Below are 44,776 nucleotides of genomic sequence, written 5' to 3'. Positions count from 1 at the left end.
ACGCATGCGTTGTCGAAACACTAAAACCCAGCTGGCAAAGTTCTGTACTTTTCGTTGCATTATTGTGCACATTTGTATTGCAAAATACACGGGGCAAAGTTTTTCGAACAGTTAGTGATTAATGTCGTGAAATTGCCAGGTGTGAAAGTAGATCGAACAGAGTTTTTAGCAAAAAGTTTTAGTAAGCACGTGACCGCGAGACAATTAGCAGACATCCTTGAAAAAGGACCGGTTCAATCAAACGTTTCAAAAAAATTGATTCGACGAGTCGCAAAGAAGACCATCTTGAATCGAACGATGAAAAGTTCATCGGCTTCGTTTGCAGCGGGGTTACCTGGTGGGGTGGTCATAGCGGCCACTGTTCCAGCGGACACGGCTCAATTCTTTGGTGTAGCGCTTCGAGTGGCTCAAGAAATTGGTTATATCTATGGATATGAAGATTTTTGGAGTGAGAATGGCCTAGATGTCAATCGAGTGAGCGGAGAATTGATTTTGTTTCTCGGTGTCATGTTTGGTGTCGGCGGAGCGACGGCCACCATTAAAGTATTGTCTTCGCAATTATCCAAACAAGCATTAAAGAAAATTCCGAATCGAGCAATGATGCAGACGATTTATTATCCGATTCTTAAAAAGATGGGAAGTTATATCGGATTGAAGATGACGAGAAAATCTTTCGCGCAAGGGATTTCGAAAGTGATTCCTATCGCTGGAGGTGTGATTTCAGGTTGGATCACGTATTCATCCATGCATCAAATGGGAAATAGACTACTGACAGCACTTGAAGAAAGCATTGATCTCTCTGATGAGGAACTTGTAGCGAGTATCAAAGAGATGAAACAAGAAATTCCGAACATGACTGAGAAAGATTTCGGGATTTTGCAAGCGAGTGTATAAACAAGGAGACGGAAATATGTCTGTCAGACGGTGACGAGCGGTAGAAGGACATCATGAGTGTAACGGAGGAGACGACATGAAATCGTATGAAATTGAATTCCATATGATCAATGATGAGGTGTTGACGCAAGTGGTGGAAGCGGAGAGTCGCTATGCGGCGCTCGAATCGATTTATCAATCGTTCCGTCATGCGACGGACGGATTCGTCCAGTTCGAGGATGAATGGATCATTTTCCTCGACCATGTCGTGTATGTGAAGGCGTTTGAGATTGTAGAGTAGGGGGCAGCTATGGTGAAGCATAACAAGTTGGTTCGAGACCGTGTGCCTGAACTGATTCAAGCAGAAGGGAAGCAGGTCATCGTCAAGCACTTGAATCAAGCCGAACATTTCGAACAAGCACGACTGAAGCTGTATGAAGAATTAAAAGAGTATGAAGATGCGAATATTAATGAATAATATATTAGGGGATTCGATAAAGCGAGCAGAATAGTGAAGAATTAATTTTAAGAATCCACTATTCTGCTTCTAAATCGGAGTCTGTATCTACAGCAGGGTGCTTTTGTAGATAGGAGTTAATATCAGTGTCATTAATTATATCCATTTTTTTTATTTCAATTATTTCAAAAAAAGATTTACCCTCAATTAATTCTTTAAAATCGTCTAAAGTAAAGCTAACAATTAGTACATCGTGCTTTAAATATAGTTTTTTAATCCATCCGTATGCATTTGACCACTTCGAACCAGTTACTCCATTTTTTGATACTAAAATACCTAACTTTTTACTCTGGCTTAAAAGCAAATAAGCAAATTTACCTACGAAAGTAACGTCTACTTTACCAGCGTAATTTTTACATTCTATTAAAAACTCATCTTCAAAATTAAAATAGCCTTTGCTTTTTGCGATTGCACCTGAGGTATTTAGTTTGCATAAAAAGTCAATTTCATTCGTTGAGGTATGAATGTTTGGAAAAGCTTCAAAAAATTTTAAACCATTCAAAGTTTCGCGAGTTAGAGATTCAAGACTATCGCCCTTATCTTTTTCAGTCTTAAATTTCCCTTCTTCAATTGTATCAATCAATACATTGAGTCTGGATTTAGTACCTTCGTTTAATATTAAATTTTTTTGGAAGTTAGAAGCTTCTTTATTACATTGTTCAAATATTAAGTCTAGGGCGTTAAATCCATTACTATTCACCATAAGAAATATTTACCTTTTTAATCACTTTATAGATTAAGATATTATTTTCTTGGATATTTATACTTTGACCACACTCTGGACAATCCTGATTTAAATCGTCTCCGAGTAAATCTAGTAGGTTATCATAAATCTTTCCAATAGATTTAGATTCGTAAGGACAGTAAATTTCATAATATTCTTTTAAATATCCTGATTTTTTAAGTAAATCTAAAATTTCATACGCTGCTTTCATATCAATATTGAGTTCTCGGATTAAAACACCTGGATATACGTAGTGATTTGGTTGAAAGTAACTAAACAATCGGGCGAGAGCTGTTTTCTGTTGGCTATTCAGTTTGACCGTCAAGTTTTTGCTTGTTATCAAAAATGAATTGTGTAACATAGGACATCCTCTCCGAATCGGCATTATTGCCATAATATTGTAAAACGCTGAAATCTTGACCGTGATAGTTAAAAAGGAATTTAACTTTAACGATTTTGCTTTTCACTTCATTTTTCCAGGCTAAAGTAATCCAAGGATGATCAGATAGGTACTCAGCTTCTAAAATGATTTCTTCTAACATTTCTTGAATTTGTTGTGTTTCGTCATTAGCGTTAAAAAGTTCTTCATGATTTTTTAAAATATCTTTCAAATTCCCTATAAACGGTAATATCATATTGTCATTATTTCCAGTGTCTAATATAGCTTTAGATCCTGTATGATATTCTAGCGCTTGGGCCGACACTGCGACTTCATTTTCTTCGGAATCGTTCAATGTTTCTTTAATATACTTTACAATTGAAGATAAGTTGATTGCTAGTAATTCAACCCCTAGTAAAGTCTCTAATTTGTGTTTAACTTCTTCAATTTTTTTTACATAAAAACCGCTATCTCCATTGCTAATATATCCCTTTACCTTTTCAAATCTAATTTCAATCATATTTGTAGAGGTGTTTAATATACAAATTATTGGATAACTAATTTCGCGCTTGTTGTCATTCTCTTGAGGCAAATATCCTACAAGTTTTAAAGGGAATTTTAAAAAATGCAAGTCAGAGTTGGTTTTGTACGAAGGAGTACATTCATTTATACTACTTGCCAGCCTATCAAGATTATATTCATCAGATTCAATTGAAATAATTAATTTCTCTTGAAGCGCAAGATACAAATTTTCAACCCAATCTTCTTTAATCTCAAATAAAACTGAATAACTATATGGAGAATCATATTCTTTTTCTTGGATAGTCGATATTACTTCTGAGCTTTTATTATCTAATGCAGTTAGTAATTCTATAGAATCGTATCTGGGATGATAGGGAGTTTCGTCTTCGTTTGAAAAAACATAAGAGTCTTCAGATAACAAATCTACTTTATAACTGATTGCACCCTTTTCTTCAAGAGTCTTTAATAACAACTTAATAAAATAATTTGGATAGACCTCTGTTATAGTCGTCTGAATTATATTTTTGTAGTCCAAGATGATTCCCCCTGATATAGGTATTATTAAAAAGTTAGAAGTGAAAAAATGTATACTTTAATTATAGAAGGAATGATTAAATAGTGCATTCACTTTTTTGAAAGGGCGGTTAACAATGAAAAAGTATAACAAACTAATCCGCGACCGGATTCCTGAAATCATCCACGAAGCAGGTCAAATTCCTGTCGTCAAACACCTTAATCAAGCTGAGCATTTTGAACAGGCTCGCTTGAAACTCTATGAAGAAATTAAAGAGTACGAAGAGACGAACATCGATGAAGAATCACTGGAAGAACTTGCTGACATTTTGGAACTCGTCTATACGCTTGGAAAAATGCATGGTGCGAGTTTTGAGGAATTGAATCGCATCCGTGAGGAGAAGCGTGAGAAGCGGGGCGGTTTTGAAAAAGGTCTCTTTTTGGAAGAGGTCCTTGAACATGAGTGAGTTACGTCTTCATACGAGTCACTTACGAATTCCATTACAACATCAAATCGACGCGGCGACTGAAATCTATATGGTCGTCGCGTTTGCGCAAGTATCGGGTGTTCAAGAACTTGCCGCTTCACTTCAACAAGCAGTCAATCGTGGTGCCCAAGTCCGCATTCTGATTGGAGATTATCTCTATTTGACGAACCCGGACGCGCTTGAGATGTTAATGAACATTCAAGGCGTGGAGCTACGGCTCTATCGATCGAACGGCCAGTCATTCCACCCGAAAGCGTATTTGTTCCGCACACAAGATGGAGGGACGTTCTTTGTCGGCTCGTCCAATCTGTCGCATAGCGCCTTGAATCGAGGTGTCGAATGGAACGTCGAGATACCGGCGAGCATCTCGGAGGACGTGTTCGAACAGTCGGTCGATGCGTTTCATGAGCTCTTTTATAGTGACTATGCGCAAATCATGAACGCCGTCTCGTTACAGCCTTATCGAGAAGAGTATATGGCCAGACAAGATCGGATGAAGGAAGCTGAGCAAATCGCAGCGCCCGCCCCGGTCTATATCGAGGACGATACAATCACACCGAACACCGTACAAGACGCTGCTTTGAAGGCGTTACGCGAGACGATGGACGAGGGCAGACGCAAAGCGATGCTCGTGCTCGCTACCGGACTAGGAAAGACGTACTTGAGCGCCTTCTTCGCCCGCCAGTTCAAACGAGTGCTCTTCATTGCTCATCAAAAAGAGATTCTGCTTCAAGCTGAGGCATCCTATAAGAAAGTCTCGACCGAATGGAAGACGGGATTATTGCTCGGAGGTGACTCGAGAGATGAGAAATCAGCCGACGTATTATTCGCTTCGATTCAAACATTGGCCTCGAAACATCGGATGCAACAGTTCACACCAGATCAGTTCGATTTGATTGTCGTCGACGAATTCCACCATTCGGCTGCGCCATCCTATCGGCGTGTCCTTGATTACTTCGAGCCGAAATTCTTGCTCGGATTGACGGCGACGCCCGATCGATTGGACGGGGGCGACGTCTACGCCTTGTGTGATGACAATGTCGCGTATCAGATGCACTTCACTGAAGCGATTGAAGAGTCGTATTTGACACCGTTCCATTACGTTGGAATTTATGATGAGATCGATTATTCGCAGATTCGATTGATCAACGGTCGTCGCTATGATCAAGACGAACTATTGGCGGAGCAGTTGAAGGAAAGTGTCGCTCAAAAAATCTTTGAGGCCTGGCGGACGCATCATCAGACGCGAGCGCTCGGTTTCTGTTCATCGGTCACTCAAGCTGAATATTTAGCCGACTATTTCCGCCTGCAAGGTGTTCAAGCCGTAGCTTTACATAGCAAGACCGAATATGACCGTGGAGATGTGATGCGTCAATTGAAACAAGGACATCTCGATATTATATTCGCGGTGAACTTATTCAATGAAGGTGTCGATATCTCGGAAATCGATACGTTATTGTTCTGCCGCCCGACCGAATCGTTGACGGTCTTCACCCAACAGATTGGTCGTGGATTACGTCTATTGAGCGGCAAGACGCATTGCACCATCATCGACTTGATTGGGAACTATAAGAACATCGATAAGAAGTTGGCGTTGTTGACGACGAAGCGACAACCGATTGTCAAAGCTCTTCCTACAGATGTGGATTTACCAGGCGAATGTACCATCGAATTTGATTTACATGCCATCGATTTATTGAAGCGAATGGTCACCCGTTCTTCGACACGGCGACAACAGTTGGAGCGTAACTACTTCATGGTGAAAGAAGAACTTGGAAGACGTCCGAGTTACCTAGAGTTGATCCAGCGAGGTGAATACTCGATAGATGCCTATCGTTCTGAATGGAAGAAAGACGGAGGGTATTACGGGTTCCTCAATCGGGTGGGGGAGCTGGATGATGAAGAGAGTCACCTGTTTGAAGAGGTGAAGTCGCTGTTGCTTGAAGTGGAATACACAGACATGACGAAGAGCTATAAGATGATTGTGTTATCCATCATGTTAAGTCGTGGGAGTGATGGATGGCTTCAGCCACTACCAGCGAGCGAGGCGGCTCGTCCATTCTATGAGTTTATTAATGCATTCTCATATCGTCAGCAGATTGACGGACAGACGAAAGACTTCCAATCACCGTTCCATCAGCAAAAGATTGAAAAGTTACTGTTGCGGATGCCATTTGATAAAATAGCTAAAGGACCATTCTTCGTATCAGAGGAGTCATTACATATCGAGCATAATGAAGTGTATGCTCATCCTTTGGTTTACGAATGGGTCAGTCAAATCGTTGAAGTCCGACTGCATCACTACTTCAGTCGGAAAGCTTCAGAATGATTGGGAAAGGAGTCTTTAACTTGAAACGCGCACTACTTCGCAAAATCCAATTCGCCCTCCAGCATCACGGGGGGACGGCGTCATTGAAAGAAATCAACGCATACATCGAGCGGTCATACTACCAACTTGAACTCGATCGGTATAAAGATTGGAAGGCTCACGTTAATAAACAGATTCGGGCCCATTCGAGCGACTCGGCCAGCTTCGCGGGGAAAGAAGACTTGTTTTATTCCACAGGAAATAAAGGCATCTGGGGCCTGCGCCAAACGAATAATTAACCGAAAGCGGAACCATTTCAGTTGGTTCCGCTTTCAATGTTTACAAAACATCACACCCCCTTGTCACAGAATGTTCAATCCTGTAAACTTCGAAACAGTGTGAAAAAAATGTATAAGGGGTTTATCCATGGAAATCGTTCAGCAATTATCGCAAGTACAATTACTCAACCAATTCTGGTTGCTCATGGCCTTCGTCATCCCGATGGTCATTTTATCGCGGATGGTCGTGGCCGGTTCACGGTTCTCACCAATCCTCGTCATCGTCATCTTCGGTCTCGGACTTGGCTTCGCCATGGTCGAGATGGGCATCGCGACACCGGGTCTCCCTGAGTTCCCGCTCGTCGACTTCCTATCACGGACGACGATCATCGCGCTCGTCGTGTCGTTCTTCGTCGGTGGACAAGAACTTCGCAAGATCTTAAGCAAACAAGAGCTCGACATGAAGGACATCGTCGTGCCATCGAAAGAAGAGATGTTCCTCGGAACAGGACGGACACAGTTCATCTTCATCCTCCGTTCATTCTTCTTGCTCGTCGGTCTCGAAGGGTTCTTCCGCATGATGATTCAACCGGGCGCGGCAGAGGGCATCATGCTCTACTACCCAATCCTCGCGTTGATCGGTCTCGCGGCATCGTTCCTCTTGATCGACCACAAGGCTCAAATCGACGATAAGAAGGTATACATGCGTAAAGGCGTCATCGAGACAGTCTTGATGCTCGTCATCTTGTTCGTGTCGTACGGCATCGCCGTGGCGGTTCAACCGATTATCGCGCTGCCGCAAATCTTCTTCGCCATGTTGCTTTCGTCAGCACTCGGTGCCATCTTCCACAACTGGACGTATGGACCGACCGTCCGTGCGCTTCTGTTCGCCGGAATCCCGGTCGTCTTGGCCGCCAACTTCATGGTCGGTGGCTCGCGAATCGGTGATGCGTTCGCCATCGAAGGCATGAACTCGATTCTCGTGTACGGTTTCTTCGGTCAGTTGTTCTGGATGTTCGGTGGGATTGCGCTCCTCATGTGGTTCGCCCGCACAGGACACATCCGCAACCTCGCACCAGGTATGGCCGGCTCGCTCTCGCACAGTGGTCTCACAGGCGCATGTACGGCTGGTGACTTCGGTCAAGTGGCCGCGAAACGTGCCCCGATCATGATCAACATCCCGTTCTTCGGTCACATCTTCGTGTTCTCGATTTTGGCAGTCAGTGCCGACAACGGGGCGCTCTGGATTTGGCCGACGGCGATCATCGTCTTGGTCGGTCTCACGTTGACGGCGCTCTCGCTCAAAAACTTGCGCGGTGCCAACGGCGAAGACTTCAAAGAAGTGAAGGCGCTCATGCAGTTCTCGTTCGGTTGGCAGATGATGGCGGTCTTCGGTGGACTCGTCCTTCTCACGTTCAGCACGATCGCGTTCGACTACACGACGATGGCTCAATCGTCAGCCATCTCGCACTTTGGTCTCTTCGCAGCCGTGCAGGGCGGCATGTTCGGGACGGAAGCGTCGCTTCTCATCCCGCTCATCTTCTCGATGCCATTCCTCGTCCATCCGATCGTGTTCTACATGTTCGGGAAGGCGCTCGATAACAACGGTGAAATGCCGCGTGTACCAGTTTACGCCATGGCGCTCATCGGTGTCGTCGGAGTCTCGTTCGCGATTCTCGGCGTATAACAAACAGCCGCTTCTACAAATGCGTAGAAGCGGTTTTTTGTATGCTTATTTTGTTGTTAACGGTCGCCACTTTGGGTCTTTGATGTCGTGCTCGTTCGGAGTACGAACAAATTTGAGCGAACCTCGATCGCATGCGCTAAAATGAATGTAGTTCTGTTGCGCTTGCCTGAGCGACACTGTGTTAGCGCCACCTTCGTAGTCCGGGTCATTGAACTGGACTCCGTCGTCTTCCCAGAAACAGATGCCGCAAATGTCATACGTGCCGGGTGGTTCTTCGTTAAGTGTTTGATAGCCGCAACAAGGGCATGTGTATGTCATCGAATATCACCTCACTTTTCAGTATACCGCACGCCGCGTACAAAAAAACGGCCGACACGAGGTCGACCGCTTCAAGCTCACCACAACATGGACAACAGCGTCAAAATCGCCAATCCGCCTTGCGTGAGGATAATCTTTTTGTTGCTCGTGATACTGCCGTACAACGCGACGAGCACGATATAGATGAGAAGCATCGTGACGATCTCGATTGACTGGCTGACGAACAGACCGTACAGCAAGCCGACGCCAATCAACCCGTTATAGACGCCTTGGTTCTTGAACAGCACCGACACAGAATCACGCGCAAGCTCTTGTTCCGTCATGTTGAAGACACGGGCCGTCGTTTTCGAACGCGTGGCGAACGTCTCTAAATACATAATGTAGAAGAACTCGATGGCGACGAGTGTTCCGATGACGAGGGTGAGGCCGGACATGTTAGTTGGCCGTCGCGACTTCCGTCACATGGAGCACCGGTTTCGCCGTCACGTAGTTGCCTACGTTTTGAGCGAACGCGATGAGGTCCGGGTTTTGGTTGTGTTGTTCGACGGCCGCTTGGTCGGCCCAGTTCTCGATCATGACGAAGCGGTTCTCCGAAGTCGTCGATTGGAACAGTTCATAGCTCAAGCAACCGGCTTCTTGTTTCGACGAGTCGATGAGCTTATTGATGTCTGCCAAGAAGTTTTCAAATTCTGTTTCTTTCACGTCGAAAATAGCATTGATTAAGATCATGTAGGTGTCCTCCGATTATTTGAATGATGTGATTTTTTCAGCGTCGAGGCGTACCGATTGGTAGCCTTCTTCTGCAGCTTTACCGACCGAGAGGATCATGACCGGCACGTAACGGTCTTTATCTAAACCGAACGCTTCCGCGAGTTGGTCTTTCTCGAAACCGCCGATTGGGTTCGTGTCGTAACCGTGGGCACGGGCGACGAGCATGAATTGCATCGCAGCGAGGCTCGAGTCGATTTTGACGATGTCGTTCATCTCTTGTGTCGACAAGTTCTTGTAGTACGGGAGGATGGCGCCGAGCTGTTGGTCGCGCACTTCTTGCGGCATTTTACCTTCCGCGACAGCTTGATCGTAAATCTCTTCACCGAGCTCGTAGCATTCCATGTCGCCGAAGATGAGGACCATCGCAGCCGACGTGTCGTTTTGACGGACGTTGAAGCGGATGAGCGGCTTGAGCGCCTCTTTCGCCTCTGGGCTCTCGACGACGACGAAGCGCCACGGTTGCATGTTGACTGAAGAAGGGGCTGTTGTCGCTTCCTCGATCATTTGAAGCATTTCAAGTTGTGAGATTTTGACGTTCTCGTCGTAGACGCGGATCGATTTGCGACCGAGCATCACGTCAGTGAATGTGTTGTTTTCGAATGTAGTTGCCATGGATATTACCTCTTTCTCTCTTGTTATAGTTGGTTAAGCTTTTGCAGCAGACTCGACAGCTGATTGATTTCTGACTCGGACAGCACTCTCGTAATCAAATGCTTGCCGCGGTCGTGGTCTTGTTCACAGCTCGTCAAGTCATGTTTGGCTTCGTCGGTCAAATGGACGAACACTTCACGATGGTTCGCGGTGTTCCGTTCCCGGCGGACGTAGCCTTTTTCTTCAAGGATCTTCAAATGGCGGGTGATGGCCGCATTGTCGATTTTCATCGCTTGCTGAATCTCGCTTTGCGAACAGACGCCCTTGTCATGCACAATCATGAGCATTTCGTAGCGGGTCAGGCTGAAGCCCGTCTCTTTCTCGAACGAGGTCGCGACGCGTTGGTCCGCCAGTTTGATTTGGTACAGCAGTCGGCTGATGTCTCGTAATTCCATCTGTGGTGTCTCACCCCTCTCATTTGATAAGTCAATTGTTGACTCGTCAAATGTAAAACATTCACGCCGTGCTGTAAAGGAGAATGCTCACAAAAAAACCATCCGCTCGTGCGAATGGTCCTCAGTCTTCATAGTTGGTGCCATCGAAGTGGTAGTCATGGATGAACGTCGTCTCGTCGAAGCCATACAGTCGATCATGGCGATTCAAGTCCTCGATTGTCTGAATTTCATGCATCGCCGGTTCGCCGGGGAACGAGTCGTGTGAGACATTCATGTAGCGTTCTTTGAAGTCGTCATCCTCATACGGTGTCCCGTCGAATGAGAAATGAATCGAGTAGACGTCATCTTCCAAGGCTCGTATCACGCCGAGCATCCGTTGTTTCTGCGCATCGGTGTTGGACCACTTCTCGTGGAACATGATGGACACGTCCAAGAACTCTTTTGACTCGACGTCGAAGACGGACGTCGGGGTAGGGCGTACGGTCGTCGCAACATCCTCATCCACACCGGTCGGTACACTCGCGCGGACCGTTTCCGCCTCCGTCAACAAGTCGAGTTGCTCGAGACGCTCCTTGAACGTGTCTTCGGCTTCTTGCTGCCAGACATGTTCGAGCACGTTGTCATGGATTGTTTGATCAGTCTGATACGTCTCAGCCCAATAGTCACCTTCGAGTATCGGATCGGTCAGGGTGAATTCGGCCGCATAGCCGCCCATCTTCCAGTCGCGCTTGAGCGTGACCTCGACGTCTTCTCCATATGTATCTTCAATATAGGACTCGTATCGTTCTTCCTCGTCTTGTTTTGCGTAAGTCGACCATGTCGTGCCAAGCGCGGTCACGGCGACAGCGGTTGCGACTAACCATCGTTTTCTCATTTTTGATTCACCTCTCTACCAATGTACCTGAAATGGAAGTGTACTACCTCGGTCCAAAGTCGTATTCAATTTATTCCCAAATGCCTGTAAACTGAAAGTGCCCTTTAAGAACTATTGTATTTATGTGTACTAATACATATAATACACTTATACCACGTACACAAGAGAGGGTGTGACCCATGTTATATAAAATTGATATGAAAAGCGCGGAACCTTTGTATGAACAAATCGTAAATCAGACGAAGGCACTCGTCATCCGCGGGATTTTACGGCCGGGCGACAAAGTCATGTCGGTGCGCGAACTTGCGACCGACCTCGTCATCAATCCGAACACGGTCAGTAAGGCGTATCAGGAACTCGAGCGGCTCGGATTGCTCGAGATGCATCGCGGGCGGGGGACGTTCGTCTCCGAGGACTGGATCGACCAGGACTCACCGCGCGCCCCAATCCTTGAGGCGATCAAGAAGCTCGCCATCGATTGCCATTACGCGAACATCGCGCTCACTGAAGCGCTGACGCTATTTGAGACAGAGTATAAGAAAGTAGGGGAGAACCATGCTGACAGTCCAGCAACTGAGTAAGAAAATCGATCGACAGCAAGTGCTAGATGATATCGATTTCACCGTCGGCGCCGGGGAAATCATCGCCCTCGTCGGACGGAACGGGGCCGGCAAGACGACGCTCCTCCGGACGATGGTCGGCATCATCCGACCGGACACGGGCGACGTCCGCTACGGTCCATCGAGCATCTTTGAAAAAGCAGAGTTAAAGCGTGACGTCATCTTCGTCCCGGATTCGGCCGACGCGCTCAAGCATTACACAGTCAACGAGGCGGCAGCGCTCTACGAATCGATTTATCCGACGTTCAACCGTTCAACCTTTAGAGAGACGCTCACACGATATAACATCGACAACAAGAAGATTCGCCAGCTCTCGAAAGGGCAGAAGGCGATGGTGACGCTGTCGCTCGCGTTCGCCGTCCAAGCGAAGTATTATCTGCTCGATGAACCGACGGACGGACTCGACGTCGTCGCTAAATCCGACGTCTTGAAGCTGATGATCGCCCAAGTCGAGGCGCGCAACTGTTCGATTATCGTCTCGAGCCACCAGTTGCACGAGCTCGAACGAATCGCCGACCGCATCATCATGATCGAGAAAGGCCGCGTCAAAGCGATCATGTCGCTCGAGGAGGCGCGTGAGACGAGCGTCAAACTGCAAGTCGTCTTCAACGACCAAGTACCGGTCGAACTGCTTGAACGGAAAGATATCGAAATCATCAACGTCACAGGCCGGGTCGCCTTGTTCATGGCGAAAGAACGGACGAAAGAACTCGATACGTTCGTCGATGCGCATGATCCGATGCTCGTCGAAGAGATTCCGATGTCTCTCGAAGACATCTTCCGGGTCCAATTAGGAGGTGAGGCAAGTGTCTTTTAAAGTGTTGTTAAAGAAAGACTGGAAACAAGTGTCGTTGTTATGGATGTTGCTCGTCTTCCTTGGAATCGTCGCCTACACGCTTCCAGTGTGGACACAGATGCAATCATTCGATGAACAAGTTCGTGAAATTCAAGCGAATCCCGAGGAGTTTGCCGAATGGTATGGCGACAATGTAACCAATCCGTCGGTTGAAGAGTTGTTTAGCCCGCAGTACAGCTACTTTATTGGTGACTTACAGACACTGATCCCGTATGGTGGCGTCATCTTCCTCTACATCATCTTCGGCTTCTTGATGGCATCCGTCTTGATTGGAAGTGAACGCAATAGCCAAATGTCTGACTTTGCGATGTCCCTCCCGTTCAACCGCAACCAGCTATACATATCGAAGTGGTTGATTGGGACGAGCGGGATCATTGTCTCGTCTCTCCTTGGCGGACCGCTCATGCTTTGGGTGATCCACTCATCACGCTATTCTTTTTTGATGGACGGATACACGTTACAAGTCGCGGGGCTTGTTGGGTTTATGTTGTTGACCGGGATTGCCGTTTTCTCGTTGGCGTTATGGATGGGTTCATTCGGCGGGGAGGCTGTCTCGCAAGTGCTCTGGTCGGTCGTCGCCTTATTGTTCCCTGTCGGCATCATCCTGTTGATTCAAGGTTCGATTTACGCGGTCGCTCAAAATACGTCGGGCGTCTACGGTCTGTTCGAACGGGCTATGGAAAGTGTGTTCTTGCGAGTGATTTCACCGCTTGCGAACGTATTTAACGTCGATACGTTCAACATGTTCACGGACAATACGGTGTGGGAAGACTTTATGACGGTGGCGATGCTTAGCGCCATCAGCTTTATCATCCTCTCGTTCGTTCTCGGCTTATGGATGTTCAACCGGGCCCCACAAGAGAACAACGGCCGCTTCTTCATGTTCACGAACTGGCTTTGGCTTGTCCACGTGATCATGGTCGTCTGTTTCGCCATGCTCGGCGGGATCATTCTGGCCAACCTCTCGTACCCGACGAACAGCATCCTTTACGTTGTCGGTTTTGTCATCGGCGGTTTCCTCGCTCATTTACTTGCGAAACGCCTGCTCTATCGCTTGAACTTGAAACTAAAATCTTGATAGGAGGATTTTCATGAAACGGCTCAGTCTGCTCGTCGTCTTGCTCATCGTGCTCGCTGGATGCGGGGACACCGAACAATCGAACGCTTTCCAATACAAAGGGTCTTACGTCGGGGACAACAGCGCCGTCGCCGGCATCGCCCAGACGTTGCCGATGCACGACTGCTACAAGTCGATCGAGCTGCAGACGAAAAAACGTCCTTACGGGCTGACGATTCGTTACAGTGATCCTGAGATTGAACGGATCGAACAGGAGCGGCTCGCGATTCGGAATGCGGCGACGTACTTCACACTCGTGCAAAACACGGAGATTGTCCGCTTCGCTTTCCCGAACCGGACATATTCGTTCTCGCGCCCGGAGATGGAGGCGTGGCTCGACATCGACTTCTCGACGATCAAGTGGGAAAAAGAGTTAAAGGATCACTTGGACGAGAAAATCAGCAACCAAGAGCAGACCGAAGCCTATTTCAAGAGAATCTGAACGTGTGCGGAAACTTTCATCCGCGCACGTTTTTTCGATATTTTCTGAAAATTATCGGGTAAAGGGTAGATGAAAGCGTTTTCTTGGCATTATAATAGAGTTAACTGAATGACTATTCATTCCAAGGAGGAGAATCGATGAACAAACCGTGGTTGCAAGATTATCCAGCTGACATGCCAGAAACGATTGATTACGAGGTGAAGCCGCTCTATGAGGCGCTATCCCGGGCCGCTACCGATTATCCGGACCGGACCGCCGTCTCTTTCATCGGCAAAGAGTTGACGTTCGCCGAGGTCGATGACGCGGCGAAGCGACTCGCGACGATGCTCCAATCGAAAGGCCTGCAAAAAGGGGACCGCGTCAGCCTGATGCTCCCGAACTGTCCGCAATACGTCATTTCATTCTACGCTGTCTTGTACGCTGGTGGAACGGTCGTCCAGACGAACCCGCTCTACACCGAGCATGAGCTCGAGAATTTGATCACCGACTCAGGTGCGAACATCCTCATCACGCTCGACCTCCTCTATCCGAAATCGCTTCGTGTGAAACAGAAGACGGACATCAAGACGATCATCACGACGAGCATCGCCGACTATCTTCCGTTCCCGAAGAACAAGCTGTACCCGATCAAAGTGAAACGTGAGAACAACATCGTCATCGATACGACAGGTTCGGTCGCATTCAAAGATTATAAGAACTTCGGGCCGATTACCCCGATCGCGATCGATCCGAAAGAGGATGTCGCTGTCTTGCAATATACCGGCGGAACGACAGGTTTGCCAAAAGGCGTCATGCTGACCCACTTCAACTTGACGGCGAACGTCGACCAAATCTCGAACTTCTTCTATAGATATAATCGAGGCGACCTAAAGCGTGTCTTGAGCGTCGTGCCGTTCTTCCACGTCTACGGGATGACATGCTGTCTGAACTTCGGGATGGCGAACGGATATGAGCTCGTCCTCGTCCCGCGCTTTGACGTCACTGACGTCTTGAAGACGATCCACAAGAAGAAGCCACACTTCTTCCCAGGTGCACCGACGATGTATGTCGGCATCCTCAACGACCCGAAATTGAAAAAATATGACCTGTCGTCAATCGAGGCGTGTATCTCCGGATCGGCGCCGCTCCCGGTCGAGGTGCAGGAGCAGTTCGAGAGCATCACGGGCGGTCGCATCGTCGAAGGGTACGGGTTATCGGAGACATCACCGGTCACGCACGCGAACTTCCTATGGGATAAACGGATCGTCGGCTCGATCGGCGTGCCGTTGTCGGACACATCTGCTAAAATTGTAAAGGCAGACGGGGAGACGCCGGCGGATGTCGGCGAGATCGGTGAAGTCATGCTTCATGGCCCGCAAGTCATGAAAGGATATTGGCAGAAGCCGGAAGAGACGGCTGCCGTCTTGAAGGATGGATGGCTCGCGACCGGTGACCTCGGCTATATGGGCGAGGACGGGTTCTTCTATATCGTCGACCGGAAGAAGGACATGATCATCGCCGGAGGCTTCAACGTCTATCCGCGTGAGATCGAAGAAGTGCTATACGAACATCCGGCCGTCAAGGAAGCGGTCTGTATCGGCGTACCGGACCCGTATCGCGGTGAGACGGTCAAGGCGTTCATCGTGACGCGTGACGGCGCCAGCGTGACGGAAGAAGAGCTCGACAAGCACTGTCGCGAGAAGCTCGCGGCGTATAAAGTGCCGAAGCTGTATGAGTTCCGGGAAGAGTTGCCGAAGACGTTCGTCGGTAAGATTTTACGTCGTGTCCTCGTCGACGAAGAGAAGGCGAAACAAGTGAAACAAAGCAGTTGACACAACCGTGTCACATGATAGAATAATAAATGAATGAACCATCATTCATTTTTCTGCAGCGGTAAGGAGCTTGGGTGTTTATGACAAAGAATGGATCAAAAAGTGACCGCATTATCGATGCGGCAGTGAAAGTGATTGCGGATCATGGCTATCACGGTGCAAAGGTGACGGCCATCGCCAAAGAGGCGGGCGTCGCCGACGGAACGATTTATCTGTACTTCAAAAACAAGGAGCATCTGTTGATTGAATTGTTCCAAACGAAGATGGGCTTGTTCATCGACTACTCGAAGCAACAGATCGAGCAGGAGACGACGGCCGGCGACAAACTCTATCAGTTGATCGAGTCGCACTTGAAGCAACTGTCGGCCGATTACGACCTCGCCGTCGTGACGCAAATCGAGCTTCGGCAGTCGAACTTGGCGCTTCGTCAAAAGATTAGCGAAGTGTTGAAGCCGTACTTGAACTTGATCGATGCGGTCGTGCAGCACGGGGTCGACACCGGCGAGTTCGACCAAGAACTTGACTATCGCCTCGCCCGGCAGATGATCTTCGGCACGATCGATGAAGTGGTCACGAGCTGGATGGCGAGCGGCTTCAAATATGATTTGATGTCGACGTTACCGAAAGTACACCATATGTTAAAAAAAGGGCTTGCTTAACCGTAAGCCCTCTCGCTAGCTCAAAAAATGAATGGAGATTCATGAATGATGGTGCGAACAACTTAAAGGGGGAACTACGATGAATATTTTTGTATTGCTGAAGCGTACGTTCGATACAGAAGAAGCGATTCAGCTCGAGAATGGGGAAATTCAAGAAGACGGCGCTGAGTTCATCATTAACCCGTACGATGAGTATGCGGTCGAGGAGGCCATTCGCAAGCGTGACGATCTCGGGGGAGAAGTCACGGTCGTGACGGTCGGTCCAGAAGACGCGGACAAAGAACTTCGCACGGCGCTCGCGATGGGTGCGGACAAAGCGGTCCGTATCTCAATCGAAGATGACGTCGAGGACGCCGATCACGTGACGATCTCAAAAGTGCTCGCCACGTACTTGAAGGAACAAGCGCCTGACCTCGTCTTCGCCGGGAACGTCGCCATCGACGGCGGCAGCGGCCAAGTCGCGCCACGCGTCGCAGAACTGTTGGACATGAACTACGTGACGACGATCACGGAACTCAAAATCGATGGCACGATGGCGACGGTCACACGTGACGTCGAAGGGGACACCGAAGTGATCGAAGTGCCGCTCCCGCTCCTCGTGACGGCGCAACAAGGGTTGAACGAACCGCGCTACCCGAGTCTTCCAGGCATCATGAAGGCGAAGAAGAAGCCGCTCGAAGAACTCGAACTGTCGGACATCGACCTCGATGAAGACGAGATCGAAGCGAAGATCGAGACGATTGAACGGTTCTTGCCGGAAGAGAAGAAAGCGGGACGCATCCTTGAAGGGGATACGTCGTCACAAGTGAGCGAGCTCGTTCAATTACTTCGCACGGAAGCAAAAGTCATTTAAGGGGGACACATAGATGAAAGCTCTAGTACTCGCAGAAGCGCGTGAAGGCGCGTTACGGAACGTATCATTCGAAGCCATCGCCGCGGCGAAGCAACTGACGGACGACGTGACGGCGGTCGTCATCGGGGATGATGTCAAAGCACTCGCCAATGAACTCGGGGAATACGGCGCGGGACGCGTCCTCGTCATCGAAGACGAGCGTCTCAAACACTATACGCCAGACGGTTACGGACAAGTGCTCCGCCAAGTCATCGACCAGGAGTCGCCGGACATGATCGTGCTCGGCCATACGGCGCTCGGGAAAGATATCGCACCGAAACTAGCGGCTCGTCTGGACGCCGGTCTCATCAGTGACGTCGTCTCGATTGAAGGATCTGGCAAAGACGCCGAGTTCGTCCGCCCGATCTATTCAGGGAAAGCGTTCGAGAAAGTGAAATTCAAAGACTCGGTCATGCTCTTCACGATCCGTCCGAACAACATCGACGCTCTTCCGCGTACGGCTGGAGCGAGTGTGTCGGTCGAGACACCGAGCGTGGAGCTCAAGGACCTCGCCATGATCGTCAAAGAAGTCGTCCGCAAGGCGACGGGGAAAGTCGATTTGACGGAAGCGAAAGTCATCGTCGCCGGTGGGCGCGGCGTCAAGAGCGAGGACGGCTTCAAGCCGCTCGAAGAGCTCGCGGAATTGCTCGGCGGGGCCGTCGGTGCTTCACGTGGAGCATGTGACGCCGACTACTGTGACTATGCGCTTCAAATCGGGCAGACCGGGAAAGTCGTCACGCCGGACTTGTATATTGCCTGCGGCATCTCTGGGGCGATCCAACACTTGGCCGGGATGAGCAACGCCAAAGTCATCGTCGCCATCAACAAAGACCCGGAAGCGAACATCTTCACCGTGGCCGACTACGGCATTGTCGGTGACTTGTTCGACGTCGTCCCGCTCTTGACGGAAGAGTTCCGCAAACACCTCGTCAATAGCTGATATGCAGAATGTTTGGGGAAACGTACCCTCCGTGGTATACTCTGAACATGAAATGCATGAGAGTTCTTAATCGGCTCTCACATCTTACTGGGGAGGTATTTACCAAATGGCTATTAAACACGCAACGACTCAAACATTCGAACAAGAAGTAAAAGAGGGCGTCGTCCTCGTCGATTTCTGGGCAGCTTGGTGTGGACCGTGCCGCATGATCGCACCGGTACTCGAAGAGCTTGACCAAGAGATGGGCGACCAAGTCCAAATCGTGAAACTTGACGTTGACGAGAACCCAGAAGTAGCGGGTGCTTTCCAAATCCAAAGTATCCCAACACTCATGATGTTCAAAGACGGACAACCTGTTTCGAAAACAATGGGCTTCCAACCAAAAGAAGCACTCAAAGAGTTTATCGCGACAGCAAAATAATGCGTACAGCCGACCGGGGAACTGGTCGGCTGTTTTTTGTTGGGCTCGTTAGGGAAGAAGGAGTTTAGTCGTTTCGCATGGAATAACAACGCTTAAGGTTCGGTCCGGATTTAACGGGGAATCCGGAAAAAGCACCATCTGAAAACGGATACATACGACGCTTGATCAGAATTTTTTTTCGTCGCTTTTTGTCGACTCTCTTCATATTTAACAGTCCGGTATTTTTTGACGAGGCTCTGAAAAGCGGGAAGGTTTTATCATGGAAACAGACTGAAAATTTACGCTATACTCATGAGGAAGACATGATGGCGTCAAGTGACCTTAATAATTGGCCCATCGCTTGTAAGACTCTGTTCGAAGGAGGAATTTTCTTGTCGGTGTTACATTTAGCTATCTTATTGCCGCTTCTCGCGGCACCGTTCATCCCGTTCTTGTTCCGGGCGCTGAAGCGAATCCATACGGGTTGGTTCGTGTTAATCGTTCCGGTCGTCCTGTTCGTGTACTTCTTCCGCTTCATCGGAATCACGAGCGCGGGGGACGTCGTGACGGAGACGGTCGAATGGATGCCATCGCTCGGCATCAACTTCACGGCCTACGTGGACGGGCTCGGACTATTGTTTGCCCTCCTCATTACAGGGATTGGGGCGCTCGTCGTCCTCTATTCGATTTACTATTTGAATAAAGACAAAGAGTCGCTCGGTCATTTTTATGTGTACTTGCTCTTGTTCATGGGTGCGATGCTCGGTGTCGTCCTCTCGGATAACATGGTCGTCATGTACATGTTCTGGGAACTCACATCGATTTCGTCGTTCCTGTTGATCGGGTATTGGTACGAGAAAGAACGCTCACGCTACGGGGCACGTAAGTCGATGCTCATCACCGTGTTCGGGGGCTTGTCGATGCTAGGGGGGATTGTGATCCTCGAGTCGATCGTCGGCTCATTCAGCATCCGTGACATGGTCGCCAATCAGGCACTCATCGCCGATAGCCCGTTCTTTATCGCGGCGATGATTCTCATCTTGCTCGGCGCCTTCACGAAGTCAGCGCAATTCCCGTTCCACATCTGGTTGCCGGATGCGATGGAGGCACCGACCCCGGTCAGTGCGTACCTCCACTCGGCGACGATGGTCAAGGCCGGTCTCTATCTCGTCGCGCGGATGAGCCCGGTGTTCCAGGAGTCGTCACTCTGGCTATGGATCATTGCCTCGGTCGGGACGTTCACGCTCTTCTGGGGTTCGTTCAACGCGGTCAAACAGACCGATTTGAAGGGAATTCTCGCCTTCTCGACCGTCAGTCAGCTAGGTCTCATCATGTCGCTTCTTGGCCTCGGGGCCGCGGCGCTACATTATGACGGCATGGATGACAACATCTATATGGTCGCAACAATCGCGGCAATCTTCCACTTGATCAACCATGCGACGTTCAAAGGGTCGCTGTTCATGATGGTCGGAATCGTCGACCACGAGACGGGGACGCGTGACATCCGTAAGCTCGGCGGTCTGATGACCGTCATGCCGATCACGTTCACGATTGCCGTCATCGGCTCGTTGTCGATGGCAGGGCTGCCGCCGTTCAACGGCTTCCTCAGTAAAGAGATGTTCTTGAAGGCAACCACGAAAGTGTTCTCGATGGACTTCTTCGCGCTCGATACGATCGGCATCTTGATCCCGGTCGTCGCGTTCATCGCGAGCGTGTTCACATTCATCTACAGCTTGATTATCTTCACCCGGACGTTCATGGGCAAAGCCCAGTTCGACCGGTTACCGAAACAGCCGCACGAGGCACCGATCGGGATGCTCATCCCGCCAGCGATTCTCGCTATCCTCGTCGTCGTTCTCGGTTTCGTACCGAACGTGTTGTCGAACTCGCTCATCAAGCCGGCCGTCGAGTCGATCTATCCGACGCTCGTCGCGAGCGGGCAGGACGTGAAGGTCGACATCTACTTCTGGCATGGATTGACACCTGAACTCTATATGACGATTGGGGTCATCCTGCTCGGGACGCTCATGTTCTTCACAATCAACAAGTGGATGGGCATCTACAACCATATCCCGCATCGCTTGACGCTCAATGGCATGTACGACGGGACGCTCGTCTGGTCGAACAAAGCGGCGTACCGCTTTAAAGACAACTATATGACGGGCTTCATCCGCTCGTATTTGGTGTACATCTTCTTGTTCTTGTCAGGCATGATGTTGTTCTCGATGTATCGCTTCGACTTGTTCGACTTCTCGTTCGGCGAGATGGAACCTGTCGCACCGTATGAATACGTCCTCGGGGCGGTCGTCATCTTGGCATCGCTCGCGATTCTGTTCATGCGTTCGCGTCTGCCGTCGATCATCTTGCTCGGTGTCGTCGGCTACTCGGTCGCGTTGTTCTTCGTCTTCTTCAATGCCCCGGACCTCGCCTTGACGCAGCTCGTCATCGAGACGGTATCGGTCGCCTTGTTCTTGCTCGTCTTCTACCATATGCCGGAGATCAGCAAGAAAGAAGTGCGTGTTAAGTTTAAAATCGAGAATGCGATCGTCTCGATTTTCGTCGGGGTGACGGTGACGCTCCTCAGCTTCATGGCGCTGTCGAACCGGTCATTGTCGTCGATCTCCGAGTATTATAAAGAAAACGTCTATGACTTGGCAGCCGGGAAGAACATGGTCAACGTCGTCCTTGTCGACTTCCGTGGCTTTGATACGTTGTTCGAGATCGTCGTCCTTGCCATCGCGGCCATTGGGATCTACACGATGATCAAATTTAGAACGACAGTACGTACGAAAGGAGCGCGCGAACATGAACCGAAAAAATGATCAAGTCAATGACGTCATCTTACAGACGGCCGCGGTGATCATCTTCTTCATCATCATCGTGTTCTCGATCAATTTGTTCTTCGCCGGGCACTACTCGCCGGGCGGAGGTTTCATCGGTGGTTTGATGACAGCGGCGGCGCTCGTCCTCTTGCTTCTCGCCTTTGACTCGAAGACGCTCGCTGACGTGCTCCCGTTCGACTATCGGAAGATGACGGCGCTCGGTCTCGTCATCGCGATGCTGACGTCACTCCATAGCATCTTTTGGGACCGTCCGTTCCTGACGCACGCCTATGACAAATTCGATTTGCCGCTCTTGGGCGAACAGACGCTTCACACGGCGATCGCCTTTGACCTTGGCGTTTACCTTGTGGTCATCGGTGTGACGATGACGATCATTCAAACGATTGGAGAGAGTGAATAATGGAAATCTTCGTTAGCATCATCATCGGTGTCCTGACGATGAGCGCGGTCTATATGATTCTCTCAAAGAGTTTGTTGCGCATCATCATCGGCACCGGGTTGCTCAGCCACGCTGCCCACTTGCTCGTCTTGACGATGGGTGGACTGAAAACCGGAGCGGCACCCGTTCTCGTCGATGGGGTCACGGAATATACCGACCCGCTCCCGCAAGCGCTCGTCTTGACGGCGATCGTTATTAGCTTCGGGGTGACCGCGTTCTTCCTCGTGCTCGCGTATCGGGCTTACCAGGAACTGAACACGGATAATATTGAGGAAATGAAAGGAACGGAATCGAATGATTAACTTACCGATCTTTCCGATTGTCATCCCGGCGCTTGCGGCCATCTTTCTTCTCTTCGCACCGAAGCAAGTTCGTCTGCAACGCGGAGTGGCACTCGGGGCTTTACTTGTAACGTTTGCAGTGACGGTGCTGCTCATCTTCACCGTGTCTCAAGACGGCATCATGACCGTCAACTTAGGGAACTGGCCGGCACCGTTCGGAATCACGCTCGTCTCGGACATGCTGTCAGCACTACTCGTCGCCACGTCGACGTTGCTCGTCTTTTTCATCGTCTGGTTTGCGACCCATTACTTCTCAGACGCCTATGAATCGAACTACGTCTACGTCGCGATGTTGTTCCTCCTCGTCGGGGTGAACGGTGCCTTCACGACAGGCGATATTTTCAACTTGTTCGTCTTCTTTGAAGTCTTCCTCATCTCGTCGTACGTGTTGATCGTGCTCGGCGGGAAGGGTGTCCAGTTACGCGAGTCGATTAAGTACTTGCTCGTGAACGTCATCGCCTCGGCGCTGTTCGTCATGGCCGTCGCGCTTCTTTACGGGACGGTCGGTACGCTCAGTTTGGCGGACCTCGCGCAAAAGATTCCGCTCGTGGGGAATCAAAGCGTCATCACCGTCATCGGTGTGTTCTTCGTCATCGTCTTCGGCTTGAAAGGGGCACTCGTGCCGCTTCATTACTGGCTCCCGGGCTCGTATGTCGTGGCGCCGACACCGATTCTCGCCATGTTCGGGGCGCTGTTGACGAAAGTCGGCGTCTACTCGATCTTACGGACGTATACGCTCCTGTTTGATGGCGGAAGTGCGTTCATGCAGAACTTCTTGATTATCCTTGCCGTGTTGACGATCGTCATCGGGATGATCGGGGCAATCGCCTACAACGACGTCAAGTTGATCATCATCTACAACATCATGATCGCCGTCGGCGTCATCTTGTACGGAATCGCACTCAACACGCAGACGTCGCTTGAAGGGGCGCTCTACTATTTGATTCATGACATGTTGATCAAGGCCGCCTTGTTCATGCTCGTCGGGATGATGATCGGCATTACCAAGTCCGGTCAACTGCGCGACATGGGCGGTTTGATTACCCGCTTCCCATTGTTCGGTTGGACGTTCTTCATCGCAGCGTTGTCGCTCGCCGGGATTCCGCCACTTAGCGGATTCTTCGGGAAACTGTTGATCGTTCAAGGCGGGGTCGGGGAAGGCAGCCTGTTCGGGCCGCTCCTCATTTTACTGTCGAGTCTGTTCGTCCTCTTCTCGGTCATCAAAATCTTCTTGTACGGATTTTGGGGAGAAGAGAAACGAGTCTATGACGGTCCGCTCGTGCCGTATATGAACCGCCTCATCGTGCCGACGTTCTTGCTTGTCGCGGTCGCCGTCGCCTATGGGTTTGGTGCCGAAGCGATACATCCGTTCATTACCCAGGCAATCGAACCGCTCGTGCAACCCGAAATCTATATTGATGCCGTGATTAAGGAGTGATTTAGAGATGGCTTACCAACTACTCATCAACTTTTTCCTGGCGTTCATTTGGATGTTCTTCACGGGTACGTTCACGACGAGCGGATTCATCATCGGTTATTTGCTCGGGTTACTCGTCATCTTCATGATGCGCCGCTTCTTCAAAAACACGGACTTTTATTTCACCCGTGTCTTGAAACTGTTTAAACTGTTCTTGATTTTCTGTCGCGAACTCGTCGTAGCCAACATCGAAGTGCTCCGGCTCGTCTTGAGCCCGAAACTAAAAATCCAACCAGGCATCTTTCGGTACCACACCGAACTCGATGCCGGTTGGAAAGTGAGTTGGTTATCGATGCTCATCACGCTGACACCCGGTACGCTTGTCGTCCAAGTGTCAGACGACAATAAGACGCTCTACATCCATGCGCTCCATATGCCGGATAAAGAGTCGCTCAAACAAGACATTTACGATAACTTTGAGTCGAACATCAAGGAGGCGACCAGCTAATGTTAAATATTATTATTTACGTCGCCCTCGCCATCCTCGTGATCGCCATGCTCGGTATGCTGTACCGGGTCGTCAAAGGGCCGACGACAGCGGACCGAGTCATCGCCCTCGACTCGATCGGCATCGGGTTGATCTCGGTCGTATCGTTGTTATCGATTTTGCTCGATACGACTATGTTCTTCGAGGTCATCCTCTTGCTCGGGATTTTAGCCTTTATCGGAACGGTGGCGTTCTCAAAATTCCTCGAGAAGGGAGAGATCATCCAACATGACCGCAACAATGATTTATGACATCTTGACCGGCGTCTTCACGATCATCGGTGTGTTCTTCACCGTCGTCGCGGCCATCGGTCTGATCCGGCTTCCGGACATCTATTCCCGCGCCCACGCCGCCTCGAAGAGTGCGACGCTCGGCGTCATGTTCGTCCTGTTCGCGGCGCTCTTGCACGTCTGGGTCGACCAGCGCATCTTTGACGCACGGCTTCTGCTCGGACTGTTCTTCGTCTTATTGACGGCGCCGGTCGGCAGTCACTTGGTGGCCCGCGCGGCCCATTCTCAAGGTGTCCCGCTTTGGAAGAAATCGCTCCAAGATGCACTTCGAGAAGATAAGGATAAAGGAATCGAATGACGAAAGGCTCTTCCAAGTCAAATTGGAAGAGCCTTTTTGCGTCACATCAGATACGTCACGTCAGAGGCTGACGTCGGATAGGCGAACTCCAAGTGTTTGATGTGTTGATGGGTGATGTTGTTTTGTATAATAAACGAGAACAAGTTGATCAATTCCGGTGCATGTTGCCCGATCAAGTGGGCCCCGAGCACGTGGCCGTCTTTGCTGAGCAGAATGCGGGAAAACGCCGTCGTGTCGTTGATGCGCTCATACGTCAAGAAATGGGACAAGTCGTTGTCCTTACACTCGTAGTCGATGCCGCGCGCCTTCGCCTCCTCGACCGTCAGTCCGACCTTGGCGATCGGCGGTGTCGTGAAGACGACCGTCGGGGCAGGGCGCTCCGGTAAAGGGCGCGTGTTGTCCCGTAACAGATTGAGAGCGGCGATGCGTCCTTCCTGCCCCGCGAACGGGGTGAGGGCCGGGTTGCGGCTCTTGGCGACGTCCCCGGCTGCATATACGTTCGCATTCGTCGTCTGCAGGAACTCATTGACGAGGACGCCGCCGTGGTCGGACTCGATACCGGCCGCGTCCAAACGGAGCCGTTCGATGCTCGGAATTCGCCCAGTGGCGTTAAGGACGACGCCTTCGAGGGTAGAGTCATCTGATAACGTCAGCACGTCCCCATCCATCCGGACGGGCTCGATGCCGTACCGGACATCGATGCCGATCCGAATCGTCTCATCGACGAGACGTTTGACGACTTTGCGGTCGAATTGTTTAAGTGCCCGCGATCGGATGAGGAGGGTCACCTCGCTCCCGAAGCGGCGGATGATATGAGCGAACTCGAACGCGATATAGCCGGCCCCGATGATGATGACGTGTTTCGGCAAGTCGTCGAGGTCGAAAACGTCGTCGCTCGTGATGGCCAAGTCGCCACCCGGGATGTCGAGCGGTCGCGGAATGAGGCCTGAAGCGATTAAAAACTGATGCGCCGAGATTTCATGCCCATCAATGACAATCGAGTCTTCATCGATGAAATGGGGTTCGCCTTCGAACAAGTCGATGTCGTGCTCTTTCCAATGATGCATCTTCGTCGTCGGGACGGCGAAACGATACTCGTCGATACGCCGTTTAAAGGCGCGCCAATCGAGCGTGAGCTCGCCGTGGACACCTAGTGATTTCATCCGTTCCGCACGGGCAATGAGCTCTGCTCCTTCCGCGAGCATCTTTTTCGGGTCACATCCGCGTTGCGGGCACGTCCCGCCGAACGTCCAGTTCTCGACGATGGCAATTTGTTTACCGGCGTCGCATAATACGTTAGCGGCTTGGCTCGCTGCCGAGCCGCTGCCGATGATGATGACATCGTACCGTTTCATAACAAAACCCTCCCTCTGAGACTTCATCAAATTTTTCCCGTCTGGAAGGAACTTAAACTGAGGTGATTGAATTTGAGTCATTCTGACCACATTAAACATAAATTGGCGCTCCTCCCGGACGAGCCCGGCTGTTACTTGCATAAGAACGAGTACGGCGAGATCATTTACGTCGGGAAAGCGAAAAATTTGAAGAACCGGGTCCGGTCTTATTTTACCGGGGCGCATGACATCAAGACGATGCGCCTCGTCGCTGAGATTCGCGACTTTGAGTATATCGTCACGGCGAGCGAACTCGAGGCGCTTCTGCTCGAGATGACGCTCATCAAAAAGCACGATCCGAAATACAACATCCGTCTCAAAGACGACAAGTCGTACCCGTACATCAAGATCACGAACGAGCCGTACCCGAGGTTACTCACGACGCGGAAGCTGAAGCGGGACGGCGGCTTCTATTTCGGCCCGTACCCGAACGCCTATGCCGCCAACGAGACGAAGCGGTTGCTTGATAAACTGTATCCGCTCCGGAAATGCCAACCGATGCCGCGCAAGCTCTGTCTGTATTACCATATCGGGCAGTGCCTCGGACCTTGCGAGCTCGCCGTTGACACGGACGAGCAAAAAGAGATCGTCCAAGAGATTCGCCGCTTCCTGAACGGGGAGACGAGCGAGACGCTCGCCAAGCTCCAAGTCGACATGGGACGAGCGGCCGAAGATATGCAGTTCGAACGAGCTGCTGAGCTCCGTGACCAAATCCGGGCCGTCGAGTCGATTATGAACAAACAGAACATGATCACGGCCGACCCGACAGCACGCGACGTCTTCGGCTATACGCTCGACCGCGGCTGGATGTGCGTCCAAGTGTTCTATATGCGGGGCGGCAAGATGATCGAGCGCGACGTGTCACTGTTCCCGCTCCACGGCGAGCCGTCCGAGGAGCTCGAGAGTTTCATCGTCCAGTTCTACGAGCAGAACGTTTTGCCGAAGGAAGTGCTCGTCCCCGAGATCGTCCGCATCGATTTGTTGAACGAGGCGATTGGGACGAAAGTGATGCAACCGAAGCGCGGGGCGAAGCGACAGCTGCTCGACTTGGCGACGAAAAATGCGGGCATCGCCTTGAACGAGAAGTTCGAGTTGCTCGCCCGCGACGAAGAGCGGACGCTCCTCGCCATGCGTGAGCTCGGTGAGGCGATTGGCATCCCGAACTTGTCGCGCGTCGACATCATCGACAACGCGAACATCCAAGGGGCGGACGCCGTCTCGGCACTCGTCGTCTTCGAAGACGGGAAGCCGCTCAAGAAGGAATACCGGAAATACAAGATTCGTACCGTCCAAGGACCGGACGACTACGAGACGATGCGAGAGGTCGTCCGTCGTCGGTTCCGTCGCCTGTTGACCGAAGAGAAGCGTCTACCGGACTTGCTGTTGATTGACGGGGGCATCGGGCAATTGAACGCCGCCCTCGACGTCCTGCAGAACGAGTTCGGGCTCGATTTGCCGGTCGGGTCGCTCAAAAAAGATGACCGTCACCGGACGAGCCAGCTCTTGTTCGGGGAAGGCGGCGGAGTCGTCGAACTGAATTCGCGCTCGAGCGCGTTCTACTTGCTCCAACGTATGCAAGACGAGGTCCACCGCTTCGCCATCACGTTCCACCGCAGTTTGCGGACGAAGAAGATGACGAAGTCGGTGCTCGACGATATCCCGGGCGTCGGGCCGAAGCGGCGTCAGCAGTTGATCCGTCATTTCGGGTCGATGAAACAGATCCGCCTCGCCTCGCTCGAACAGTTGAAGGAAGCAGGTCTGCCCGAGAAGTTGGCCGAGACCGTTTTGCAATATGTTCATGAGGAGACGGACGAATGAAGATAAAACAAGAGCCGATGCGGTCAGTTCGCATCGGCTCTTCGTCATTCATACGTATCTTTTCGGTCTAGTTGGACGGTGATTTGGACGGCCTGGCGCGCCACATCGGCGTAGCCCTCGGCGACGCATTGGAAACGACCGGCAATTTGTTCGGCTAAAAAGCCAGCCTCAAGCTGGAAGTAGCCGGTTGCCTTTTCTTGGGTCGCAGGCGGGGGAAGTAGTTCGAACAAGAACTTATTTCCTTTTTCTTTCAAGAGCGTCAATTGCCCCCAGCCAGCCTCCATAAAGAAGGCGCTCAGTTCGTCGTTCGTCATGACCGGGAACTTGCGTGCGACCCGTTTGCCCGACCAATAGATGACTTGGGCGTAGTCGTCCCCGAGCAAATCCGTCAACACATAATCGCGAAGCAGTTCGATCGCGAAAGTGGGTTGGCTCATCGTTTCCATCTTCTTCCATCACTCCATTCTCTCTATACCATTATAACGACGATTCACCTTTTGGTCACCGGGTATTTTGCAAAAGAATGTGGCACAAATCGGTCGGGTTGTCTTGTCATACAAATTTCACAAGAGTAGAATAGGAGACAGAAAGCTATATTTACATTTGAAAACGCTTTTATTTACAAAACGAGCCAAGGGCTCGTGAAAAGGGGGAACTAGAATGGCAGCGCGTCGTGACTATTTCAGTCGTAAAGTCCATTCGCTACTTGGGGTCATCCCAATCGGCTTGTTTTTGATCGTTCACTTGTCGGTCAACTACTATATTGTCGATGGGGTGGAGTCGTTCAACAAGGCAGCAAAATTTATGGAGAGCTTACCGTACTTGTACTTCCTTGAAGTGACCATCATCGCTTTGCCGATGATCTTCCACGGAGTGTATGGCGTGTATTACGCGTTCCTCGGTTCGATTAACACGAACCGTTACTCATACGCCCGTAACTGGATGTACATGCTCCAACGCTTCACGGGCGTCTTCCTCGTCATCTTCATCGCATGGCACGTTTGGGAAACGCGCTTGGCGAAGTTGCGTGGCGTCGAAGTGAACGCGGAGATGATGCAAAACATCGTCGACAATCCGCTCATGCTCATCTTCTACATAGTCGGGATCCTCTCGGCTACGTTCCACTTCGCGAACGGTCTCTGGTCGTTTGCCATCACGTGGGGGATCACACAGTCGCCTCGTTCACAGCGCTTCATGAGCTATGTCTCAGGCGTCGTCTTCTTGGCACTATCTTTTGTCGGCATCCGTTCTATCTTGACGTTCGCGGGCATCTTGTAATTAGGGGGAAAAGTTCATGGCAAATCAAAGTTTGATCGTCATCGGTGGCGGTCTGGCTGGACTCATGGCGACAATCAAGTCGGCTGAGATGGGTGTTCCGGTAAAACTATTCTCGCTTGTACCGGTCAAGCGTTCACATTCAGTTTGTGCACAAGGCGGCATCAACGGTGCCGTCAACACGAAAGGGGAAGGGGATTCTCCTTGGCAACACTTTGATGACACGGTCTATGGGGGCGACTTCCTCGCCAACCAACCGCCGGTCCAAAAGATGGCGGAAGCGGCACCGAAGATCATCCACATGTTCGACCGCATGGGCGTCATGTTCAACCGGACGCCAGAAGGTCTTCTCGACTTCCGTCGTTTCGGCGGTACGCTCCATCACCGTACGGCTTACGCCGGTGCGACGACGGGGCAACAGCTCCTGTACGCACTAGACGAGCAGGTTCGTCGCTACGAGGCGCAAGGTCTCGTCGAGAAGTATGAAGGCTGGGAGTTCCTCCGGGCCATCATCGATGAAGCAGGTGTGTGCCGTGGTGCGGTCTGTCAGGATTTGCGCTCGATGGAAATTAAAGCGTTCCCATCGGACGCGGTCATCCTCGCGACAGGCGGCCCGGGTGTCATCTTCGGCAAATCGACGAACTCGGTCATCAACACCGGCCAAGCGGCTGGAGCGGTCTATCGTCAAGGGGCGGTCTACGCGAACGGTGAGTTCATCCAAATCCACCCGACGGCGATTCCAGGGGACGACAAACTTCGTCTCATGAGTGAATCGGCGCGCGGTGAAGGCGGACGTGTCTGGACGTATAAAGACGGCAAGCCATGGTACTTCCTTGAAGAGAAGTATCCGGCCTACGGAAACCTCGTGCCGCGTGATATCGCGACGCGTGAGATTTTCGATGTCTGTGTCAACCAGAAGCTCGGCGTCAACGGCGAGAACATGGTGTACCTCGACTTGTCGCATAAAGACTCGAAAGAGCTCGACATCAAGCTTGGCGGGATCCTTGAGATTTACGAGAAGTTCGTCGGCGACGATCCACGAAAAGTCCCGATGAAGATCTTCCCGGCCGTTCACTATTCGATGGGCGGACTATGGGTCGACTACGATCAGATGACAAACATCCCAGGCTTGTTCGCAGCCGGTGAGTGCGATTACTCGATGCACGGTGCGAACCGTCTCGGGGCCAACTCGCTCTTGTCTGCCGTATACGGCGGGATGGAAGCCGGTCCGGCGGCCGTTCACTACATGCGCGGTCTCGATCAGGCGACAGAGAGCGTGCCAGAAGCGCTCTTCAACTTCAACGAACGTGAAGAAATCGAGCGGTTTAACGACATCCTCGCGATGGACGGTACGGAAAATGCGTATCAAATCCACCGTGAGCTCGGCGAACTCATGACCGACAACGTCACGGTCGTTCGTTACAACGACAAGCTCGAGGCGACGGACCTCAAACTCCGTGAGCTTCGTGAACGCTATAACAACATCTCCGCGACCGACACGGCTCGCTGGAGCAACCAAGGGGCATCGTTCATTCGACAACTCGACCACATGCTCGACCTCGCGCGCGTCATCACGCTTGGCGCGTTGAAACGCGACGAGAGCCGTGGTGCTCATTACAAACCGGACTTCCCGGAACGTGATGACGACAAGTTCATGAAGACGACGATGGCACGCTACAACGCAGGGGAAGTCGATATCTCGTATGAAGAGATCGACGTTTCGTTAATCCCGCCACGCAAACGGGATTACTCGAAGAAAGGGGCGAAGACGAAATGACGACGCCGATGCAATCTGAACAAAAAGATATTCGTTTTATCATTGAACGCCAGGACGGACCGGACCAAGCCGCTTATACGGAAGAGTTCACCGTCCCGTACCGCCCGAACATGAACGTCATCTCGGCGTTGATGGAAATCCGCCGAAACCCGGTCAATGCGAACGGGGACAAGACGACACCGATCAACTGGGATATGAACTGTCTCGAGGAAGTGTGCGGTGCCTGCTCGATGATCATCAACGGCAAGCCGCGCCAATCGTGTACGGCGCTCGTCGACAAGCTCGAACAGCCGATCCGCCTTGCTCCGATGAAGACGTTCCCGGTCATCCGTGACCTTCAAGTCGACCGTCAGCGCATGTTCGACGCGTTGAAAAAAGTGAAGGCATGGGTCCCGATCGATGGGACGTACGACCTCGGACCTGGACCGCGGATGCCAGAGAACAAACGTCAATGGGCGTATGAATTATCGAAATGTATGACGTGCGGTGTCTGCCTCGAGGCGTGCCCGAACGTCAATGACAAATCGAGCTTCATCGGACCGGCCGCCATCTCGCAAGTCCGTCTCTTCAACTCGCATCCGACTGGCGCCTTCCACGCGGAAGACCGTTTGGAAGCGCTCATGGAAGACGGCGGCCTCGCACAGTGCGGGAACGCGCAAAACTGTGTCGAAGTTTGTCCGAAAGGTATTCCACTCACGACATCAATCGCCGCGATGAACCGTCAGACGACGCTTCACTCGTTCAAATCGTTCTTCGGTAGCGACAAAGGCCGCACCGGTTCTGCGGTCGAGGCGTAAGGGCTACGGATGACGAAGTACTTCCGGGAAGCCGATTGGGAAACACGTGTCAGAGCAGGGGTCGCGCTAAACGTCAAAGTCCGATTCTCGGAGTGCGACCCGTACGGTCACATGAATAACACCATTCCGTTCATCTATTTCGAGGACGCGCGGATCGAGTTGCTTGAAGCGACAGGTTTTTCGTTAAAAGATGGATTTGTCGTCGTGGCAGATGCCCAGTGCGACTACGTTCGCCAAGTGATGCCGCGGCAATCGATCGTGGTGTATGCCAATGTCTTGACGGTCGGAAACACTTCATGTGATATTCATTACGGGGCATATGATGGAGACCAGCTCATGTTTGCGGGGCGTACGAGCCTCGTGCACTTGTCGAAATCCGGTCGTCCGACCGAATGGACTCCAGAATATAAAAATCGCTTGCAGAATTTTTGCGAATCCGCTATCATTTGATAACGAGTTCACAAACAATTATTCTGCGGGTTCGCCTGTAGAATTGAAATTTGAAGGGAGACCTCACGTCATGGAAAAAACGTTCACAGTCGTTGCAGATTCAGGAATTCACGCTCGTCCAGCTACACAGTTGGTAAACACAGCTTCTAAATTCCAATCAGATATCAACCTTGAGTACAACGGTAAGACAGTAAACCTCAAGTCGATCATGGGTGTACTTTCACTCGGAATCGCAAAAGATTCTACAATCAAAATCACTGCAGCTGGTGACGATGCAGAAGAAGCAGTTAACACGCTTTCTGACATGCTCACAAGCGAAGGTCTTGCTCAGTAATTGAGCGACGGACGAGGCGGCCAATCGGCTACCTCGTCTTTTTTGTTTGTCACGAGACCGTTTCTTTTTCAGAATCGGCTTTTTTGGTAAGATAGATGGGAATGGAAGTGATGATCATGAAACGAGCGATTGGAGTACTCGATTCAGGAGTTGGCGGCTTGACCGTGGTCAAAGAACTGATGCGCCAACTACCGAAAGAAGAAATAATTTATATCGGCGACACGGAACGGTGCCCGTATGGCCCGCGCCCGCACGATGAGATTGAAGCCTATACGTGGGAACTGATCGAGTTCCTGTTAAGTAAGAACGTGAAGATGATCGTCATCGCCTGCAACACGGCGACAGCGGTCGTCTTGAAAGAAGCGCGCAAACGCCTCAATATCCCGGTCATCGGTGTCATCGACCCGGGGGCACGGGCGGCCGTCAAAGGGACGCGCAATAAACATATCGGCGTCATCGGAACGAAGATGACGATTGAAAGCAACTCATACGAGACGGCGCTCCGACACGTGGCCGGCGAGATCGATGTATATTCGCTCGCCTGTCCGCCGTTCGTCCCGCTCGTCGAAGCCGGCGAACTTGATGGGGACCGCGTCCGCGACATCGTCGCTGAGACGATTCGTCCGCTTCAGTCTTCCGAGATGGACACGCTCATCCTCGGCTGTACGCACTATCCGCTGCTCGCACCGGTCATTCAAGACGTCGTCGGACCCGACGTCCATTTGATCTCGTCCGGTGACGAGACGGCGCTCGAAGTAGCGGCCATCCTTGACTTTAAAGAGCTCGAGAACGATTTGGATACGGTCCCGGTGCACCAGTTTTATGCGACCGGGGATGTCGTCATCTTTGACCGTTTGGCGACAGAATGGCTCGGTCAACCCGTGAGAGCGGAGAAAGTAGAGGTGTCCGGTGTCGATGCGTAACGAAAGACAACATGACGAGCTCCGGCCCGTCGAAATCGTTCCCCATGTGAATAAACATGCGGAAGGGTCGGTCCTCATCTCGATCGGGGACACGAAAGTCATCTGCACGGCGACCGTCGAAGAACGCGTCCCGAACTTCTTGCGCGGCAAGAAGCAAGGCTGGATCAACGCCGAGTATGCCATGCTTCCGCGTGCGACCGGTAACCGCACGGTCCGCGAATCGGTCCGCGGCAAACAGTCGGGCCGGACGATGGAGATTCAACGGTTGATTTCGCGGTCGCTCCGTTCGGTCGTCGATTTAGAACGGCTCGGTGAACGGACGATTTGGATCGACTGTGACGTCATCCAAGCCGACGGGGGCACCCGTACGGCCTCGATCACAGGCGGCTTCTGCGCGCTCGTCCTCGCGGTCGACGCGCTCATCCGTCAAGGCAAGCTCGACGACACGCCGATCAAAGAAGGTGTCGCTGCCATCTCGGTCGGACGGACCGACGAATTGCTCCTCGACTTGAACTACGAAGAAGATGCCGCGGCCGAGGTCGACATGAACGTCGTCATGACGGCGAGCGGACGTTTCGTCGAAGTGCAAGGGACAGGGGAAGAAGCGACGTTCACGTTGCTCGAGATGAACGAGATGCTCCACATGGCCCAAAGCGGAATCGAGACGCTGTTCAAAGCGGCCGAAGACGCGCTCGGTGCCTCGTGGTGGTATGTCGGGGAACAATTGGAGGAAACAACATGAAACTGATTGTCGCAACACGCAATAAAGGAAAAGTCGCAGAGATCGAAGGGATGCTCACGCCGCTCGGATTCGAAGTCGAATCACTTCTAGATTATCCGGACGCACCAGAGACGGACGAGACTGGGACGACGTTTGAAGCGAACGCCGAGTTGAAGGCGACAGAGGCGGCCCGCTATTTCGGCCACGCCGTCCTAGCGGATGACTCTGGACTCGAAGTCGATGCGCTCGACGGGGCACCCGGTGTCCATTCGGCCCGTTTCGCCGGACCGGAGAAGTCGGATGAAGCGAACAACGCGCTTCTTCTCGAGAAGTTGAACGGAGCGACCGACCGAACGGCTCGTTTCATCTGTGCCCTCTGTCTCGCCAAACCAACAGGGGAGACATTGACGGTACGCGGCACGATCGAAGGGACGATCGGCTACGCGCCTCACGGCGAGAACGGTTTCGGTTACGACCCGCTCTTCATCGTTCCGTCACTTCACAAGACGGCAGCAGAACTTGAACGCGACGAAAAGGCGGCGGTCAGTCACCGCGGCCAAGCACTACGAAAGTTAGAGGCAGAAATTATTCCGTTTATGGAGGGGTGACCTGTATGCGTTTTCTCGTAGTCAGTGACAGTCACGGATTGACAGAAGAACTATCGATCATCTTCAACCGGCACGAACAAGAAATCGATGACGCGTTCCATTGTGGGGATTCCCAGCTCGCGCTCGTCGATGAACATCTGCTCCCGTATCGTACGGTGCGCGGTAATTGCGACTTCGGCGGCGACCTTCCGCTCGAGCGAATCGAGGAGACGGCTGAAGGGACGATTCTCATCGTCCACGGCCATCACCACGACGTGAAGTACGACTTGAACCGGTTACGTTACCGGGCTGAAGAGGTCGGGGCGAACGTTGTCTTGTTCGGCCACTCGCACGTCGCCGGAGCTGTGATTGAGGACGGGGTGCTTTACGTGAACCCGGGTTCGATTCGCATGCCGCGCGGACGGAGTGACAAGACGTATGTACTGATGGATCTCGAGAACGGACAGGCAACGGTCCGCTTTTATCGGTCAGAGGACGGTTCTGCCGTCGAAGATCTCGATGTGAGCGGAAAGCTGTGACGGAATGAAAAGAAGGAATTGACAGCAAACCATTTTTCTATTATAGTTTTCTTGTCAATGTCCCAATAGCTCAGCTGGATAGAGCAACGCCCTTCAAGACAAATAGGAGCCTTTATAGGGAAACAGAAACCTATAGAGTGGACGACACTATATCGGTGAAGCCTTAACAGATGATGCTGATGGTAATACCGAGGAAACTTATTTCCTTTCGGGGACAAGGTGGTTCGAAGGACTAAAGGTCATCCTTTAGAGGTAGAGCCATTGAAGGAGCAGTTTGCTCGTGAGGTTCCGTAGAGACTACACGTGTCGCACCTGAAATGGTGAAGATATAGTCCAGACTACAAACAACACACGTTGGTGGCGAAAGCCATGGTGGTAAGCTAAGGCGTCGGTCGGGGGTTCGAATCCCTCTTGGGACACTTCCATTTAAAATAGAGATAGCCTCCACGGAGGTTGTCTCTTTTTTCGTTTTTCGGGGTATTGATTGACAACGAATCGATTCCTAAAGGAAGATGGAGATGAATGGAAAGGGTGTGGGGAGATGGCAAAAGAGCAAGCGTACCCGTTTCCAGGGAACTGGTCGCGGCTTCAGAAGATGATTCAAGAGGCAGACACGGCCGGGGAACGGCAACGGGTCGAACCGATTCTGTGGGATTGGTACGAGGCAGTGCCCGGCGATCCATTTATTTTCATGGAAATATTCCAATGTCTGATGGAACGACCGGAAGAACCGGAGACGCTCGAGAAACTCGAAGAGCTCGTCACGACACAGATGACGGTGGCAGAAGAACCTGCAGCCGGCGGGCTTCAAATCGCCCAGTATTACATCATGCGTGACCAACCGTTCGAGGCGGCCCATTGGATCAACCTGTATCTCGAGTGGCAAGAAAAGACCGATCATGTCAACACGCAAGCACATCAAGTGCTCCAAGTGTTGAAGTTGACCGAGTTCCCGGCCGCAATCGCCAAAGTGAAGCGAATCCTTAACCGGGGCGGGATCGGCGAACAAATCGAGACGCTCGAACACGTTCATTTCAATATCGATGACGTCCTCGACAATGTCTTGAGAGAGCTTCTCGTCGCGGAACGGCCGAAGTTGATGAAGTTGATCGTGCTCCAAAAGGCGTTCGACGAGCTGCCGGTCATCGAATGGACCGACCTCGGGACGCGGCACCGATTGACGCATGACGAAGCGAAAATCCACACGGAAGCGTGGGAGACGATGGTTAACGGGTTGCAGCGAGCGGTATATGGTGACGAGATCGCGACGCAGCTGCTCATGAACTACATGTATACGCACTACCCGTTCACGCCTGAGGAAGCGTCTGCCGTGGAGACAGCGATTGCTCAAGCGAAAACGGCCATCCTGCAACATGAGGAAACGGACGGCCTCGCCGCCGAAATTCTTGAGGCGGACATGCGTTTCACCGAGGCGTTTCTAGACTAAATCCTTGTGTGCAGTCGTCGGATTTATGCTATAATACGGATTGTTGTACATTTTTGTACGTATAAACGAATTGTTGGAGGGACTTAGCATGACAGCAAAATGGGAAAAAACATCAGGTAGCCAAGGCGTACTCACGTACGAAGCACCTGCAGAAGCTTTTGATAAAGCAGTTGACGCCGCATTCAAAGATGTCGTCAAAACTTTGAACGTGCCTGGCTTCCGTAAAGGGAAATTGCCACGCCCAATGTTCAACAAAATGTACGGAGAAGAAGCACTCTATCAAGATGCGCTCGATATCCTCTACCGTGACACAGTTCAAGGTGCGGTCGAAGAAGCTGGTTTCGAACCAATCGCTCTCGAAAACATCGATGTAGACGGCACGCTCGAAAAAGGCCAACCTGTAACGTTCAAAGTAACGTTTGTTGTTGAGCCAGAAGCTGAGCTTGGCGAATACAAAGGTCTCGAGTACGAAGCTGTTGAAACAACAGTCACTGACGAAGAAGTTACAGCTGAACTTGACGCGCTTCAACAGCAAGGCGCAGAGCTTGCTGTCAAAGAAGGCGCAATCGAAAACGGCGATACAGCTGTCTTTGATTTCGCAGGTTTCGCTGACGGAGAGCAATTCGAAGGCGGCACGGCTGAAAACTACACACTCGAAATCGGTTCAGGCCAATTCATCCCTGGATTCGAAGAGCAAATGGTTGGCATGACGGCTGGCGAAGAAAAAGACGTTGAAGTAACATTCCCTGAAGAGTACCACGCTGACAACTTGGCGGGTAAACCAGCGACATTCAAAGTCAAACTTCACGAAGTCAAAGCGAAGCAAGTTCCTGAGCTCGACGACGAGTTCGCAAAAGACATCGACGAGTCAGTTTCATCACTCGACGAGTTGAAAGCGAAAATCCGTGAGCGCTTAGAAACTGCGAAGAAACAAGAAGCGGAAGGCACAATGCGCGACCAACTCGTCGAGCAAGCAACAGCTAACGCAACAATCGACGTACCTGCAGTACTCGTTGACCAAGAAGTAGACCGCATGGTTCAAGAGTTCGGCACACGTGTTTCTTCACAAGGAATCGACCTCAACATGTACTTCGAACTCACTGGTACTTCTGAAGAAGCGATGCGCGAAGAGATGAAAGAGCAAGCTGAAGAGCGCGTTAAAGCTCGTCTCGTCTTGAAAGCAATCGCTGAGAAAGAAGCGATCGAAGTGTCTGACGAAGATGCTGAGAAAGAACTCGAAGAAATGTCTAAACTTTACAACATTGCACCGGATCAACTCCGTACAATGCTCGCACCACAAGGCGGAATCGAGACACTTAAAGGTGACCTCAAATTCCGTAAAGCGATCGACGTTCTCGTTGAAAACGGGAAAGCGAAGTAATCGGATGACAGAAGGACGGCTGCTCAGCAGTCGTCCTTTTTTTCGTCACGACACTTTGCATGTGTTTATCTTTGATGAAGTGATTTGTTCATGCTACAATTATTGCAACGCAGAGATGTAAATGTTTTTTCGAGAGTGCTTTGCACCTGAAAATACAAATAGGCGATTTATCGCACTTACATCCATTTTCATTCAGAAGGGGTGTACCGAATGTTCAAATTTAACGAGGAAAAGGGACAACTTAAATGCTCGTTTTGCGGGAAATCGCAAGAACAAGTCCGTAAACTAGTCGCCGGTCCTGGCGTATACATTTGTGACGAATGTATCGAGCTTTGCAATGAAATCGTTGAGGAAGAGCTCGGTGTCGAAGAAGAAGTAGAATTCAAAGACATTCCAAAACCACAAGAGATTCGTAACATCTTAGACGAGTATGTCATTGGTCAAGACCGGGCGAAACGTGCGCTTTCGGTAGCCGTCTACAACCACTATAAACGCATCAACGCCGGTGGCCGTTCTGATGATGTCGAACTTTCGAAATCGAACATCGTCATGATTGGACCAACTGGTAGCGGTAAGACGCTTCTCGCTCAAACGATGGCTCGCGTCTTGAACGTCCCATTCGCAATCGCGGATGCGACGAGCTTGACGGAAGCCGGTTACGTCGGGGAAGACGTCGAGAACATCTTGCTCAAGCTGATCCAATCGGCGGACTACGATGTCGAGAAGGCTGAAAAAGGGATCATCTATATCGATGAGATCGATAAGATTGCCCGTAAGTCGGAAAACCCATCGATCACGCGTGACGTATCTGGTGAAGGTGTCCAACAAGCACTTCTCAAAATCTTGGAAGGTACGGTCGCAAGCGTACCGCCGCAAGGTGGACGGAAGCATCCGCATCAAGAGTTCATCCAAATCGATACGACGAACATTTTGTTCATCGTCGGCGGCGCGTTCGCTGGCATCGAAGCGGTCGTCAAACGCCGTATCGGGAAAAAAGTTATCGGATTTGGGAACGACCAAGAAAACCGCGAGATGACGCAAGAAGACTTGCTCGCCCGCGCGCTTCCGGAAGACCTTCAGAAATTCGGATTGATTCCGGAGTTCATTGGTCGTCTACCGGTCATGGCGACGCTCACGACGCTTGACGAGGAAGCACTCGTCGAGATCTTGACGAAGCCGAAGAACGCCCTCGTTCGTCAGTACGAGAAAATGCTCGAACTCGACGATGTCGAACTCACGTTCACAGACGAGGCGTTGGTTGAAATCGCCAAGCTTGCGATCAAACGTAAGACAGGCGCACGCGGTCTCCGCTCGATTATCGAAGAAATGATGCTCGATGTGATGTTCACTGTCCCATCGCGCGACGATATCGAGAAAGTCATCATCACGGATGAAACGATTACGGGTCTTGCCGGTCCGAAATACGTGCTTCGCGATGGTACTGTCGAACAGACAGGCGACAATAAAGAGACAGCATAATTTTTAACGAAAAAGGCTCAAACACTCGGCACATCCGAGTTTTGGGCCTTTTTGCACAGGAGGCGTTGTAATGGAACAGTTACCTATCCTTCCTTTGCGTGGAGTCGTCGTGTATCCGCTCATCGGCGTGACGATCGACGTAGGGCGTCCGCTCTCTCTGCGGGCACTCCTTGCCGCAAAGGAACACGAGACAGATTTGATTGTCGTGACACAAAAAGAGACAGGCAAAGAATCACCTGAACCGGAAGACTTATATGCGATTGGGACACGCGTTCATATCGCCAAGATGAGCGAGCTGTCGAACGAGACGGTCCGTGTTCGTCTTGTCGGGAAAGAGCGCGTCAAGATCAACTCGATTGAAGAGACGAAAGAAGGCTGGTTCGCCGACGTCGAGACGCTTGACCTCGTCGAAGGGGAAGAAGTCGAACGGACTGCACTCGTCCGCCTATTGAAAGAACAGTTTGGCAAACTCGTCGGGACGATCAAAGGGTTGTCTCCGGACGAACGGCGCCGCTTTGAGATGTATGAGCGACTCGAGTCGTTGACCGATTATATCTCTTCGAAACTTGATGTCGACGTCGACATTCGCCAAGCGATGCTCGAAGAAGCCGACGCGGTCAAACGCGGCTTAGAGCTGCTCGAAATCATGACGCATGAAGTCGAAATCATCGAGCTCGAGCAAGAGTTGCGCGAACGGACGAAAAAGACGATCGAGCAGGCGCAGAAAGAGTATTATTTGCGCGAACAGATGAAAACGATTCAGCAAGAGCTCGGCGACCAGTCGCAAGAGTCTGAACCGAATCGTCTCCGTGAGAAGCTCGAGGCACTTGACTTGCCTGAGACGACACGGAAGAACGTCATGCGCGAAGCCGAACGGTTGAACGTCGTCCCGGCGACGTCACCGGAATACGCGGTCATCCGCAACTATCTCGACTGGATCGCTTCGCTCCCATGGGGCATCGAGACGGAAGATAAACTCGACGTCAAGCATGCGGCCGACGTCCTAGACGACGACCACTACGGCCTCGAGTCGGTGAAAGATCGAATCCTTGAGTATTTGGCCGTCCGCCAATTGACGAACTCGCTCCGTGGACCGATCCTTTGTCTCGCCGGACCTCCAGGGGTCGGGAAGACGTCGCTCGCCCGGTCAATCGCGTCGGCACTTGAACGTCACTTCGTCCGCGTCTCGCTCGGCGGGGTGCGTGATGAAGCTGAGATTCGAGGACACCGTCGCACGTACATCGGGGCGATGCCAGGCCGCATCATCCGCGGATTGAAGCAGGCCGAAAGCAAAAACCCGGTCTTCTTGCTCGATGAGATCGACAAGATGGCGTCTGACTTCCGGGGCGACCCGGCGTCGGCCATGCTCGAAGTGCTCGACCCGGAACAAAACGTCTCGTTCTCGGACCACTATATTGAAGAACCGTTCGACTTATCGAACGTGCTCTTCATCGCGACGGCGAACGATGTCTCGCAAATCCCGGCTCCGCTGCTCGACCGGATGGAACTCATCCAAATCGGCGGCTACACGGAACTCGAGAAAGTCGAAATCGCCAAACGTCACTTGGTGCCGAAGCAGTATAAAGAGCACGGCTTGAAAAAGAGCCAGCTCACGATCAAAGAAGACGCGCTTTACGAGGTCGTCCGCCGTTACACGCGTGAGGCCGGCGTCCGTAACTTGGAACGCGTCATCGGGTCGCTTTGCCGGAAGGCGGCGAAGCAAATCGCGATCGGCGAGAAGAAGCGCGTCACTGTCTCGTTGAAGAGCCTCGGCGACTACCTCGGGAAACCGAAGTACCGCTACGGCAAAGGCGAGACGGAAGACTCGATCGGTGCCGTCACTGGACTCGCCTACACGGCGTTCGGGGGCGACACGCTCACGATCGAAGTGGCACTCGCACCTGGTAAGGGCAAGCTCCAGTTGACCGGGAAACTCGGAGACGTCATGCAAGAGTCGGCGCAGACGGCGTATAGCTATGTCCGTTCGAACGCGGAACGGTTCGGGATTGACCCGACGTTCTACGAGCGCCAAGACGTGCATATCCACGTCCCGGAAGGTGCCGTTCCGAAAGACGGTCCATCGGCCGGCATCACCATCGCGACGGCGCTCATCTCGGCATTGACCGGTAAGAAAGTCCGCCGTGATATCGGTATGACCGGTGAGATTACGCTCCGAGGCCGCGTCCTGCCAATCGGTGGATTGAAAGAGAAAGCGCTCGCCGCACACCGCGCCGGTTTGACGACCATCGTCATCCCGAAAGACAACGAGCGGGACATCGATGACATCCAAGACACCGTCCGTGAGAAATTGACGTTCGTCCCGGTCACGACGCTCGATCAAGTATTAGAAGTAGCATTTGGAGGAAATTAAATAATGAAAATCACTAAAGCAGAATTTGTCACGAGTGCCGTCGCACCGGACCATTATCCGATTCACGAGTTGCCGGAAGTCGCACTCGCTGGACGTTCGAACGTCGGGAAATCGTCGTTCATCAACAAGATTTGTCAGCGGAAAGCGCTCGCGCGCACGTCTTCAAAGCCAGGGAAGACGCAGACGCTGAACTTCTTCAACATCAACGATGAGATCATGTTCGTCGACGTTCCAGGTTACGGCTACGCGAAAGTCTCGAAGACGGAGCGCGAGAAGTGGGGCGTCATGATGGAGCAGTACTTGACATCGCAAAGCGCCCTCCGTGGCGTCGTCCTCTTGGTCGATATCCGTCATGAACCGTCGGGCGACGACGTGACGATGTACAACTTCTTGAAGCATTACGAAATTCCGGTCATCGTCGTGGCGACGAAGCTCGATAAGATCAAGAAAGCGCAACGTCAAAAACATGAGGCGGCCGTCAAACGGAAGCTACAGTTCGAATCGACGGATCGGTTCGTCGCCTTCTCGGCTGAGACAGCCGAAGGGAAAGACGAGGCGTGGAAAGCGATTTACGATTTGTTGACGCAAGACGAAGATTGAGCGAAGACGAGGGAACCCCCTCGTCTTTTTTGTTTTCAGGGTTACGCGAGCGGGTAAGTATCGTATAATTGTCCTAATTACATAAGACAAGAGAATCTAGAACGAGGTGGAAAGATGCAAATCATGTTTCAAAACAAATGGTACCGCTTCTTATTTTGGACGCTAACGATTTTCTTGGTCATCTGGGTCGGGACGGAAATTTCTTTCGTATTCCAACCAGTCCAAGTCATTTTGGCGCTCGTCACGGTACCGCTCATCATTGCTGGACTTTTCTATTATTTCTTAGTCGGGATTGTCGACTTCTTAGAAAAACGGTTGAACGGCAAACGGCCGCTCGCTGTCGGCATCACGCTCGGGGGACTCGTGCTGATCTTTACGCTCGTCTTCAGCATCCTCGGACCGGTGCTCGGCGAGCAGGTCACGTCGCTCGTCAACGCGATGCCGAGTATCGCCAAAGAGTTGCAGGTACAGGCGTTCGCTGTCCGTGACTCGCTCATGCAAAACGAGTTCTTGTCACGCTTCATCGCCGAGAACGATGATATGTTCACCGATTTCACGAACAACGTCACGACGTACCTCGGTGACATCTTCGGGAACATCGCCTCATCGCTCGGCCAATTTGTCGGCTTTATCACATCGGCCGTCATCACGATCGTCGTCATTCCGTTCATGCTTTTGTATATGCTCTTGGACGGGAAACGACTTCCGGATTCGATCGTCAAGCTGTTGCCGTCGAGTTATGAGAAGGAGACGCGCAACATCTTGCATGACATGCATACGACGGTTAAAAACTACGTCCATGCCCAGTTGATCGTAGCATTCTTCGTCGGGATCACGTCGCTCATCGGATTGTGGATTATCGGACTCGACTATGCCATCCTGCTCGCGCTCTTCATGATGGTGACGAACATCATCCCGTACGTCGGACCGTTCCTCGGTGCGGCACCGGCCGTCGTCGTCGCCTTCATCCAAGACCCGATCAAAGTACTCTGGGTCATCGTCGTCATCATCATCGTCCAACAGATCGAATCGAACGTCATCTCGCCGCTCATCCAAGGCAAGTCGCTCAAGGTGCACCCATTGACGATTATCATCGTCTTGCTCGTCGCCGGAAACTTGGCCGGGATTATCGGGATGCTCATCGCGGTGCCGTTCTATGCGGTGGCAAAAGTCGTCGTTCAAAACATCGTCCGGATTTACAAGCTGAGGGAGCGAAAACATTACCTCGAAGCGGAAGAGGAAGATGAGAAGCCAGAGAGCCAAATCATCACCGATCCGTCGTCTCTGAAATGATTAAACAAGTAGAAATGGTCTCCATGTCCGTTTCTACTTTTTTCTGTCACAAAAAGTTCTTAAATTATTTCACAAAAATCGAACAGAAGATTATAGTTCCTAAATAAAAATTGTTATAATGTACGGTAGAGATGTGAAAAAGAAGAGACAACCGTCGGTGGATTTTGGATGAGGGGAAGAGGTACATGCATATTGTCGTCGTTGGACTAAATAACAAGACAGCCCCTGTCGCGATTCGGGAGCAGTTCTCGTTTGGGGAGCAAGAAATCGTGGACGCGATGATTGCACTTCGCGAAGAGAAGAGCATATTTGAATCGGTTATTTTGTCGACTTGTAACCGGACGGAGCTATACGTCGTCACAGACCAGCTCCACACCGGA

51 protein-coding genes (1 of these 51 only partly in view) are annotated in these 44,776 nt (G+C 51.4%); 40 read left to right on the top strand and 11 right to left on the bottom strand.

Annotated elements, in window-relative coordinates; all coding sequences use genetic code 11:
* The first annotated feature begins 126 nt into the window (after positions 1-126).
* The 3 genes from KNP78_RS04370 (at position 127) to KNP78_RS04360 (ending at position 1,351) form a co-directional block, all read left to right on the top strand.
* On the top strand, positions 127-894 hold the full coding sequence (locus KNP78_RS04370) for a bacteriochlorophyll 4-vinyl reductase (RefSeq protein ID WP_371819175.1): 768 nt from the start codon (positions 127-129) through the stop codon (positions 892-894).
* A gap of 76 nt (positions 895-970) precedes the next feature.
* A complete protein-coding gene (locus KNP78_RS04365; RefSeq protein WP_034776722.1) occupies positions 971-1,174 on the top strand; it encodes a hypothetical protein in 204 nt (67 codons plus the stop codon).
* 9 nt (positions 1,175-1,183) lie between these two features.
* Positions 1,184-1,351 (top strand): nucleoside triphosphate pyrophosphohydrolase family protein, encoded by a 168-nt coding sequence (locus KNP78_RS04360; protein WP_251128438.1) that lies wholly within the window; start codon positions 1,184-1,186, stop codon positions 1,349-1,351.
* A gap of 58 nt (positions 1,352-1,409) precedes the next feature.
* On the opposite strand, the gene KNP78_RS04355 is transcribed toward KNP78_RS04360, so the two are convergent.
* From KNP78_RS04355 to KNP78_RS04345, 3 genes are read right to left on the bottom strand one after another with little or no spacing between them, the layout of a single operon-like run.
* Positions 1,410-2,093 carry a hypothetical protein gene (locus tag KNP78_RS04355; RefSeq protein ID WP_214823324.1) on the bottom strand — a complete coding sequence of 228 codons (684 nt, stop codon included), beginning with the start codon at positions 2,091-2,093 and terminating at the stop codon, positions 1,410-1,412.
* Positions 2,083-2,439, bottom strand: coding sequence for a hypothetical protein (locus KNP78_RS04350; protein WP_214823323.1), 357 nt, complete (start codon positions 2,437-2,439; stop codon positions 2,083-2,085). The genes KNP78_RS04355 and KNP78_RS04350 overlap by 11 nt, the downstream gene beginning before the upstream one ends.
* Complete coding sequence (locus tag KNP78_RS04345) at positions 2,420-3,550, bottom strand: hypothetical protein (protein ID WP_214823322.1); 1,131 nt, start codon at positions 3,548-3,550, stop codon at positions 2,420-2,422. Before KNP78_RS04345 ends, KNP78_RS04350 begins: the two co-directional genes overlap by 20 nt.
* Before the next feature lie 115 nt (positions 3,551-3,665).
* Between KNP78_RS04345 and KNP78_RS04340 the strand changes: the two genes are divergently transcribed.
* The 4 genes from KNP78_RS04340 to KNP78_RS04325 all read left to right on the top strand — a co-directional run bounded on the left by KNP78_RS04340 (position 3,666) and on the right by KNP78_RS04325 (position 8,289).
* Entirely contained in the window at positions 3,666-3,995 is a 330-nt protein-coding gene (locus tag KNP78_RS04340) for a nucleoside triphosphate pyrophosphohydrolase (RefSeq protein ID WP_214823321.1), read from the top strand.
* Positions 3,988-6,345 carry a DEAD/DEAH box helicase family protein gene (locus tag KNP78_RS04335; protein ID WP_214823320.1) on the top strand — a complete coding sequence of 786 codons (2,358 nt, stop codon included), beginning with the start codon at positions 3,988-3,990 and terminating at the stop codon, positions 6,343-6,345. The genes KNP78_RS04340 and KNP78_RS04335 overlap by 8 nt, the downstream gene beginning before the upstream one ends.
* Before the next feature lie 20 nt (positions 6,346-6,365).
* Entirely contained in the window at positions 6,366-6,623 is a 258-nt protein-coding gene (locus KNP78_RS04330) for a hypothetical protein (RefSeq protein WP_214823319.1), read from the top strand.
* A 127-nt stretch (positions 6,624-6,750) separates the two neighbouring features.
* On the top strand, positions 6,751-8,289 hold the full coding sequence (locus KNP78_RS04325; protein ID WP_034776740.1) for a hypothetical protein: 1,539 nt from the start codon (positions 6,751-6,753) through the stop codon (positions 8,287-8,289).
* 45 nt (positions 8,290-8,334) lie between these two features.
* Here KNP78_RS04325 and KNP78_RS04320 read toward each other — a convergent pair whose 3' ends face one another.
* From KNP78_RS04320 to KNP78_RS04295, 6 genes are all read right to left on the bottom strand, one after another.
* Complete coding sequence (locus KNP78_RS04320) at positions 8,335-8,607, bottom strand: CPCC family cysteine-rich protein (protein ID WP_214823318.1); 273 nt, start codon at positions 8,605-8,607, stop codon at positions 8,335-8,337.
* Between the two features lie 77 nt (positions 8,608-8,684).
* On the bottom strand, positions 8,685-9,041 hold the full coding sequence (locus KNP78_RS04315; protein ID WP_214823317.1) for a DUF1304 domain-containing protein: 357 nt from the start codon (positions 9,039-9,041) through the stop codon (positions 8,685-8,687).
* Between the two features lies 1 nt (position 9,042).
* Positions 9,043-9,336: a putative quinol monooxygenase gene (locus KNP78_RS04310; RefSeq protein WP_214752481.1), complete on the bottom strand. Its 294-nt coding sequence runs from the start codon at positions 9,334-9,336 to the stop codon at positions 9,043-9,045.
* Between the two features lie 15 nt (positions 9,337-9,351).
* Positions 9,352-9,990 carry a nitroreductase family protein gene (locus KNP78_RS04305; RefSeq protein WP_034776748.1) on the bottom strand — a complete coding sequence of 213 codons (639 nt, stop codon included), beginning with the start codon at positions 9,988-9,990 and terminating at the stop codon, positions 9,352-9,354.
* A 23-nt stretch (positions 9,991-10,013) separates the two neighbouring features.
* On the bottom strand, positions 10,014-10,424 hold the full coding sequence (locus KNP78_RS04300) for a MarR family winged helix-turn-helix transcriptional regulator (RefSeq protein WP_138859783.1): 411 nt from the start codon (positions 10,422-10,424) through the stop codon (positions 10,014-10,016).
* A 121-nt stretch (positions 10,425-10,545) separates the two neighbouring features.
* Positions 10,546-11,298: a hypothetical protein gene (locus KNP78_RS04295; protein ID WP_214823316.1), complete on the bottom strand. Its 753-nt coding sequence runs from the start codon at positions 11,296-11,298 to the stop codon at positions 10,546-10,548.
* Between the two features lie 179 nt (positions 11,299-11,477).
* On the opposite strand from KNP78_RS04295, the gene KNP78_RS04290 reads away from it, so the two are divergent.
* From KNP78_RS04290 to mnhG, 16 genes are all read left to right on the top strand, one after another.
* Entirely contained in the window at positions 11,478-11,879 is a 402-nt protein-coding gene (locus KNP78_RS04290) for a GntR family transcriptional regulator (RefSeq protein ID WP_034776753.1), read from the top strand.
* On the top strand, positions 11,854-12,735 hold the full coding sequence (locus KNP78_RS04285) for an ABC transporter ATP-binding protein (RefSeq protein WP_214752485.1): 882 nt from the start codon (positions 11,854-11,856) through the stop codon (positions 12,733-12,735). The genes KNP78_RS04290 and KNP78_RS04285 overlap by 26 nt, the downstream gene beginning before the upstream one ends.
* On the top strand, positions 12,725-13,852 hold the full coding sequence (locus KNP78_RS04280) for an ABC transporter permease subunit (RefSeq protein WP_214823315.1): 1,128 nt from the start codon (positions 12,725-12,727) through the stop codon (positions 13,850-13,852). The genes KNP78_RS04285 and KNP78_RS04280 overlap by 11 nt, the downstream gene beginning before the upstream one ends.
* Positions 13,853-13,865: 13 nt before the next feature.
* Positions 13,866-14,333 carry a DUF4825 domain-containing protein gene (locus tag KNP78_RS04275; protein WP_214823314.1) on the top strand — a complete coding sequence of 156 codons (468 nt, stop codon included), beginning with the start codon at positions 13,866-13,868 and terminating at the stop codon, positions 14,331-14,333.
* A gap of 137 nt (positions 14,334-14,470) precedes the next feature.
* Positions 14,471-16,144, top strand: coding sequence for an AMP-binding protein (locus KNP78_RS04270; protein WP_214752491.1), 1,674 nt, complete (start codon positions 14,471-14,473; stop codon positions 16,142-16,144).
* 80 nt (positions 16,145-16,224) lie between these two features.
* Positions 16,225-16,803: a fatty acid metabolism transcriptional regulator FadR gene (locus tag KNP78_RS04265; protein WP_034776763.1), complete on the top strand. Its 579-nt coding sequence runs from the start codon at positions 16,225-16,227 to the stop codon at positions 16,801-16,803.
* Positions 16,804-16,882: 79 nt separating this feature from the next.
* On the top strand, positions 16,883-17,656 hold the full coding sequence (locus KNP78_RS04260) for an electron transfer flavoprotein subunit beta/FixA family protein (RefSeq protein WP_214752493.1): 774 nt from the start codon (positions 16,883-16,885) through the stop codon (positions 17,654-17,656).
* Between the two features lie 13 nt (positions 17,657-17,669).
* Positions 17,670-18,635 (top strand): electron transfer flavoprotein subunit alpha/FixB family protein, encoded by a 966-nt coding sequence (locus KNP78_RS04255; RefSeq protein WP_214823313.1) that lies wholly within the window; start codon positions 17,670-17,672, stop codon positions 18,633-18,635.
* Positions 18,636-18,741: 106 nt separating this feature from the next.
* A complete protein-coding gene (gene trxA / locus KNP78_RS04250) occupies positions 18,742-19,056 on the top strand; it encodes a thioredoxin (protein ID WP_034776769.1) in 315 nt (104 codons plus the stop codon).
* Positions 19,057-19,427: 371 nt separating this feature from the next.
* Positions 19,428-21,857: a Na+/H+ antiporter subunit A gene (locus tag KNP78_RS04245; RefSeq protein WP_034776771.1), complete on the top strand. Its 2,430-nt coding sequence runs from the start codon at positions 19,428-19,430 to the stop codon at positions 21,855-21,857.
* The gene (locus KNP78_RS04240; RefSeq protein WP_034776773.1) at positions 21,841-22,278 is read left to right on the top strand and encodes a Na(+)/H(+) antiporter subunit B; all 438 of its coding nucleotides are present in this window, start codon (positions 21,841-21,843) and stop codon (positions 22,276-22,278) included. Before KNP78_RS04245 ends, KNP78_RS04240 begins: the two co-directional genes overlap by 17 nt.
* On the top strand, positions 22,278-22,619 hold the full coding sequence (locus KNP78_RS04235; protein WP_021066825.1) for a Na(+)/H(+) antiporter subunit C: 342 nt from the start codon (positions 22,278-22,280) through the stop codon (positions 22,617-22,619). Before KNP78_RS04240 ends, KNP78_RS04235 begins: the two co-directional genes overlap by 1 nt.
* Positions 22,612-24,096 (top strand): Na+/H+ antiporter subunit D, encoded by a 1,485-nt coding sequence (locus KNP78_RS04230; protein WP_214797124.1) that lies wholly within the window; start codon positions 22,612-22,614, stop codon positions 24,094-24,096. The genes KNP78_RS04235 and KNP78_RS04230 overlap by 8 nt, the downstream gene beginning before the upstream one ends.
* Positions 24,097-24,103: 7 nt before the next feature.
* Entirely contained in the window at positions 24,104-24,583 is a 480-nt protein-coding gene (locus tag KNP78_RS04225; RefSeq protein WP_034776777.1) for a Na+/H+ antiporter subunit E, read from the top strand.
* A complete protein-coding gene (locus KNP78_RS04220) occupies positions 24,583-24,873 on the top strand; it encodes a Na(+)/H(+) antiporter subunit F1 (RefSeq protein ID WP_034776778.1) in 291 nt (96 codons plus the stop codon). Before KNP78_RS04225 ends, KNP78_RS04220 begins: the two co-directional genes overlap by 1 nt.
* The gene (gene mnhG / locus KNP78_RS04215) at positions 24,851-25,210 is read left to right on the top strand and encodes a monovalent cation/H(+) antiporter subunit G (RefSeq protein ID WP_034776781.1); all 360 of its coding nucleotides are present in this window, start codon (positions 24,851-24,853) and stop codon (positions 25,208-25,210) included. Before KNP78_RS04220 ends, mnhG begins: the two co-directional genes overlap by 23 nt.
* Positions 25,211-25,251: 41 nt before the next feature.
* Here the strand turns inward: mnhG and KNP78_RS04210 are convergent, their stop codons facing one another.
* The gene (locus KNP78_RS04210; RefSeq protein ID WP_052090088.1) at positions 25,252-26,565 is read right to left on the bottom strand and encodes a dihydrolipoyl dehydrogenase family protein; all 1,314 of its coding nucleotides are present in this window, start codon (positions 26,563-26,565) and stop codon (positions 25,252-25,254) included.
* A 72-nt stretch (positions 26,566-26,637) separates the two neighbouring features.
* On the opposite strand from KNP78_RS04210, the gene uvrC reads away from it, so the two are divergent.
* Positions 26,638-28,422, top strand: a complete 1,785-nt coding sequence (gene uvrC, locus KNP78_RS04205) for an excinuclease ABC subunit UvrC (RefSeq protein WP_034776784.1) — start codon at positions 26,638-26,640, stop codon at positions 28,420-28,422.
* Positions 28,423-28,466: 44 nt separating this feature from the next.
* Here uvrC and KNP78_RS04200 read toward each other — a convergent pair whose 3' ends face one another.
* Positions 28,467-28,859, bottom strand: coding sequence for a YslB family protein (locus tag KNP78_RS04200; RefSeq protein ID WP_232939140.1), 393 nt, complete (start codon positions 28,857-28,859; stop codon positions 28,467-28,469).
* Between the two features lie 223 nt (positions 28,860-29,082).
* On the opposite strand from KNP78_RS04200, the gene KNP78_RS04195 reads away from it, so the two are divergent.
* From KNP78_RS04195 to hemA, 16 genes are all read left to right on the top strand, one after another.
* On the top strand, positions 29,083-29,700 hold the full coding sequence (locus tag KNP78_RS04195) for a succinate dehydrogenase cytochrome b558 subunit (RefSeq protein ID WP_034776788.1): 618 nt from the start codon (positions 29,083-29,085) through the stop codon (positions 29,698-29,700).
* A 16-nt stretch (positions 29,701-29,716) separates the two neighbouring features.
* Entirely contained in the window at positions 29,717-31,474 is a 1,758-nt protein-coding gene (gene sdhA / locus KNP78_RS04190; protein ID WP_034776790.1) for a succinate dehydrogenase flavoprotein subunit, read from the top strand.
* An 8-nt stretch (positions 31,475-31,482) separates the two neighbouring features.
* Positions 31,483-32,271: a succinate dehydrogenase iron-sulfur subunit gene (gene sdhB / locus KNP78_RS04185; protein WP_200881496.1), complete on the top strand. Its 789-nt coding sequence runs from the start codon at positions 31,483-31,485 to the stop codon at positions 32,269-32,271.
* Between the two features lie 9 nt (positions 32,272-32,280).
* Positions 32,281-32,721 (top strand): acyl-CoA thioesterase, encoded by a 441-nt coding sequence (locus KNP78_RS04180; RefSeq protein ID WP_214823312.1) that lies wholly within the window; start codon positions 32,281-32,283, stop codon positions 32,719-32,721.
* Positions 32,722-32,791: 70 nt separating this feature from the next.
* On the top strand, positions 32,792-33,055 hold the full coding sequence (locus KNP78_RS04175; protein ID WP_021066838.1) for a phosphocarrier protein HPr: 264 nt from the start codon (positions 32,792-32,794) through the stop codon (positions 33,053-33,055).
* Positions 33,056-33,171: 116 nt separating this feature from the next.
* Positions 33,172-33,978: a glutamate racemase gene (racE, locus tag KNP78_RS04170; RefSeq protein ID WP_034779789.1), complete on the top strand. Its 807-nt coding sequence runs from the start codon at positions 33,172-33,174 to the stop codon at positions 33,976-33,978.
* On the top strand, positions 33,971-34,720 hold the full coding sequence (gene rph, locus KNP78_RS04165) for a ribonuclease PH (RefSeq protein ID WP_034776797.1): 750 nt from the start codon (positions 33,971-33,973) through the stop codon (positions 34,718-34,720). The genes racE and rph overlap by 8 nt, the downstream gene beginning before the upstream one ends.
* Positions 34,717-35,307, top strand: coding sequence for an XTP/dITP diphosphatase (locus KNP78_RS04160; RefSeq protein WP_034776799.1), 591 nt, complete (start codon positions 34,717-34,719; stop codon positions 35,305-35,307). Before rph ends, KNP78_RS04160 begins: the two co-directional genes overlap by 4 nt.
* A gap of 5 nt (positions 35,308-35,312) precedes the next feature.
* A complete protein-coding gene (locus KNP78_RS04155) occupies positions 35,313-35,825 on the top strand; it encodes a metallophosphoesterase family protein (RefSeq protein WP_034776800.1) in 513 nt (170 codons plus the stop codon).
* Between the two features lie 541 nt (positions 35,826-36,366).
* Positions 36,367-37,272, top strand: a complete 906-nt coding sequence (locus tag KNP78_RS04150) for a hypothetical protein (RefSeq protein WP_214752506.1) — start codon at positions 36,367-36,369, stop codon at positions 37,270-37,272.
* A gap of 88 nt (positions 37,273-37,360) precedes the next feature.
* Positions 37,361-38,653, top strand: a complete 1,293-nt coding sequence (gene tig, locus KNP78_RS04145) for a trigger factor (protein WP_034776805.1) — start codon at positions 37,361-37,363, stop codon at positions 38,651-38,653.
* Positions 38,654-38,863: 210 nt separating this feature from the next.
* Entirely contained in the window at positions 38,864-40,132 is a 1,269-nt protein-coding gene (gene clpX / locus KNP78_RS04140; RefSeq protein ID WP_034776808.1) for an ATP-dependent protease ATP-binding subunit ClpX, read from the top strand.
* Between the two features lie 70 nt (positions 40,133-40,202).
* On the top strand, positions 40,203-42,503 hold the full coding sequence (gene lon, locus KNP78_RS04135) for an endopeptidase La (RefSeq protein ID WP_034776810.1): 2,301 nt from the start codon (positions 40,203-40,205) through the stop codon (positions 42,501-42,503).
* Positions 42,504-42,506: 3 nt separating this feature from the next.
* Positions 42,507-43,103, top strand: a complete 597-nt coding sequence (yihA, locus tag KNP78_RS04130) for a ribosome biogenesis GTP-binding protein YihA/YsxC (RefSeq protein WP_034776812.1) — start codon at positions 42,507-42,509, stop codon at positions 43,101-43,103.
* Positions 43,104-43,217: 114 nt separating this feature from the next.
* A complete protein-coding gene (locus KNP78_RS04125) occupies positions 43,218-44,396 on the top strand; it encodes an AI-2E family transporter (RefSeq protein ID WP_214823311.1) in 1,179 nt (392 codons plus the stop codon).
* Positions 44,397-44,581: 185 nt separating this feature from the next.
* Positions 44,582-44,776: the 5' end (the start) of a glutamyl-tRNA reductase gene (hemA, locus tag KNP78_RS04120; protein WP_034776818.1), read on the top strand. Its footprint extends 1,149 nt past the window's final position; only the first 195 of its 1,344 coding nucleotides appear in the window; its start codon is at positions 44,582-44,584; the stop codon falls past the right edge of the window.

The sequence above is a fragment of the Exiguobacterium sp. s28 genome (genome assembly GCF_018618135.1).
GTDB classification, from domain to species: Bacteria; Bacillota; Bacilli; order Exiguobacteriales; family Exiguobacteriaceae; genus Exiguobacterium; species Exiguobacterium mexicanum_A.
Note: the sequence above shows the minus strand (reverse complement) of the source record. Positions and strands in the feature narration are given on the sequence as shown.

Coding starts and splice junctions, on each gene's coding strand:
- lon (WP_034776810.1), top strand. CDS start 40,203: ATGGAACAGTTACCTATCCTTCCTTTGCGTGGAGTCGTCGTGTATCCG.
- KNP78_RS04230 (WP_214797124.1), top strand. CDS start 22,612: ATGATTAACTTACCGATCTTTCCGATTGTCATCCCGGCGCTTGCGGCC.
- KNP78_RS04290 (WP_034776753.1), top strand. CDS start 11,478: ATGTTATATAAAATTGATATGAAAAGCGCGGAACCTTTGTATGAACAA.
- KNP78_RS04340 (WP_214823321.1), top strand. CDS start 3,666: ATGAAAAAGTATAACAAACTAATCCGCGACCGGATTCCTGAAATCATC.
- KNP78_RS04175 (WP_021066838.1), top strand. CDS start 32,792: ATGGAAAAAACGTTCACAGTCGTTGCAGATTCAGGAATTCACGCTCGT.
- trxA (WP_034776769.1), top strand. CDS start 18,742: ATGGCTATTAAACACGCAACGACTCAAACATTCGAACAAGAAGTAAAA.
- racE (WP_034779789.1), top strand. CDS start 33,172: ATGAAACGAGCGATTGGAGTACTCGATTCAGGAGTTGGCGGCTTGACC.
- KNP78_RS04150 (WP_214752506.1), top strand. CDS start 36,367: ATGGCAAAAGAGCAAGCGTACCCGTTTCCAGGGAACTGGTCGCGGCTT.
- KNP78_RS04180 (WP_214823312.1), top strand. CDS start 32,281: ATGACGAAGTACTTCCGGGAAGCCGATTGGGAAACACGTGTCAGAGCA.
- KNP78_RS04235 (WP_021066825.1), top strand. CDS start 22,278: ATGGAAATCTTCGTTAGCATCATCATCGGTGTCCTGACGATGAGCGCG.
- yihA (WP_034776812.1), top strand. CDS start 42,507: ATGAAAATCACTAAAGCAGAATTTGTCACGAGTGCCGTCGCACCGGAC.
- KNP78_RS04275 (WP_214823314.1), top strand. CDS start 13,866: ATGAAACGGCTCAGTCTGCTCGTCGTCTTGCTCATCGTGCTCGCTGGA.
- KNP78_RS04210 (WP_052090088.1), bottom strand. CDS start 26,565: ATGAAACGGTACGATGTCATCATCATCGGCAGCGGCTCGGCAGCGAGC.
- KNP78_RS04260 (WP_214752493.1), top strand. CDS start 16,883: ATGAATATTTTTGTATTGCTGAAGCGTACGTTCGATACAGAAGAAGCG.
- KNP78_RS04355 (WP_214823324.1), bottom strand. CDS start 2,093: ATGGTGAATAGTAATGGATTTAACGCCCTAGACTTAATATTTGAACAA.
- sdhB (WP_200881496.1), top strand. CDS start 31,483: ATGCAATCTGAACAAAAAGATATTCGTTTTATCATTGAACGCCAGGAC.
- KNP78_RS04160 (WP_034776799.1), top strand. CDS start 34,717: ATGAAACTGATTGTCGCAACACGCAATAAAGGAAAAGTCGCAGAGATC.
- mnhG (WP_034776781.1), top strand. CDS start 24,851: ATGACCGCAACAATGATTTATGACATCTTGACCGGCGTCTTCACGATC.
- KNP78_RS04225 (WP_034776777.1), top strand. CDS start 24,104: ATGGCTTACCAACTACTCATCAACTTTTTCCTGGCGTTCATTTGGATG.
- KNP78_RS04360 (WP_251128438.1), top strand. CDS start 1,184: ATGGTGAAGCATAACAAGTTGGTTCGAGACCGTGTGCCTGAACTGATT.
- KNP78_RS04125 (WP_214823311.1), top strand. CDS start 43,218: ATGCAAATCATGTTTCAAAACAAATGGTACCGCTTCTTATTTTGGACG.
- KNP78_RS04320 (WP_214823318.1), bottom strand. CDS start 8,607: ATGACATACACATGCCCTTGTTGCGGCTATCAAACACTTAACGAAGAA.
- KNP78_RS04220 (WP_034776778.1), top strand. CDS start 24,583: ATGTTAAATATTATTATTTACGTCGCCCTCGCCATCCTCGTGATCGCC.
- KNP78_RS04255 (WP_214823313.1), top strand. CDS start 17,670: ATGAAAGCTCTAGTACTCGCAGAAGCGCGTGAAGGCGCGTTACGGAAC.
- KNP78_RS04240 (WP_034776773.1), top strand. CDS start 21,841: ATGAACCGAAAAAATGATCAAGTCAATGACGTCATCTTACAGACGGCC.
- KNP78_RS04310 (WP_214752481.1), bottom strand. CDS start 9,336: ATGATCTTAATCAATGCTATTTTCGACGTGAAAGAAACAGAATTTGAA.
- KNP78_RS04200 (WP_232939140.1), bottom strand. CDS start 28,859: ATGAGCCAACCCACTTTCGCGATCGAACTGCTTCGCGATTATGTGTTG.
- KNP78_RS04335 (WP_214823320.1), top strand. CDS start 3,988: ATGAGTGAGTTACGTCTTCATACGAGTCACTTACGAATTCCATTACAA.
- rph (WP_034776797.1), top strand. CDS start 33,971: ATGCGTAACGAAAGACAACATGACGAGCTCCGGCCCGTCGAAATCGTT.
- KNP78_RS04305 (WP_034776748.1), bottom strand. CDS start 9,990: ATGGCAACTACATTCGAAAACAACACATTCACTGACGTGATGCTCGGT.
- KNP78_RS04285 (WP_214752485.1), top strand. CDS start 11,854: ATGCTGACAGTCCAGCAACTGAGTAAGAAAATCGATCGACAGCAAGTG.
- KNP78_RS04195 (WP_034776788.1), top strand. CDS start 29,083: ATGGCAGCGCGTCGTGACTATTTCAGTCGTAAAGTCCATTCGCTACTT.
- tig (WP_034776805.1), top strand. CDS start 37,361: ATGACAGCAAAATGGGAAAAAACATCAGGTAGCCAAGGCGTACTCACG.
- clpX (WP_034776808.1), top strand. CDS start 38,864: ATGTTCAAATTTAACGAGGAAAAGGGACAACTTAAATGCTCGTTTTGC.
- KNP78_RS04155 (WP_034776800.1), top strand. CDS start 35,313: ATGCGTTTTCTCGTAGTCAGTGACAGTCACGGATTGACAGAAGAACTA.
- KNP78_RS04265 (WP_034776763.1), top strand. CDS start 16,225: ATGACAAAGAATGGATCAAAAAGTGACCGCATTATCGATGCGGCAGTG.
- KNP78_RS04315 (WP_214823317.1), bottom strand. CDS start 9,041: ATGTCCGGCCTCACCCTCGTCATCGGAACACTCGTCGCCATCGAGTTC.
- sdhA (WP_034776790.1), top strand. CDS start 29,717: ATGGCAAATCAAAGTTTGATCGTCATCGGTGGCGGTCTGGCTGGACTC.
- KNP78_RS04365 (WP_034776722.1), top strand. CDS start 971: ATGAAATCGTATGAAATTGAATTCCATATGATCAATGATGAGGTGTTG.
- KNP78_RS04270 (WP_214752491.1), top strand. CDS start 14,471: ATGAACAAACCGTGGTTGCAAGATTATCCAGCTGACATGCCAGAAACG.
- KNP78_RS04325 (WP_034776740.1), top strand. CDS start 6,751: ATGGAAATCGTTCAGCAATTATCGCAAGTACAATTACTCAACCAATTC.
- KNP78_RS04300 (WP_138859783.1), bottom strand. CDS start 10,424: ATGGAATTACGAGACATCAGCCGACTGCTGTACCAAATCAAACTGGCG.
- KNP78_RS04295 (WP_214823316.1), bottom strand. CDS start 11,298: ATGAGAAAACGATGGTTAGTCGCAACCGCTGTCGCCGTGACCGCGCTT.